This is a genomic window from Nostoc sp. 'Peltigera membranacea cyanobiont' 213, assembly GCF_002245975.1.
In the GTDB taxonomy this organism is placed as follows: domain Bacteria; phylum Cyanobacteriota; class Cyanobacteriia; order Cyanobacteriales; family Nostocaceae; genus Nostoc.
Window position 1 is genome coordinate 57,672 of the sequence record NZ_NOLI01000005.1, and the last position, 54,019, is coordinate 111,690.

48 protein-coding genes and 2 pseudogenes (1 of these 50 running past the window's edge) are annotated in these 54,019 nt (G+C 40.4%); 31 read left to right on the forward strand and 19 right to left on the reverse strand.

The window, feature by feature from the left end:
• Together CDG77_RS02495 and CDG77_RS02500 are read left to right on the forward strand one after the other, a co-directional pair.
• Positions 1–369, forward strand: partial view of an acyltransferase family protein gene (locus tag CDG77_RS02495; RefSeq protein WP_190233893.1) — the end only. It extends 963 nt beyond the left edge of the window; only the last 369 of its 1,332 coding nucleotides appear in the window; its start codon lies beyond the left edge, outside the window; its stop codon occupies positions 367–369.
• Between the two features lie 423 nt (positions 370–792).
• Positions 793–1,176, forward strand: coding sequence for a DUF4346 domain-containing protein (locus CDG77_RS02500; RefSeq protein WP_094327725.1), 384 nt, complete (start codon positions 793–795; stop codon positions 1,174–1,176).
• A 59-nt stretch (positions 1,177–1,235) separates the two neighbouring features.
• Here the strand turns inward: CDG77_RS02500 and psb32 are convergent, their stop codons facing one another.
• Entirely contained in the window at positions 1,236–1,973 is a 738-nt protein-coding gene (gene psb32, locus CDG77_RS02505; RefSeq protein ID WP_094327726.1) for a photosystem II repair protein Psb32, read from the reverse strand.
• A gap of 536 nt (positions 1,974–2,509) precedes the next feature.
• On the opposite strand from psb32, the gene CDG77_RS02510 reads away from it, so the two are divergent.
• The 5 genes from CDG77_RS02510 to CDG77_RS02530 all read left to right on the forward strand — a co-directional run bounded on the left by CDG77_RS02510 (position 2,510) and on the right by CDG77_RS02530 (position 6,029).
• Complete coding sequence (locus tag CDG77_RS02510) at positions 2,510–2,761, forward strand: hypothetical protein (protein ID WP_094327727.1); 252 nt, start codon at positions 2,510–2,512, stop codon at positions 2,759–2,761.
• Between the two features lie 186 nt (positions 2,762–2,947).
• Positions 2,948–3,628 carry a 5'/3'-nucleotidase SurE gene (gene surE, locus CDG77_RS02515; RefSeq protein ID WP_094327728.1) on the forward strand — a complete coding sequence of 227 codons (681 nt, stop codon included), beginning with the start codon at positions 2,948–2,950 and terminating at the stop codon, positions 3,626–3,628.
• Between the two features lie 206 nt (positions 3,629–3,834).
• Entirely contained in the window at positions 3,835–4,458 is a 624-nt protein-coding gene (locus CDG77_RS02520) for a hypothetical protein (RefSeq protein WP_094327729.1), read from the forward strand.
• 116 nt (positions 4,459–4,574) lie between these two features.
• Positions 4,575–5,228: a PAP/fibrillin family protein gene (locus CDG77_RS02525; protein WP_094327730.1), complete on the forward strand. Its 654-nt coding sequence runs from the start codon at positions 4,575–4,577 to the stop codon at positions 5,226–5,228.
• A gap of 75 nt (positions 5,229–5,303) precedes the next feature.
• Positions 5,304–6,029 (forward strand): MGMT family protein, encoded by a 726-nt coding sequence (locus CDG77_RS02530; protein WP_223269696.1) that lies wholly within the window; start codon positions 5,304–5,306, stop codon positions 6,027–6,029.
• Positions 6,030–6,046: 17 nt separating this feature from the next.
• Here the strand turns inward: CDG77_RS02530 and CDG77_RS02535 are convergent, their stop codons facing one another.
• On the reverse strand, positions 6,047–6,763 hold the full coding sequence (locus CDG77_RS02535; RefSeq protein WP_094327732.1) for a hypothetical protein: 717 nt from the start codon (positions 6,761–6,763) through the stop codon (positions 6,047–6,049).
• A 416-nt stretch (positions 6,764–7,179) separates the two neighbouring features.
• On the opposite strand from CDG77_RS02535, the gene CDG77_RS02540 reads away from it, so the two are divergent.
• The 4 genes from CDG77_RS02540 to CDG77_RS02555 all read left to right on the forward strand — a co-directional run bounded on the left by CDG77_RS02540 (position 7,180) and on the right by CDG77_RS02555 (position 14,252).
• Positions 7,180–7,731 (forward strand): 2'-5' RNA ligase family protein, encoded by a 552-nt coding sequence (locus CDG77_RS02540; protein ID WP_094327733.1) that lies wholly within the window; start codon positions 7,180–7,182, stop codon positions 7,729–7,731.
• 364 nt (positions 7,732–8,095) lie between these two features.
• Positions 8,096–8,926, forward strand: coding sequence for a peptidoglycan-binding domain-containing protein (locus tag CDG77_RS02545; protein WP_094327734.1), 831 nt, complete (start codon positions 8,096–8,098; stop codon positions 8,924–8,926).
• A 573-nt stretch (positions 8,927–9,499) separates the two neighbouring features.
• Complete coding sequence (locus CDG77_RS02550) at positions 9,500–10,687, forward strand: TRC40/GET3/ArsA family transport-energizing ATPase (RefSeq protein WP_094327735.1); 1,188 nt, start codon at positions 9,500–9,502, stop codon at positions 10,685–10,687.
• A gap of 256 nt (positions 10,688–10,943) precedes the next feature.
• On the forward strand, positions 10,944–14,252 hold the full coding sequence (locus CDG77_RS02555) for a GAF domain-containing protein (RefSeq protein WP_094327736.1): 3,309 nt from the start codon (positions 10,944–10,946) through the stop codon (positions 14,250–14,252).
• 293 nt (positions 14,253–14,545) lie between these two features.
• Here CDG77_RS02555 and dnaN read toward each other — a convergent pair whose 3' ends face one another.
• Positions 14,546–15,709, reverse strand: a complete 1,164-nt coding sequence (gene dnaN / locus CDG77_RS02560) for a DNA polymerase III subunit beta (RefSeq protein WP_094327737.1) — start codon at positions 15,707–15,709, stop codon at positions 14,546–14,548.
• A gap of 744 nt (positions 15,710–16,453) precedes the next feature.
• Here dnaN and CDG77_RS02565 point away from each other — a divergent pair.
• The 4 genes and pseudogenes from CDG77_RS02565 to CDG77_RS02580 all read left to right on the forward strand — a co-directional run.
• A complete protein-coding gene (locus CDG77_RS02565) occupies positions 16,454–18,037 on the forward strand; it encodes a mechanosensitive ion channel family protein (RefSeq protein WP_094327738.1) in 1,584 nt (527 codons plus the stop codon).
• A gap of 149 nt (positions 18,038–18,186) precedes the next feature.
• A complete protein-coding gene (locus CDG77_RS02570; RefSeq protein WP_094327739.1) occupies positions 18,187–18,651 on the forward strand; it encodes a CYTH domain-containing protein in 465 nt (154 codons plus the stop codon).
• A gap of 448 nt (positions 18,652–19,099) precedes the next feature.
• Positions 19,100–19,801, forward strand: a complete 702-nt coding sequence (locus CDG77_RS02575; RefSeq protein ID WP_094327740.1) for a DUF305 domain-containing protein — start codon at positions 19,100–19,102, stop codon at positions 19,799–19,801.
• A 239-nt stretch (positions 19,802–20,040) separates the two neighbouring features.
• A pseudogene (locus tag CDG77_RS02580) lies at positions 20,041–20,439 on the forward strand (sensor histidine kinase); the annotation flags it as partial.
• On the opposite strand, the pseudogene CDG77_RS02585 reads toward CDG77_RS02580, so the two are convergent.
• The 3 genes and pseudogenes from CDG77_RS02585 to CDG77_RS02595 form a co-directional block, all read right to left on the reverse strand.
• A pseudogene (locus tag CDG77_RS02585) lies at positions 20,340–20,726 on the reverse strand (Uma2 family endonuclease); the annotation flags it as partial. The pseudogenes CDG77_RS02580 and CDG77_RS02585 sit on opposite strands and share 100 nt — an antisense overlap.
• A 116-nt stretch (positions 20,727–20,842) precedes the next feature.
• On the reverse strand, positions 20,843–21,481 hold the full coding sequence (locus CDG77_RS02590) for a peroxiredoxin (protein WP_012412697.1): 639 nt from the start codon (positions 21,479–21,481) through the stop codon (positions 20,843–20,845).
• Positions 21,482–21,833: 352 nt separating this feature from the next.
• Positions 21,834–22,550, reverse strand: coding sequence for an endo-1,4-beta-xylanase (locus CDG77_RS02595; RefSeq protein WP_094327742.1), 717 nt, complete (start codon positions 22,548–22,550; stop codon positions 21,834–21,836).
• A gap of 29 nt (positions 22,551–22,579) precedes the next feature.
• Between CDG77_RS02595 and CDG77_RS02600 the strand changes: the two genes are divergently transcribed.
• A complete protein-coding gene (locus tag CDG77_RS02600) occupies positions 22,580–22,840 on the forward strand; it encodes a GlsB/YeaQ/YmgE family stress response membrane protein (RefSeq protein ID WP_094327743.1) in 261 nt (86 codons plus the stop codon).
• A gap of 304 nt (positions 22,841–23,144) precedes the next feature.
• Here the strand turns inward: CDG77_RS02600 and CDG77_RS02605 are convergent, their stop codons facing one another.
• The 5 genes from CDG77_RS02605 to CDG77_RS02625 all read right to left on the reverse strand — a co-directional run bounded on the left by CDG77_RS02605 (position 23,145) and on the right by CDG77_RS02625 (position 29,149).
• The gene (locus CDG77_RS02605; RefSeq protein WP_190233894.1) at positions 23,145–26,168 is read right to left on the reverse strand and encodes a helicase-related protein; all 3,024 of its coding nucleotides are present in this window, start codon (positions 26,166–26,168) and stop codon (positions 23,145–23,147) included.
• 210 nt (positions 26,169–26,378) lie between these two features.
• A complete protein-coding gene (locus tag CDG77_RS02610; protein WP_094327744.1) occupies positions 26,379–27,245 on the reverse strand; it encodes a dual OB domain-containing protein in 867 nt (288 codons plus the stop codon).
• Positions 27,233–27,679 carry a DUF488 domain-containing protein gene (locus tag CDG77_RS02615; RefSeq protein WP_094327745.1) on the reverse strand — a complete coding sequence of 149 codons (447 nt, stop codon included), beginning with the start codon at positions 27,677–27,679 and terminating at the stop codon, positions 27,233–27,235. Before CDG77_RS02615 ends, CDG77_RS02610 begins: the two co-directional genes overlap by 13 nt.
• Positions 27,672–28,331: a DUF488 domain-containing protein gene (locus CDG77_RS02620; RefSeq protein ID WP_094327746.1), complete on the reverse strand. Its 660-nt coding sequence runs from the start codon at positions 28,329–28,331 to the stop codon at positions 27,672–27,674. Before CDG77_RS02620 ends, CDG77_RS02615 begins: the two co-directional genes overlap by 8 nt.
• Before the next feature lie 239 nt (positions 28,332–28,570).
• Entirely contained in the window at positions 28,571–29,149 is a 579-nt protein-coding gene (locus tag CDG77_RS02625) for a Uma2 family endonuclease (protein ID WP_094327747.1), read from the reverse strand.
• A 228-nt stretch (positions 29,150–29,377) separates the two neighbouring features.
• Between CDG77_RS02625 and purH the strand changes: the two genes are divergently transcribed.
• The gene (gene purH / locus CDG77_RS02630; RefSeq protein ID WP_094327748.1) at positions 29,378–30,898 is read left to right on the forward strand and encodes a bifunctional phosphoribosylaminoimidazolecarboxamide formyltransferase/IMP cyclohydrolase; all 1,521 of its coding nucleotides are present in this window, start codon (positions 29,378–29,380) and stop codon (positions 30,896–30,898) included.
• A gap of 912 nt (positions 30,899–31,810) precedes the next feature.
• Positions 31,811–32,425 (forward strand): HD domain-containing protein, encoded by a 615-nt coding sequence (locus tag CDG77_RS02635; RefSeq protein WP_094327749.1) that lies wholly within the window; start codon positions 31,811–31,813, stop codon positions 32,423–32,425.
• Here the strand turns inward: CDG77_RS02635 and CDG77_RS02640 are convergent.
• The 3 genes from CDG77_RS02640 to CDG77_RS02650 form a co-directional block, all read right to left on the reverse strand.
• Positions 32,416–33,084 carry a lipoate--protein ligase family protein gene (locus CDG77_RS02640; RefSeq protein ID WP_094327778.1) on the reverse strand — a complete coding sequence of 223 codons (669 nt, stop codon included), beginning with the start codon at positions 33,082–33,084 and terminating at the stop codon, positions 32,416–32,418. The two genes, CDG77_RS02635 and CDG77_RS02640, sit on opposite strands and share 10 nt — an antisense overlap.
• Before the next feature lie 113 nt (positions 33,085–33,197).
• Positions 33,198–33,677, reverse strand: a complete 480-nt coding sequence (locus CDG77_RS02645) for a YbjN domain-containing protein (protein ID WP_094327750.1) — start codon at positions 33,675–33,677, stop codon at positions 33,198–33,200.
• Between the two features lie 570 nt (positions 33,678–34,247).
• Positions 34,248–34,847 (reverse strand): hypothetical protein, encoded by a 600-nt coding sequence (locus CDG77_RS02650; protein ID WP_094327751.1) that lies wholly within the window; start codon positions 34,845–34,847, stop codon positions 34,248–34,250.
• Between the two features lie 324 nt (positions 34,848–35,171).
• On the opposite strand from CDG77_RS02650, the gene CDG77_RS02655 reads away from it, so the two are divergent.
• The gene (locus tag CDG77_RS02655) at positions 35,172–36,092 is read left to right on the forward strand and encodes a lysylphosphatidylglycerol synthase transmembrane domain-containing protein (protein ID WP_094327752.1); all 921 of its coding nucleotides are present in this window, start codon (positions 35,172–35,174) and stop codon (positions 36,090–36,092) included.
• Between the two features lie 12 nt (positions 36,093–36,104).
• On the opposite strand, the gene CDG77_RS02660 is transcribed toward CDG77_RS02655, so the two are convergent.
• Complete coding sequence (locus CDG77_RS02660; protein ID WP_094327753.1) at positions 36,105–37,424, reverse strand: hypothetical protein; 1,320 nt, start codon at positions 37,422–37,424, stop codon at positions 36,105–36,107.
• Between the two features lie 1,036 nt (positions 37,425–38,460).
• On the opposite strand from CDG77_RS02660, the gene ndhL reads away from it, so the two are divergent.
• From ndhL to CDG77_RS02680, 4 genes are all read left to right on the forward strand, one after another.
• Positions 38,461–38,673, forward strand: a complete 213-nt coding sequence (ndhL, locus tag CDG77_RS02665; RefSeq protein WP_094327754.1) for an NAD(P)H-quinone oxidoreductase subunit L — start codon at positions 38,461–38,463, stop codon at positions 38,671–38,673.
• 24 nt (positions 38,674–38,697) lie between these two features.
• Positions 38,698–39,009, forward strand: coding sequence for a DUF3007 family protein (locus tag CDG77_RS02670; protein WP_094327755.1), 312 nt, complete (start codon positions 38,698–38,700; stop codon positions 39,007–39,009).
• Positions 39,010–39,103: 94 nt separating this feature from the next.
• Positions 39,104–39,931 carry a tryptophan synthase subunit alpha gene (gene trpA, locus CDG77_RS02675; protein ID WP_094327756.1) on the forward strand — a complete coding sequence of 276 codons (828 nt, stop codon included), beginning with the start codon at positions 39,104–39,106 and terminating at the stop codon, positions 39,929–39,931.
• A 235-nt stretch (positions 39,932–40,166) separates the two neighbouring features.
• Positions 40,167–40,835: a heterocyst differentiation related protein gene (locus tag CDG77_RS02680; protein ID WP_094327757.1), complete on the forward strand. Its 669-nt coding sequence runs from the start codon at positions 40,167–40,169 to the stop codon at positions 40,833–40,835.
• Between the two features lie 147 nt (positions 40,836–40,982).
• Here CDG77_RS02680 and CDG77_RS02685 read toward each other — a convergent pair whose 3' ends face one another.
• A complete protein-coding gene (locus CDG77_RS02685; protein WP_094327758.1) occupies positions 40,983–42,872 on the reverse strand; it encodes a serine/threonine protein kinase in 1,890 nt (629 codons plus the stop codon).
• A 163-nt stretch (positions 42,873–43,035) separates the two neighbouring features.
• Between CDG77_RS02685 and CDG77_RS02690 the strand changes: the two genes are divergently transcribed.
• Both CDG77_RS02690 and CDG77_RS02695 read left to right on the forward strand, forming a co-directional pair.
• The gene (locus tag CDG77_RS02690) at positions 43,036–43,524 is read left to right on the forward strand and encodes a hypothetical protein (RefSeq protein ID WP_094327759.1); all 489 of its coding nucleotides are present in this window, start codon (positions 43,036–43,038) and stop codon (positions 43,522–43,524) included.
• Between the two features lie 130 nt (positions 43,525–43,654).
• Positions 43,655–44,674 carry an HNH endonuclease gene (locus CDG77_RS02695; RefSeq protein ID WP_094327760.1) on the forward strand — a complete coding sequence of 340 codons (1,020 nt, stop codon included), beginning with the start codon at positions 43,655–43,657 and terminating at the stop codon, positions 44,672–44,674.
• Positions 44,675–44,843: 169 nt separating this feature from the next.
• On the opposite strand, the gene CDG77_RS02700 is transcribed toward CDG77_RS02695, so the two are convergent.
• Positions 44,844–45,044 (reverse strand): hypothetical protein, encoded by a 201-nt coding sequence (locus tag CDG77_RS02700; protein ID WP_012410641.1) that lies wholly within the window; start codon positions 45,042–45,044, stop codon positions 44,844–44,846.
• Positions 45,045–45,296: 252 nt separating this feature from the next.
• On the opposite strand from CDG77_RS02700, the gene mnmE reads away from it, so the two are divergent.
• From mnmE to CDG77_RS02725, 5 genes are all read left to right on the forward strand, one after another.
• Positions 45,297–46,691 (forward strand): tRNA uridine-5-carboxymethylaminomethyl(34) synthesis GTPase MnmE, encoded by a 1,395-nt coding sequence (gene mnmE, locus CDG77_RS02705; RefSeq protein ID WP_094327761.1) that lies wholly within the window; start codon positions 45,297–45,299, stop codon positions 46,689–46,691.
• A 102-nt stretch (positions 46,692–46,793) separates the two neighbouring features.
• On the forward strand, positions 46,794–47,297 hold the full coding sequence (locus CDG77_RS02710; RefSeq protein WP_094327762.1) for a GNAT family N-acetyltransferase: 504 nt from the start codon (positions 46,794–46,796) through the stop codon (positions 47,295–47,297).
• A gap of 30 nt (positions 47,298–47,327) precedes the next feature.
• Positions 47,328–47,606: a hypothetical protein gene (locus CDG77_RS02715; RefSeq protein ID WP_094327764.1), complete on the forward strand. Its 279-nt coding sequence runs from the start codon at positions 47,328–47,330 to the stop codon at positions 47,604–47,606.
• Positions 47,607–47,633: 27 nt separating this feature from the next.
• Positions 47,634–48,404 carry an SDR family NAD(P)-dependent oxidoreductase gene (locus CDG77_RS02720; RefSeq protein WP_094327766.1) on the forward strand — a complete coding sequence of 257 codons (771 nt, stop codon included), beginning with the start codon at positions 47,634–47,636 and terminating at the stop codon, positions 48,402–48,404.
• Positions 48,405–48,454: 50 nt separating this feature from the next.
• Entirely contained in the window at positions 48,455–48,781 is a 327-nt protein-coding gene (locus CDG77_RS02725) for a hypothetical protein (protein ID WP_094327768.1), read from the forward strand.
• A 53-nt stretch (positions 48,782–48,834) separates the two neighbouring features.
• On the opposite strand, the gene CDG77_RS02730 is transcribed toward CDG77_RS02725, so the two are convergent.
• Positions 48,835–49,764, reverse strand: a complete 930-nt coding sequence (locus CDG77_RS02730) for an alpha/beta hydrolase (protein WP_094327770.1) — start codon at positions 49,762–49,764, stop codon at positions 48,835–48,837.
• Between the two features lie 406 nt (positions 49,765–50,170).
• Positions 50,171–51,820, reverse strand: coding sequence for a hypothetical protein (locus CDG77_RS02735; protein ID WP_094327772.1), 1,650 nt, complete (start codon positions 51,818–51,820; stop codon positions 50,171–50,173).
• Between the two features lie 87 nt (positions 51,821–51,907).
• On the opposite strand from CDG77_RS02735, the gene CDG77_RS02740 reads away from it, so the two are divergent.
• Positions 51,908–54,019 (forward strand): alpha-mannosidase (locus tag CDG77_RS02740; RefSeq protein WP_094327774.1); only part of this gene is annotated, 2,112 nt, incomplete at its 3' end.

Below are 54,019 nucleotides of genomic sequence, written 5' to 3' on the forward strand. Positions count from 1 at the left end.
TTACCATCTACTTTTATCACTATTGCAAGTTTCCAAGGTAAACTTCTAAATTATCCGACATATCTTGCTACTTTAATTTTATTAGTGTTAGCAGTATTTCTGCTTCCTGTAAAAACAACTCTTCAGCCTTTAGAAAACTTGAAATGGTCAGGTTCAGTTTCTTATGCTATTTACATCTTTCACATTCCAGTAATGGTATTAATTGGAAAAATTCCCAATTTTTCAAATACTTTATGGGAGTTTTTACTGCGACTTTGCCTTTCTTTAGCAGCAACACTAGCTGTAGCAAATTTTGCTGAAACAAAGCTCCAACCTTCGATTCGCCATCATATTCAGCTGCTCATAGCTGGAATTATTAAAAATGGATAAAATTAAAATTTTCTTTAATTTTGCACGAATAAAGTTTCAAGAATCCATTGTCTGTACACATTACACATAGAGAAGTCATTCAGTGCTTCTTGATAACTCACATAGATACATTGGTTTTGGGTTCTTATTATGCAAAGCAGAATCTAGGTGTAAACTGAGACAATCGCGCATTCGTGAGCTATAAGATTTCCTCTCACAAACTAAATAGGATTGCTACACAATTACATTCAAGAAGAGGCACTAACATTGTTACGGACTCTTCTTGAGAAAAAATGTATAATTTATAGCCAACTATAGTATTAAAATTTCAGTAATAGGAATACAAATATCTTAAAGATATAAATAATCCTAAGTAAGATAGGAATTACACTTGATATATAGTGTAAAAACCCTGGGAAAAGAAATTTTCTTTTTATAATGCTTATGGATTTAATAGTTGAAAATTTAGCTGCAATTGATGATAAACTTTCACAGCGTCATATTGACCTCGATGCCGGTGGATATTTCATTATTTACTTGGATAAAGATGCAGGGTTAATTTATGCCAAGCATTTTACAAATGTGATTGATGAGCGTGGTTTAGCTATCGATCCAGAAACAGGGAAGGTAATTCCGGCGCGAGAAAAGGTAGAACGAACTTACACAACGGTTTTTAGCGCGAGGACAGCGAAAGAACTTTGCGTGAAGATTTTTGAAGAAACTCAGCCCTCTCCTGTGACTCAATTAGATCATGCAGCTTATTTGGGTCGAGAATTTGTCCGGGCTGAGGTGGCTTTAGTCACAGGACAAGAGTATGTTCAAGACTAAAGATTAAAGTTAGGAGTTAAAAGTTAATAGTTAGAAACTCCTAACTCCTCACTCTCCCATTACCCATCAGATGATGGCTGATTTATCTGATAGATATAGTAAGTCGCCATTGGGATAACGGTGGCGGCAATTAACAATCCTACAACCCAAGCAGTAGCGTTACCTTGGTTAGTTTCTTCTGCTTTCTTGTAGGTTCCTTCTACCTGCACATTGTCAGTGATTTTGGGTGGACCTGGATCGGCTTTTCCAGAGAGGACGGCGACAAGGCGATCGCTTGCATCGAGAAATGCCTGATTGTATTTGTTACCATTGCGTAAGGGCACACTTACCGTTTCAGTAGCTACACTCGCAGCAATAGAGTCAGTAAGTATTGGTTTGACTTTATCCCCAGTAATAATGGCAGTACCATTGGTAACTGTATCAATAACCAATAAAGTTTGATTAGCTTGGGCTTCTTTTGTGGGAAACCATTTTTCAAACAACTCTTTGGTGAAGCTTTCTGGTGTTTCACCGTAGTCGAGGCGGCGAACAGTCACAATTCTAACTTCTTTGTCTGTTTGCTTTGCTAAATCCTCGAAAGCGCTGCTAATCTTACCTTCATTCAGACGGCTGATGACTTCACTTCGATCCAAAACCCAGGTGTTATTTCCTGCTGTGAGGTTGGGTATTTGATACACACCTGTGGCTAAAGCAGGTGCGGCAAACAGCGAAGCTGCTAAAATAACCGTCACCAATGGTAAAATCAGCCGGATGAGGTGTTTTTGACTGCTAAATACTTGTTTGAGGAGCTGTTTCATCGTGCGATCCCTAAGACAGACTTGCACCAAAAATACTACAGAATCACTGCAAAAATCACTCTTCCCGGTTTTCTCCAGTATGAAATTTCTGTTACTGTCAGCAGATATACATTGTTTCGGGATTTTTTTGATTGCACAAACTTGTTCTGAGGGCGGTTACAAGCATTAAATTGACAAGAAATACCGCCCATTTTGAGAATTAACCCAAATGTTTAGGGCGGAATTTGCAAACCATCTAGAAATGATATCATGTGCAGCAAATCACCCATAATATTAATATTGGGTGCATTATTGGTGCAATCGCAATGCCAAAATGAGTGACAATCGAGTCACATCTTAGCTTAGAAGAGTTGAAGAACGGTTATTGCCAAGCCAAAGAGCAAGTATAGGTGGTTTAACCAACTTTTATTGGTCATCTGAACTCGCTACTTAATTATAAGTAATCAAACGGACATCATATTTATCATCAAATGTTAGCCTTAGTAATCAACATAAAATTGCTTAACCTATCATCAATCAAAAGATGAGTAATTTTTTTGGGGCAATATCATAAGTCAGGTGCTTTTCAAGACTACGATAAAGCAAAATCTCTTAGCTCATCTGAAACCATTATCCCCAAAGATGAACACGGTTTTTATGCAAGAGGTATTGCTTGTGTTCGATTAAGAGATAAAATTGGAGCAATGAAGAACTTTCAGATAGCGGAAGCTCTTTGCTTAGAACATGGAAATGCTAAACTTTTACAGCAAATTAGGGAAGAGGTTAAAAAAATTTCAGACGGATACTAAATAGACATCTGAAAAAAATTAGGTTTTTACCTAGACAGGACAAAGTTTTGAGATTAATTTACGAAAATGTCTAATATTTTTGGCAGAATCAAGCATATTTTTTCATATATCTGCAAGTAGCTTTTTCTGATGTATCAATTGATGGGTGATATGTGCATTTTCTTGATATTTTAGCTAAATATATACATGACCATAATTTTAACTAACGACGATGGTATTGATGCCCCCGGTATAAAAGCTTTAATCAAAGCTGTAAACGGCAAGAATTTTATTATCGCTGCTCCTGCCGATCATCAGTCTGGGTGTGGACATCAAGTTACTACCACTCGTGCTATCAAACTTCAACGACGTTCTGAGACTGAATATGCGATCGCAGGTACTCCCGCTGATTGTATAAGAATTGCTATTTCACAAATTAGCGCAGATGTCAAATTTGTGCTTTCAGGTATCAATGCTGGGGGAAACTTGGGAGTCGATGCCTACATTTCTGGCACAGTGGCGGCTGTGCGGGAAGCCGCAATGCACGGTATTCCCGGAATTGCTATTTCTCACTATCGCAAAGCCAAGCAGAATTTTGATTGGGATATAGCCACTAAATTAACAGTTGAAGTTTTAGCCGACTTACTCAAGCGTCCCCTAGAACCGGGAAGCTTTTGGAATGTGAACCTACCGCATCTGCAACCAGGAGAAGCAGAACCGGAAATGGTATTTTGCCAAGCCTGTACCAAACCTTTACCCGTGAACTATCGAGTTGAAGGCGATGATTTTTATTATGTAGGCGAATATGGCAAACGCGATCGCACTCCCGGAAGCGATGTGGATGTATGTTTTTCCGGCAATATCGCGGTAACTCAGTTAAAGGTTTGACGATTGAATCCAAAATCCCAAATTGCTATTGGTCATCTAATGCTTGAATTAAGGACATAAACCGATCTACAGTTTGTGTCATTGGGGAGAGCTTGTAAGATTATAATTTTATGGCTATTGTTTTATCCAGTCACAATTTTTAAGGTTTTGAAATCTGGTAAAGTTTCAGTGGCGCTGAATACTGATTTCAAAAAAAGGAGAAAAATATGCAGTTTCTCAAAATTGCTCTTGTTACTCTTGTGTTGATGGTGAACCTGGTAATTGCTCAACCCTCTTGGGCTGGTAAGGATTTTACCAAAGGGGCTGACTATACTGAGGTAACTCAGGCACTCAATCAGCTTCTAACTGTAAAGGATACACCTGAGCAAGCTGGCTATACACCTGAGCAATTCCAGCAGCGACTGGCACAATTGCAGTCTCAGAAAAATGTCATAGAAACAGCTAGAAAGCGGGCGCAGTGCCGCAATGAAACTGGAAATACATTGGCTGTCTATGCCAATAAACCAAAAAAATCTCCAACCCAACTCTACTTTCTAGGCGCAGGAACAATCACTGATGATGATTGGGATTGTGATGGCATTTACTTACCCGCAGGTTCTCAAGTGGTTCTAGGCCCGAACGTTCAACCACAAAAACTGACTGAACCAATCGCCGTCAAGTTTGTCGATGGTACACAGTCTATTGCTAGAACTAATCCAGCCACTGGTGTAATTGAATTGAATGTTGAACCTGCCAAAGTATTCAAAGCTGGTGAGAGTAGCTGGTTGCTCCCCACTTTCTCCCAAGCAGAGATTGATACGCAAATTCCTACCCCACAACTCATTGACTAATCTTAATCTAGATAATTCTAATTTCCCCTATTAAGGGGAAATTAGGAAAATACAACAAATATTTGATACATCACTAACAACTTTTAAAACATCCTCTCAAAGAAAATTTTCAAACATTGAACAATCAGCTTTTAATTAAAGAAAAATTACAAGCCAAGCTTGAGAAAATTCAAGTCAATAGCGGTGGCTCTCCCGTTACAGATTTGCAGCTAGACAAAACCTTAACCGAAGAAATTGAACAATTAACGACGGAATTAGAGAGCGTAAATCCTAACCCGTATCCTCTTGTCAACGCTACTTCTTTGCTAGAGGGAGCTTGGCAACTGCAATACTCTACAGCTAGAGAAATCCGGTCTTTAGTTTCTCTCCCATTGGGATTAAAGCTAGGTAAAGTTTATCAAGTGATTGATGTTGCAAATAAATTGTTTTTCAATTTAGCTAAAGTCAAACATCCTCTGGGGCTAGTATCGGGATATGTGAAAGTGACAGCTAGCTTTGAGCCAGCCAAAGAAGATTTAGAACCTGAACCGAACAAACGCATTAACGTTTATTTTGACAAACGCTACCTATCCATTGAGAAGATTGTTGGCATTAATACCCCCCAACTCAACCCATTTAAGGTTATCCCAGCTAATAATCCTACTAGCAGAATTGCCACACTAGACATTACTTACTTAGATGAAACCTTAAGAATTGGACGTGGAGGAGATGGAAGTTTATTTATTCTTAGTAAATCATTAGATTTACCTGACTTTATCTCCTCAATTTGAAATTGTTCGTGCCAGTAAATCAATATGGCTCTCTCAATAACGCATCTTTTCACCAAGCTAAAACCAGGTTCTGCGATGGTAGAACGTAAAACATTAAATTTAAAGGTAGGTTATGGTATAGAAGAAGATATTAATGCCGAACCAATAAGTCCCAGGCAAGTTTTAATTGTTAGGTATGAAGATATTTTAGACTTATTAATTCAACCAGGAGAATTTCGAGAAAATATTGTGGTTACAGGTAGAGAATTTGATGATTTTATTCCTGGAAATCTGCTAACTTTTGAAAGTGGTGCGGCAATTCGTCTAACTTTTCACTGCGAACCATGTAAACGAATAGCCCACTTAGTAGAATCATTAAAAAGTATCCAAGGGAAAAGAGGAATTTTAGGCGTAGTTATTCGATCGGGTAAAATCCAGGTTGGTAGTAGTTTTCAGGTTCAAGCTCAGAAATTTTCAGCATTATCTGAAAATCCCTATGAACGATTTCTAAATTTTATCATCAAAATTCCTAGTGGTAAAGTAGTTACATATAAACAAATAATCAAAGGTATAGGAGTAGATAATAGCTATCTAAGAGCTATTCCTGCATACCTAAAAAAAACTTCAGCTACTGATTATCCGTTACATAGAATATTAGACTCAAAAGGTTATTTAATAACTTATGTAAGCCAACAAAAAAATAAGTTGGAAACTGAAGGAGTTAAGGTTTTATCTGAGGCAGATTTATTAAGCAACTTAGACAAAAGCTTTGTAAATATTAAAGATTATTTATGGGAAGATCGCACTATATATCTAAAATAGATATAACCAGATAATCCCTAACTTTTAATTTGTTTAGATGTGGCTTCCATAAAGTCAAGAAAAACTTTTATAAGCTTATGGATTCCCTCACTACCCCCTGCTATTAAACCTCCTGTCAGCAATGCATCTAAACAACGAAAAATAACTATTTGAATTGGATTGTCTAAATCAATAACTACAAGTGGCTCAATTGAGCGAATGCCTATTGCACTCATTAAAAGACCGAATAAAAGAGATGTCCATAGAGCAATTATCCGTGTATCAGATTTATAAGCTGCTCTCTGCCGCTCTTTTTCATTTAAATCATCCATTTGGGGCTTGAATATTTTTAATGACTCTTGTTGGCTTCGTGTGAAATTTTGGATGATTTGCTGTTCTAAACTCATTCCTTCAGGTGGTAGTCCACTGACTTGATTTGATTCTAGAGAAGGAAATTGTTTCTGCTGAACTTCTATAAGTCTCATTTTTTCAGATACTAGATTCTTTTCTTGCTGAATACTAATATCTAATTGTTCGATGAATGGGCCTCGCCAAGTAGTTATAAAAACTTCTAAAGAGCGTTCTAGTAACAAAGAAATAAATAATAGCAACGTAAGTAGTTGGATAATATCATTAACGCCAAATGGTTTTAAAGTAAATGGTTTAGATGATAGCCAAGTTGACAACGTTACTACTAAGAAACTAATAATAATTAACACAATAAATAGAGGAGAATTTGAAGAAAGCTTTTGCAACGTATCTATGCTCCTGTTTCGCGTCACAATATCTAACACAGCCTGGAGGTGAGAACTACACCTGCTGAGTAACTTAACAACGTTAATTTGATAGAACAGTAAATAATTTATTACCCAGCCATTTTTTCCAGCAAGATGATGGGCTATGCCAGAAAATGAGTAGCGCGATCGCTAAAAAGCAGGGTAAAAATAGCTCAGTGAAGTAGCAAACGAGTAGCACAAGCGTTATATTTAGCGAAAAGCTTAGTTTTGTGTGGTTTGCTCCTTTTTTTTGACAAGCCAAGGCATCTGCTTGCAACCGCTCAAATTTTCGTATTGTAATATACTTGTAATATTTTCTCGGCGTTAGCGATCGCGCTTCAGAAGTTATGAGTCCGAATAAAAATAATTAATAGTTATAGATAGTTAAAGTATATATGAGTCGTTTTTTTGTCGCCCTTTTACCACCGCAAGACATTCAAGACTACGCCAACGAGATTAAGCAGTACTTTGCCGATCGCTATGCTAGTAGTGGGGCGTTAAAGTCTCCGCCTCATATAACCTTGCAACCGCCCTTTGAATGGGAAAATGCTAACTTGCCACTCCTAGAAGCATCTTTGGAGGAGTTTGCTAGTGGACAACAGCCAGTAGCAATTACACTCAGAGGGTTTGATGCCTTTTCACCTCGTGTTATATACATTAATGTAGTCAGAAGTCAAGAACTTTTGACTTTGCAAACTGATTTAATGGCTTATATAGAAAGCAACTTGGCAATTGTTGACGAAGTTTCTAAAACCCGCCCTTTTGCGCCCCATATAACGGTTGCATTTCGGGATTTAAAAAAGCAAGACTTTCAAGCTGCTTGGCCAGAGTTTCAAAAGCGTCAGTTGCATTTTGAGTTTACTGCTGACAAATTAACCTTGCTGCTGAACGACGGTAAGCGCTGGGATATTAAACGAGAGTTTGCTTTTTTCTCTGGTAGTAATTGAGCAATGTATTTGTGATGAACGTTGGGAATATTTGACATCGCAGCTAATTTTATTTTGAATTAATTGGTGATTTATATATTCTGTTTTTTACCTAAGAGTGAAGATGAGTTTTTATATGTTGTCAACGCCAGAGAGTCCGTTAGCTAGTACTCTACCAGATTAATTTTGATAAGTTCATAGTGGGTAGGGCAGTAGGGATGCACAGATAGATGTGCGCCGCTGCTACGTAGTATCATCAATAGTTGAGAATAAGCGATCGCTTATTCTTTTTACTGTATGTGTAGTTGCCTACGCTGAATGTCTCCTAGTAAAGCAACTTGTTGTCACATATCACTTAACTTTTGGAACGCCTTGCAAATAAGATATGTTAGATTTGTTTATTTCTACTTACTTAATTTTTGTAAAACAAGATACATTAAATGGTAGTTTAGTAGCAAAGGAACCAAAAAGTATGGCTATTAGTAGCCCTGAAGTCATCCGTCATATATTGATTGGGTTGGGATATTTAGCCCCTGAGATCGATCCGAAGCCGGATCTGACTAAATTTGCTCCTTGGAAGCGCAATAATAACTCATTGACAGACGATCCTACTGAAGAAGCAATTAAAAAGTTTCAGAAACAGTACTCACAAAAACTTGTGGTCAATGGTAACGCTGATGCCGAGACTCGAACTGTAATGGAAGATACAGTCAAAGGGCTTCAGAATAGATTGAAGTTTCACGGTTTTGCAAGCAATGCCGAAATTCCTCAAGACAAGCCTTTTTATGGCCCAGCTACTTATACAGCAGTCAAGAAATTTCAGAAATCTCAGGGTTTAACTGAAAATGGCATTGCCACTATTGAACAGCGGCAAATTCTACAGCAACCTAGCCTAACAGATAAGCCGCAGCCGCAGCCACAATCACAACTCAAACTGATAGATTTGTGCTTTCAATTCAAAAAGAACCCTCAAAATCCTTCTTACATCGCAGCGTTAAATAACTTACAACAAAACCTACCCAAAGACGTTTTACACAAAGTTACTAACAAATGGAGAGGGACAAACGATCAAAATCCTGAGATTGTCAAGCTGACGAATGTGTTCACTTATTATGATGACAACAATCAAAACCATCGTGATGCACTAAATCACCTACAAAGTCAGATTACCCCAGCTATCTCTCAAGCATTTTTAAGTCTTTGGAATAAAAAGTGAATAAATGGAAATAGGATGTATGGCAAAGTGCTGTTAGGGTTAGCGGGGCTTTAGCCCATGCTGATAACGATTACATCTGAGGTTGCTCCCGAACAAGGGGAAAAATCCCCTTGTTTCATCAAACTTAATTTTGGATCTGTACGATCTGAGGAACCTTTTTTCGATCTACTTTAGATTTGAACCTGTAGCTAATTTTATTTTCGACTAATTGGTTATTAATATATTCTCTAACTATAGGTGACAGAGAGAAAAGGGCAGAATTTTTATGAACTAGCGATCGCGGCAGTTCAAGAGTAGAGGGCAGTTTTCCTCCTGCCTCCTGCCCTCTGCCTCCTGCCTTCGTTGATAAAATGACTTCTCCGATGTGGCGTTAGCTTTGTGGCGATCGCGGGCTTAACTCATTCTACGGCTACGAAAACATCCCTTGGCTTCCGATATGATTTTCTTGCATTGCCGCCTGCCGATTTTTTTTTGAGTTAGACACTGTTCATACCTGGGCACAACATTTATTTTCCTTAAACAGTCGATAATGTAAATAAATGTAAAAAATTCTCAGGCAGGATAAAAGCATCTATGCGTGTAATTTTAATGACTGGTAAAGGCGGCGTGGGCAAAACTTCTGTTGCTGCTGCAACTGGACTCCGTTGCGCGGAACTAGGCTATCAGACATTGGTTTTAAGTACAGATCCCGCTCATTCCCTAGCAGACAGTTTTGACATGGAACTGGGACACGCACCCCAGAAAATTCGCCCAAATCTTTGGGGTGCAGAATTGGATGCGCTGCAAGAACTGGAGGGAAACTGGGGTGCTGTAAAACGTTACATTACCCAAGTTTTACAGGCAAGGGGTTTAGATGGGGTACAGGCAGAAGAATTGGCCATTTTACCAGGCATGGATGAGATTTTTGGCTTGGTAAGGATGAAACGCCATTACGATGAAGGTGAGTTTGATGTTTTAATTATCGACTCAGCGCCCACTGGTACTGCACTGCGCTTGCTGAGTTTACCTGAAGTCGGCGGCTGGTATATGCGCCGTTTTTACAAACCATTTCAAAACATCTCGGTAGCACTTCGTCCTCTGGTTGAACCTTTTTTTAGACCAATTGCTGGTTTTTCGCTACCAGATAAAGAGGTGATGGATGCACCTTATGAGTTTTATGAACAAATTGAGGCTCTGGAAAAAGTATTAACAGACAATACTCAAACCTCAGTGCGTCTGGTAACAAATCCCGAAAAGATGGTGATTAAGGAGTCTCTGCGTGCCCATGCTTATCTGAGTTTGTATAATGTTGCAACAGATTTAATAGTGGCTAATCGAATTATTCCTAGCGTTGTTCAAGACCCATTTTTCCAACGTTGGAAAGAAAGTCAGGAGCAATATCGCCAGGAAATTCATGATAATTTCCACCCTTTACCTGTGAAAGAAGTTCCACTTTTTTCTGAGGAAATGTGCGGATTGGCTGCATTAGAACGCCTGAAGGAAACTCTCTATAAAGATGAAGATCCGACTCAGGTTTATTATAAAGAAACGACGATGAGAGTCGTGCAAGAGGAAAACCAATACAGCTTAGAAATTTATTTACCTGGTATTCCTAAAAACCAAGTTCAACTCAGTAAGAATGGAGACGAATTAAACATCACTATTGGCAACCATCGGCGCAACTTAGTTTTACCACAAGCCTTAGCAGCACTACAACCAGGAGGGGCAAAGATGGAAGATGACTATCTGAAAATTCGCTTTACTGACAATATAAGAGTTTAAGTTTATTGCTTCGGCAATGTTTGACAAAAACTCAAAATTCAAAAGCAATAATCTTTTATTGTAGCTAGTACAGACGCATTTTTTTAGCGTCTGTTTTTGTGATGTTTTGATAAATTTTTAGAAAAGGTAAATAAATATTTTTCTTAATGGTTTGACCGTAGTTTTACTGAAGACAAATTACTTACATAAATCTCAAAATGGAATTAGATTTTATTATGTCAATTTTACAAATTATTAATTGATTTTGTTATAAGCAATGACCTCCAAACCTGAACAAGATTTATCCTTGTATCGTCATGAAGAAAGTTTACTCCGCCGGATTACAAACCGTATCCGACGAAGCTTAGAGTTTGAAGAAATTATCACAGTGACAACGGCAGAGGTGCGATCGCTCCTAAAAACTGACCGAGTGATGATTTACAAATTTCATGCCGATGGCAATGGTCAGGTCATTGCTGAGTCTATCTATAATAATCGTTTACCATCATTACTGGGGCTGAATTTCCCGGCTGATGACATTCCACTCAACGCCCGCGAACTATTTGTTAAATCACGGGTGCGTTCTGTTGTAAATGTTGATACTCAAGAAATTGGTCAAATTCACTTGCGTGACTTGGATAATGGAGAAACTATATCAGAGGAGATTCGTTACCGTTCTGTAGACTCCTGCCATATTGAATATTTGAAAGCAATGGGGGTAAAGTCCTCTGTAGTAGCCCCTATTCTTTATCAAGATCAACTTTGGGGGCTGCTGGTGTCTCATAATTCCCAAGAGCGTTTGATTTCAGAATATGAACTAGAAGCAGTACAAATGGTAGTCGATCAGCTGTCAGTAGCGATCGCTCAAAGTTCCCTGCTCACTCAAGTCCGCAAAACAGCCGAACAAGAAAGGATCGTAAATCGCATTGCTACGCTGCTGCATTCACTACCGACGATTGTATTACAACCAGCCCTAGAAGCGGCTGTTGCTGCCTTTAATGGCGTTGGTGGCAGGCTTTGCATTAGAAATGAAGCTTTTGATTTCCACAATGGCAACGTGACTAACTTAACAGAATGCTTAATACCAGGAAATACTTGTATCAAGCTTTATATCTGTGGACAGCAACCTGTGATGCCAGAACAAACTATATATCCACTCATAGAGCAGTATAGTGTCTGGCAAGAACACTACAAGTCCGGTAAATACGATGTTTGGCCGATTTTAGATATATATAACACTCCTGGCTTGCGAACTTTGCAAGTTGCTTTTCAACCAACTAAAATTCGCAGCATGTTGATGATCCCACTCCAATATCGTCAGCAGTTACTGGGCTATTTAAGTATTTTCCGCAACGAAATAGAGACAGAAACTCTATGGGCGGGGCAGTATGACAGCGATCAAAGGCAACTGTACCCCCGACAATCCTTTGAGGTTTGGCGCGAATCTAAAAAAGCACAAGCTCAAAAATGGACGGCTGAAGAAATTGAACTGGCTAGAAACTTGGGTAAACACTTTGCTTCAGCAGTTCAGCAGTATGAACTATACCAACAAGTACAAGTCTTCAATGAAAATTTAGAAAAACAAGTTAAAAGACGTACAGTTGAGTTACAACGGACATCTGAACAAGAACAGGCTGTATTTAAAGTTATTGCCGAGATTCGAGAATCTCTGGACACAGATACTATTTTTCAAACCACTACTAAAGAAGTTTGTCAATTAATCAAAGCCGATCGCGTTTCGGTTTATCGTTTCGATTCTAATTGGGGTGGTGAATTTGTCGGGGATTTCGAGGCTGCTAGTCCATATTGGTCGAATGAGTCCGAATTAGGTATTAATACAATTTGGAATGACACCTACTTACAAGATACACAGGGAGGACGTTACCGCAACAATGAAACATTTGCAGTCGATGACATCTACAAGATGGGATTTGCTAAGTGTCATATCGACAATTTAGAGCAGTTTCAAATTCACGCTTTTGTGCTTGCTCCGATTTTTGTTGGGCAAAAACTTTGGGGTTTGCTAGCAACTTATCAACACACTGGCCCCCGGCAATGGAAAACCTCTGAAGTTAACTTTCTCAGTCAGATTGCGGCTCAAATGGGGGTAGCACTCCAGCAAGCTGAATTACTTACTCAGACACGACAACAGACGTTAGATTTGCAGCAAGCAGCAGAACAACAACGGGTATTGTTTGAAGTTGTGGCAAAAGTTAGGGAATCTCTCGATCTAGATGCGATTTTTCAGACAACCACCCAAGAAATCTGTAAATCATTACAAGCGGATCGAGTTGCAGTTTACCGCTTCCAGGCTGATTGGAGTGGTGAATATATCGCCGAGTTTGTGGGTGATGGTTGGATAAAGCTAGTAGGTTCTGATACCAAGACAGTTTGGCAAGATAGCTATTTGCAGGAAACCCAAGGTGGGCGATATCGTCACAATGAAACCTTTGCAGTTGATGATATCTATGAAGTTGGCCACTCTCAATGTCACATTGCAGTTCTAGAGCAAATTCAAGCCAGGGCTTATGCGATCGCACCTATATTTATCGGACAACAGCTATGGGGCTTGCTAGCAGCTTATCAGAACTCTGCCCCCCGTCATTGGGAAGCCTCGGAAATTAAATTTATCACTCAAATTGCCAATCAGCTTGGGGTTGCGCTCCAACAAGCTCAATTGCATAATCAGACCAAAGAGCAGACAGAAAAGCTGGCTTTAGCTCTGAATGATTTAAAGCAAACTCAAACCCAACTGATCCAAACTGAGAAAATGTCCTCATTAGGTCAACTGGTAGCTGGTGTTGCTCATGAAATTAATAACCCGGTGAACTTTATTTATGGCAACATCAATCATGTTAATGATTATGCCGAAGATTTACTCGGTATATTAGACCTCTATTTGCAAAATTGTCCTAACCCCAACCCTGAGATTCGCGATCGCGCATTTGAGATAGACTTAGAATTTCTCATTGAGGATTTGCCCAAAACCTTATCTTCTATGAAAATTGGCATCGATCGCATCCGGCAGATAGTCTTGGGTTTACGGAATTTCTCCCGCCTCGATCAGGCAGAAATGAAGCCAGTTGATATTCATGAGGGCATTGATAGCACCTTGCTAATTTTGCAGCATCGCTTAAAAGCAAAACCGGAAAGTCCGGCGATTAAATTAGTTAAAGAATACAGCAACCTTCCTTTAGTAGAGTGCTATGCCGGGCCACTGAATCAGGTCTTTATGAATGTTTTGAGCAATGCGATCGATGCTCTAGAAGATTATAGAGTGTCTACATCAAAACCTCATAGCAGTCAAATTACGATCCAGACTGCGATCGCAGAGATGGAAGGGAATATTAAAAGCGTAGTTATTCGCATTGCAGACAATGGCCCAGGAATACCCGAAACCCTAAAAGCAAGAATTTGCGACCCATTTTTTACTACTAAACCAGTGGGTAAAGGCACTGGTTTAGGGTTATCAATTAGTTATCAAATTGTCGTAGATAAACATGGTGGTGTGTTTAAATGTGATTCTCAGCCAGGGTTAGGTACAGAATTTTGGATTGAAATTCCGGTTAAACAAATTCGTCATTAGTCATTGGTCATTGGTCATTGGTCATTGGCAAAGACTTTGACCTTTAGCTAAACCGTATTGCTCGATCTCCGACTTTTTGAAGAAGTTGGGGATCTAAATCAGGGTTAAAAGACATTTCATTCTAGAGTAATATCATGTCCGCATAATTAGTTATGCTAACCACAGTCATTGCACCCCTCCCTGCAAGCGGGGAGGGGAGACAAAGCGTAGCTTTGGCGGGGGTGGGGTTCTTCGGGTTTAATAAGCAATCAAGCGGAAACGATCTAATTGGATTTTTAGTCGATAAATAACCTCTAACTTCTAAGTTGCACAGGCATAGCTAAATAAGTCATTTTCAAACCACCCAATGGTGTAAAAATAACTGGAGTCAGGCTTTGATTTAGATGCATTTGAATTTCAGAAGATGGTAATTCTTTTAAGCCTTCCATCAAATATTTAATGTTAAAGGCAATTTCAATATTTTCTCCAGAAATTTGTGCCGGCATTGACTCTCTACCACTCCCCACATCTTGAGCTTCACAAGATAAGGTAATTTCTTGAGCTTCGCTATCAATACTGACCTTGACAATATTATTTTTCTGATCGGCTAGCACAGCAATCCGTTCCAAAGTGCTGACGAATTGTCGCCGTTCAATTGTCACTTCTCGCTCAAATTGACGCGGAATCAATTGTCGATAAGCAGGATATTGCCCTTCTAATGTGCGACTAGTCAAGCGTTGATTTTGCCACGCAAAGACAACTTGACCTCGATCGAAATATAAAGCTACAGGTTCATCTGATGAGGCGCTATGAGCTAGCATTCGTTGGAGTTCGCGTAATGCTCTCGCTGGTACTGTCACCTCTAATTGACTAGTTCCACCTAAAGGACGTTCGTTGTTAGTTTCTACCACTGCTAGGCGATGTCCGTCGGTAGCTGCAAATTCTAGGGTATCTTGTTTAACTGTTAAATGGACTCCTGTGAGTACTTGCTTAGTTTCATCACCACTCGTCGCAAACAATGAACCCCGTAATCCCTCAATTAATGCGGCGGTGGTGAGATGGATTACTTCGGTATTTTCAATTACAGGTAGTTCGGGAAATTCTTCAGGCCCCATTGCTCGGACTTGGTAATGTCCACTCTTGGGTGTGAGTGTGACTATTAAACCTTCTCCACTGGATGTTGCACCTGTAAGGGCTGATTCATCGTCTAAGGTGATTTCGCCTTCTGGAAGACGAGAGGTGATATCTACAAGTAACTTAGCAGGAAGTGCGATCGCACCTCCTTGCCATACCTCTGCGTTAAAGCTGGTGCGGATTCCCAAGCTGAGATCGAAGGCTGTTAAGCTGACTTGGTTAGTTTCAGCATCCGCTTGTAACAGCACATTAGCAAGTACTGGATGAGTTGGTCGTGAAGGTACTGCACGACTGACGAGTGAGAGGTTTGTACTGAGATCGCTTTGGGAGCAAACTAATTTCATAAGTCAGATTCAGCTGGTGAAGGATATCGTAACATCCTTCGCGTCTAGGAAACTACGTAAGCTAAAGCTAACAGGAAAGGTAGTTTGCACCCCGCCAGTAGGCATGGATGTTATGGAGTTCATCTGTTGTCAGGGTTTTTGGTGCGATCGCTATATAAAATGTGGTTTAAATAAACAAAACTATCTAAAAAAATGAATTAGGCTAAAACCCTATTCCTTCTCGTATCCTAATTCCTGCTCCCTCTTTATCCTGACAACAAATATTTCCGCCGACCTGCTTAGTTATCTTAACTCTCTACTTAACTGTCTTAACTGTCCTTGTCTTCTCCTGCTGCTGCTGATATGATATTATGACCGGAGATTATATAGCGTAAAATACGTATTGAAAAAAAGCAGTATGTAGCTTTCCAAAGAGTTTTATGCTGCGAGAGAAAATACAAATTTATCTGTGATTTTCTCATTCACCTAATTGAAAAATGTTAGTGCGATCGCTCTCCTAGCTACTAAGTTACCTTGCTAGTGTTGGTATATTTGCTGAAGATAGGTCAGGCTACCTTGAGTTGACACCCCTTGCTGAATCTTTGCAAAGCGATTGGAGTAACTAACTACGTGTCTACGCTCTCGAGTCTGGTCAAATTTGGGAATTTTCTCAGAGCGCCATTTTTTATAGACATACTTACCCTAAAATATATTCTTATTCAGCAAGAGCTAATCAGTAGGCTTCTCGATCTTAATCTTAAAAATATGGATTTATTAATTATCTTGGCTGAAGTCAGTCTTGTAATCTTCGTTTTCCTTTTAGCGAACTGGCTTCTAAACAACGTCTTCAAGCAAATTAAGAAAAACTCCCTAACTAGAGGCGAGGGAAGAACTATCAAAATTCTGCATCGAAATATTAATGCGTTTTTAATACTCACTTGTTTGCTAATCTGTATTCTGATTATAGGTGCTAATGGTTTTCTACTTTATCGAGGCGAAAAAATACAACAATATACACTCTTATTAATTGAGCGTATCCCATCAGCATTTTGGGTAACTTTAGGAATTGGTAGTGCTCAGAGCATTGGTATTTTGATTTTAGCGGCAATTATTCTGAAATTAGTAAGCTATTGCTTTCAGGTAGCTTGCATTCGAGCTAAAAATATTGAACAAAGTACTACCGACGATCAAAGTATTGATACTTTCTTTAACAACCTCAATAGTATTGTTACTGCTGGTATCTGGCTATGGGCTGTTATTTTGTGTACCAAGTTTCTCAAGGTACCAGTAGTAGTATCTGAATATCTGTATATACTACTGCGGATCTATCTAATCGTTGCTATTGGGTTACTTATACCTAAAGCAATTACTGCTATTGTTGATAGCCTAGATGCTTTAAGTATAAGATATTCTAGTCCTGATAACATTTTAAGATTTTACGATCGCCTACGACACCTAATCCCTTTTTTGAAGCGGTGTCTAGAATTTGTGATTTATATCTGCGTAGCGACATTAGCGATCCAGCAAGTTCAATTCATCGCCTATATTGCAGTTTTCGGGCCTAGAATCGTTAAGATAATCGGAATTATATTCATCAGTCGTGTTTTGTTTGAGGTCATTTACTTACTTATTGAAGAGGTATTATTCAAAGACGGAAATTTCGGCGACATTCAAACAAGCAGACGTCTTACCCTCGTTCCTCTCATTCGTAGTTTTTTACAATACTTAGTTTATTTTGGTGTTATTGTTTCCATCCTTTATACCCTCGATATCAATCCCGCTCCCATACTCGCTGGTGCAGGTATTCTAGGTGTCGCTATAGGTTTTGGGGCGCAGACATTAATTAACGATATAGTCTGCGGCTTTTTTATTCTGTTTGAAAATTATTACTTAGTCGGTGATTATATCCAGGCTGGGAAAGCGGAAGACAAACTTGTAGAGGGGTTTGTAGAAACTATTGAATTGAGAACAACTCGTGTCAGACACCCAAATGGTCAATTACAAATTATTCGTAATGGCGATATTGGCTCAATCACCAACTACTCTAAACAGTATATTTTTGCAGTGGTGGAAATTAGCGTGCCTTATGAATGTAATTTAGCTCATGTCTACAAAGTGATTGAAGAAGTAGGAGAACAGTTAAAAGAAAATGATCTTGCTGTACTTGAACCTACGTTGGTAGATGGAGTAGAGAGCATCGGAGAGTCAAATTTATTGCTACGGACGTTAACGAAAGTAAAACCAGGAAAGCATCTTCAAATACAGCGCGTTCTCAGGAAAATTTTTACTGATGCTTTCATGCGAGAAGGAATTACGATTCCTCTACGTGTTGAAAATAGCGAATCTTAGAATTAAGGTAAGTTTTTGTAAACTTGTAATAATGATAGGATGTCGAATATGAGTTGCTTGTAGCTTTAGAGTTGATGTTTCAAAGACAACAACTCTAGTACATCAGCCCTCTTTATTCATAGTCTTTTTTTAGCGAAGGTATTGTAAAAATGGCGAAAGAAATAGAGCGGAAATATTTAGTTAGAGGAGATAGTTGGAGAGGATTAGCCGAGGGTAGTGTATATCGTCAAGGATACATTGCCACACAAGACAAAACAACTGTACGTATACGTATAGCAGGTGAAAAAAGTTATTTGACCATTAAGGGCCCCAGTATCAAATATTCGAGATTAGAGTTTGAGTATTCTATTCCTGTGAAAGATGCTCAAGAAATACTTGAGACATTATGTGAACGTCCCTTTATAGAAAAAGTCAGATATAAAATCGAGTTTGGTGGTTTGATTTGGGAAATAGATGAGTTTGACGGTGTTAACAAAGGATTAATATTAGCAGAAGTTGAACTCAATGATGAAAATCAACAAATTGAACTACCAAACTGGATTGGACAAGAAGTTTCTGATGACTCCAGATATTTTAACAGCAATTTAGTAAAACACCCTTTTTCACAATGGTAATGGACTTCTAAATAAATAGGACTTACGCAAGAACTCTCTGAAACTCTTATTTCTCCGTGTCCTCTGCGTCCTTTGTGGTTCGATTTTCCGTTACCTGTAAGTCCTGATAAAAAATACCCCACAAGATTGGGTAATTTATTTGTTGGAAGTCCCCAATGGTGAAAAAATTGGGAATATCCCAATTTTGTAAAAAGACCTAACGTATATAATTCTGTCAGCACTGAACTATGTCCGCTATCTAATTAGAGGGATCTAAAACTTTTGATGCCGACAAGCGAACTTTTCAAATATCCTCTAATCTCGACTTTATCCATTTTTTGGCAACGCCCCTGATATTACATAGACTTCATACGGGTGGTTTAATTCGCTGGGGATTCATCCTAATTTCATTTCTGGCTGCCAAACTAATAAGTAAATATAGAACTAGGAAACTTATTAGGTGAGACTTATGCAACTGCTATCTTTGAGGAATGGCTTTTTAGTGTTAACCTTTAGTGCGATCGCTTCAGCCGGTGGGTTAATCACAGGCTGTACTAGTACTGCTTCCCAGAACCAAAGCCAAGCACCAAAGGCAACTACCACCACCAATGCTAACGACAAGCAGATGATGAATCACGGTGGTGGCATGATGAATCACAGTATGGGAATGGATTTAGGCCCAGCCGATGCTAATTTTGATTTACGATTTATCGACGCTATGATCCCGCACCATCAAGGGGCTGTGGAAATGGCTAAAGAAGCGCAGGTGAAATCAAAACGTCCTGAAATCAAAAAGCTAGGAGACAATATCATCAAATCGCAAAACCAAGAAATCACTCAGATGAAGCAGTGGCGACAAGCTTGGTATCCCAAGGCGGGAGATAAACCAATGGCTTACAACAGCCAAATGGGCCATCCGATGGAGATGTCGTCCGATCAAATGAAAGGCATGATGATGAGTCAGGATTTAGGTGCAGCTGATGCTGAATTTGATCTGCGCTTTATCAATGCGATGATTCCTCACCATGAAGGGGCTGTAAAAATGGGGCAAGATGCTTTAAGTAAGTCTAAGCGCCCTGAAATCAAGAAATTAGCTCAAGAAATTGTTAAAGCCCAAGAGATAGAGATTAAAGAAATGCAACAGTGGCGAAAAGCTTGGTACAAGAAGTAAACGAACCACAGAGACGCAGAGAACACAGAGAGAAGAAATAGAGAGGATATTTTCTTGGTTGGAAGTCCTTAAGGCTATTGTCTAGTGGTCTGTCAATTTTCTATTTGTGGATAAAGACGCTTGAGACGGATGCGGGCATCCTCTGTTGTGAACTGCCAATCTACGGAATGAGTGCGAATGATTACGCTGAATGTACCAAGCCGTTGTTTCTTGTTCTAAAGTTTCGCGATCGGGAATCCGAGGAATTTGCAGCGATCGCATTTTCTGCCAAAGTCACACTAACATCTGCAATCCGAGTCGAGCAACCTTTAAATATTGTCGGTGATTCCGATCGACTTTATCGTCTGGTTTCTAATTTAATTATCAATGCAATTCAATACACGCCACAATTTGGAAAGGTGACTGTTGTCTTAGAACGCGGTGAAAATTGTGCTGTTATTCAGGTTCAAGATACAGGTATTGGCATTCCCTACCAGGAACTGACTCGGATTTTTGATCGCTTTTACCGGGTAAATAGCGATCGCTCCCGTAAAACTGGCGGTTCTGGATTAGGATTAGCGATCGCTAAGGCAATTATTAAGTCACACCAAGGTAGTTCTTGTTGTTCTACCAAAAGAGCATTCCACCGTTCTAGTTGAATCCAGGAAGCATCTGGAGAGCGTTCTGCACCTGTTGATAGCTTAAACCCGGTACTAGAGCTAAAAGTTATACCTGTACCATTTTGTTCTGACCAAACCCACAACGGCCCAGATATATTACCTGCTCGGTTTCCTGTCTCAGAACCAGTAGGAGGCATAATTAGCAATTCTCCAAATTTATTGCGCTCAATGCGTAAGTCACGATTCACTTGACAGAATTCAAAAAATTGTTCGTCTGTCATTTGCATTGATGATGGAATTTGCAAAACCAAAGGAGATGAGAACATCGGGGTTTCCTCCAGCTTCAGATGCCTAGCCTACTGACTATATTCTCACGCAAAAAACAAAGACGCAAAATTATATCTTTGCGCCTTTGCTTTATTATCCGAAATCATTTTCAGATTTACTTGTTAGGCTGAGGAGTCATCCGCAGATATGGTTTTATTTCCTCGTAACCTTTGGGGAATTTCTCTTTGAGTACTTCTGGATCTTTGAGTGAGGGGACAATTACAACATCCTCTCCATCTTTCCAGTCAGCTGGTGTCGCCACGCTGTAATTATCAGTCAATTGCAGAGAATCAATCACCCGCAAAAGTTCGTCAAAATTGCGTCCCGTGCTGGGAGGATACGTGAAACTCAGACGGAGTTTCTTATTGGGGTCAATTACAAAAACCGAGCGCACTGTCACAGCCGCATTAGCATTGGGGTGGATCATGTCGTAAAGGTCAGCAACCTTGCGATCTGCATCCGCCAAAATTGGGTAATTAAGGGTGGTGCTTTGAGTTTCTTCAATATCTCCCACCCAGCCTTTGTGAGATTCTACGTCATCAACGCTGAGTGCGATCGCTTTGACATTACGCTTGTCAAATTCTGGTTTTAGCTTGGCAACTGTGCCGAGTTCTGTTGTACAAACAGGTGTAAAATCAGCAGGGTGAGAGAACAGCACAACCCAGCTGTCACCTGCCCATTGATAAAAATCGATGTCGCCGTGTGTTGAGGCTTGCGTAAAGTTGGGTACTGTGTCACCTAGACGGAGAGCCATGTGAGATTCCCTGTAGTTAGAAAGGCATATATATTCTAGTATGCCATCATGACATAAAACCCCGATTTCCCAATCGGACTTTAGCAGTTTGAAACAAAATTTTAGGTTGTCAGCGCTCTCAGATAAAGGACGAAAGACAGATAAAAACTATTGACTAAAATACACATATATGCTCTTAGTTAATATGTTTTCCCTATAGGTTTTTCCTTACATAGAGGATTGCCAATATCAGGGCGATAGCTGACTACAAGCTATTGCAAGTCTAGCCTGATTGAGTTGCAACATTTCCACATTATTATTGCAGAATTATGATAAACTTTGTCCGCCATAAATACAATATTTTGAGAAGTTTCTAAGTTGCTTGCTGAAAAGCTTGGGCAATAGCATTGCGGGCAAGTTTAGGTTGCAAGTTCCGATCGTAGGGAAGCGGACGCAAAAATTGCTGGCGACTTCGATCGGTTTTAAATTTTCCTGGCATGTAATTGAGATCGCGTATCCAGCTATAACGATCGGTAATCCCCCATGTAATTAGAGTATCAACATTAGCCGCAAAGCATAAATCGAGATATCGCGTGTAACTGTCAGCTACCATCCGGTCTAACTCTTGGATAGTGTTGGGTAATGGGAAATCAATGATAATATCTAATTCCGTAATTACTGGTTTCACTTGAAGATCGTTAAGTCTTTTTAAGACAGAACTAAATCCTTTAGCATCAAAAGGGTATGCAGTAGAAAACCATAGATGCGATTCTATACCTGCGCCGTCGATTTTAGCTCCATTATTCTTTAAGTATTCGATCAACGCTAACCATCGGTCTGCTCTCCATGAAGCGCCTTCCATACTACTCTCGTTTAGGTAAAATAGCTTATTACTATCAACTGAAGCCGCAAATTTAAACAATTCCAGAATATATTCCGGTGTTAATCCTGGAAGTAAACCATAGATAGCATCATTGGTTTGATTTGGATTAGCAGCGATAATTTCATTAGTAATATCCCAAGACTTTAAAACGGGGCTATTCTTATAATGTCCCATGACCCCAGTAACATGTTCTTGCAGTTGTTGCATTGTGGGGGGAAAAGAAACCCAGCTAGGTAATGCCTGATTCCAAAGAAGAGTATGACCGTGCTATTGCAAAGGCTATCTACCCCGGTCATCAAGGCGGTGGAATCTTAGCAACAATTTTATTAGGAATTATCGGTGCTTTTATTGGTGGTAGTTTGGGTGTATTTTTCAGTACAGGAACCTTGGCATTAGCTGCCCCCACTTTAAGCATTCCCGGTATTGCAGTAGCGGTTCTTGGCGCAATTGTCGCTGTTTTCTTGTGGAATGCGTTAACTAGCCGCAGTGCTTTGTAAGAAATTAAATTTGAATTAATTAATAGTAAAAATCAGGGAACTCATTTGACTATATTTTATCCCTGAATTGAAATAAAACAATAGCGCTTACCTATATTTAGGTAGGCGCTATTATTTGCAGTAACGTTTACAAGTTGCTAAACACTCACAAAAGAAACTTCCGTTCAAACTCTTGAATCGCCCTTGTCTCCTCCCACTTTTAAGAGCATGAATGGTAAAGCTTGGTAATCTCCAGTGGTGATAGAAATTCCTGTAAGTTTGGATTGCAAGCAACACCGAACTGAAGTGCCGCATTAATTATTTTTTAGCCTGTTTTTTTGTTTAAATAACTATTTTTATCTGCTTCATCTTCAAGCAGGATGGTGTTCAGAAGATTCAATTCGCTGGATGCCATAAAATAGCGATCGCTAAAAACTGTTTCTAGTTGTGTAAAAATCCGTCTACCTGCCACAGCTACCCAAGGAAATGTTCGATAGTGAGGTACTACGGGTATGATTAAGCCTTGAGGAGTTAGAGAGCGTCCTAGCGCACTTCTCCAAGCTTGCGGATCTTGTAATACCTGTTGGCGCATATCATCTTCTGATTGTTCATCCCAGAAATGGGGATAGTCTAGAGGTAAGCCAATAACTATGTTTTTAGTTTTTAATGCTTGACGTGTCGAAGATTCAATAACAAATCCCTCTTGTTCTCGACTCAATAGTTTATACAGTTCGTTGGCAGGACGTTTGAGTTTTGAGGGAAATTTGAACTTCTTGCTTTCGGCAATTTCTTTTAACGATCCTAAAAGACGACTGCTATTTTGTTTAACATCAGCTTTCCATGCTTCAAAGCTAAATATTTCTTCAGTTTGGCGATCGCTCCAATCTTCTATCCAGAAAGGGCCGATACAAGTTAGATTATCCGGTATCTGTAGCTCGTCGTTATCTAAAGATGGTAACAATCGGCTCGAAATTCTAGAAACAGTTTTGACCAAAGCTTGTAAAGTTTGATAATTTGCATAGGACTTAGCATTTCTCTCTAATGATTGACCTCTCAAGTCAAAATGTTTAAAGATGTTTCCAGTTAACAGCTCCGCTTTTTTCACAATTGCTTTTGCTTCTTGAGGATGACTATCGCTGATAAAAATTTTGGCTTCACGCAAGAAATCTAAGACATCATCAGACATTAAACGCAGCAATTCCTCATCGCCAACAGAGCCAACTGGGACAAATGCAATTCGGTTTTTATTAAGTCCGGCATCACCTTTGATGCGGGTGTGAATTGTAGAGCGCAACATTACCAGCAAAGTCAATAAATCGCTGGATTGACGCAACCATAGTCTTTTAGGATCAATATCCTCTCTTTCAATGATGAAATCATTGATTAGCATAACTAAGCGTCTATCTTTGTTATCTCCAGAAACTTCCATTCCGGTTTCTGGATCTGTATACATTCCTCTACCCCGATAAATTAATTGCGCGACTTCCATTAAAGCGGCTTCGATATTAAATCGGGGAATTGCAGCTACGATGCAATCTGTTTTCGGGAAAGAAACACCTCTTGCGCCTGAAGAAGTCATGAGAAAAACTCGAACTTCATCCCGTCGTGGCGGCTTGACTAATTGCAATCGCCGATCGGGTGATACACTTTGATCCAGAACCTCCACCTGTTCTCTGTTTACCAGAGCTTCTTTACCAGTGGTTAATTTTTCCTGCAACTGACGTAGAAAAGCTTTATCCTGAGCAAAGAAAATTAACTGCTCTGCTCCCTGTTGTAACCCATCCTTGATTTCTAAGTAGGCATTAGTTAGCGATTCCTCTTCTGATTTTTCTCGAATTGCTTGTCTAATTGTCTGCTCTGTGCCGTCACTGTTTTGGCCTGGTTTAATGTGCGACAGCCTAATACTGTAATCAATACTGAGTTGACTGGCGGGATAACTATTTGTCATGACGTGTAGCGTTGGGTGTCTTTTGGGGCCAATTTTTGTATGAGTACCTGTCACCCGAAACGGCGCTTCACCTCGACTTTGACTAATTAGTACTTTATCAGGAGCGCGATCGCCTGAGTTCAAAAAGCTATCCAACACAACTTCATTGCTGAGTGAGGCATCAGCAAGAATCAGCACAATTTTAAACGGAGATTGATTTGTATCAAACGGTTTAATAAATTGCTGTTCCAACCATTCTGCTAACTTACGGACAAAGGGCGCTCCTGCACCATCACCAGTAAGTTCATCTACCATGACAACTATAGTGGGAATTCGCCCTGCAAATGCTGAACGTTCCTTTTTTCCAGGCTTAGTATCAGCTTTTTTTGCAAACAAATTATTGAAGGCATTAACTGTGGTTGATTGATCGTTAAGCGTCCGATAACCTTGGATAGCAGCAGTCATCACCAGTTGATTAACCTTGGGATTGGCTTCGAGCAATTTTCGGGCTGACTTTGCTATGGTACCCAATACACCAGGACTGTAAAGAGATTCTACGCTGTAATCCCTTTCGTTAAGACGGCGTTTAAATCGAGTCGAGCCGACTATATTGCAATCAATGTCATGTTCTTGTTCTGGATTGAGAAAGAAGATATTGCTATCAGGAAGTGTGAGTTTTTCAATACCATCGACAACAACGGCACTGTCGATACAGCGATCTGGAAAGTTGTTTTCCTGAACCTGTTTTTTATACCATTCGGGAGCCGCAACAATCAAATTTTTATTGCTGGTGATGGTTAATATGCCAGTCGGATGATTGTTTTCTCTAGCAAGTTTGTCGGTAACATCTCGATTAATTACAACTCGCGGACTGAGATACAAAAATAAGAAACCTTGAGTCTGCTGTTTGAGAAATTTCATCACAGCAGTGGTTTTACCAATACCCGGATTTCCTTCCAAAGCTAGGACGTTAATTTTACCGACTTGAGCAGAAGTTATACCAGCAAATACTGCTGCCTCGTGTACTTGTCGCAGAGGAATTGTTGCCTTATCTGGATTGATTTCATTGACAAAATTAGCTATTTGTGTAATTGGATTGCTTCCAAAAAACTGATGTAATGCCTCGTTGTCTTCAATAGATGCGATCGCCTCAGCTTTGCTAATTTCACTCATTGGATTGTAAAAATCCGTCACATTCTCCTGAAAGAGAAAGTGAGAGTATTGTCCTAGAGTTGGTTTTTCAGCTAGATGTTGTGCTTGTTCTTTAAAAGCAGACGGTAGCGATCGCACTAGCTTTGTGAACACCAAACGAATTTCTGCATCTAGATCGAGTGGCACATCATCATCTGAATGTTTAGCCTGGCAATATGCTTTTCCCAATGATTGCATTAACTTGGCTCTAGTATCTGGTTCAGGTTCCACACTAGGGTGTTGACTTTGAGAGCTTGAGAATGGTAGCTTCTCATGCAAGAACTATGTAGCGTGTAAAAGTCAATGCAAGAGTTTAAAAGCCCAAGCACCAGATTGGCAAGGCTATTTCACAGGGGTCGAGACAAGCGACTGCATGATACTGCTTATTTTCCTCAGACGATCAAGAAGAAGGATTAGCTATTTCAGATATTGATTATCTAATCAAAAGGGCAGATTATCAAAGTCATCAGGGATAGATTTAAGATAATTCAAGAATTGAGTTAATTCCTCCAAACTTAACTGTTGGCGGGATATCTTATTAAAAGTTTGCTGCAAATACTTACGTCCTTGATCTATATCCCAACCTATTCGCTCTATTTCCTTATCTGTTTGAGCAATTAAATCACTTTGTTGACTTGCAAATTTCGGAAAATCTATCACACCCGCAATGAGTTTCCAGCAAGGAGGTTCACCTTCCCAATTATCATGTGCCCAAGGCATACCCAAGCTAACTGTCACTAAATAATCATTTGTGATTTGGTATCCCGTTTCTAGTTTTTCAATAAATATAGGATCAGTAATTTTAGCATCTGTTAACTTTTGACCAGAAGCAGTTTCTAGCGAACCTTTCCACTGCTTAATTCCTTGAGACTGTACAGACAAATTGACAACATGAAGCAGTTGTAGTGTACGTCTTTGCCGAAACGGTAGAGATTGGAGTTCAGACACATTGACATATTTCTTCCGATTATGAAGAATATAAGGATAGTTTCCACAATATTGAAATACATCAGTCGGTTTAGCTTTGCCTAATAGTCTCCATTCTCCTGATAGTATGGTTAAATTCTCACTTTCAAAGTCAAAGTTATTACCTTCATCCGCTAAAGGTATTTCTAGAATGTCTAATAATTCTGGTTCTCTCCTTTCCACAAGTCGAACGTCTCTTGGGACTCGACCATCATCAGAATAACCGTCACGAATACATACTGGACGAATCCAATTACCAGTATCCAAATCAATGCCAGCAATGCAACGCTCGCCATTTTTCTTAGAATTGGCAAGACAAACAATTTTCTTCAAAGATGGCATATTTTGACATTTCCCCACTTGCCATTTAAATATTCTGCTACTAAGCGACGATGACATTGATGGGGTTTAGCTTCACTACATAAAAGACATCCACCATCTAATATTTCTGGTTTAAATTTCTTCTCAATTTCTCGTTCAGCTATCAACCTAAGAAACTTCTGTTCATAAACTGCCCAATCACCTTTATTTTTCTTATACTCGTCTAAAATCTCTTTTGTAGGTGCTAGTTCAATAATGTGAGTATATTCAATATTGCCAATTTTTTGCAGAAAGTATTCTAAATCTGACTTTTTGGTAAATCCCGCTAATTGAGAGACATTATTCAGTCGTGTATCTATAACTCGCTTGACCCCAGATTTAACGAGAGTTTCAAAGAATTTTTGGGCGGTTTTTTGCGTAAAACCGATTGTGAATAAGTTAATGGAATTATTCATGTTCACTTCCTCTTTTTTCTACATAGGCAATTTCATCACCTTGTAACCTGTAGGCTTCTTGGATAGATTCCTCTTTTGATAGCAAATTATCGGGCTGATTATTAGATGGAATATCACCAAAAAGAGATAACTGAACTGAAGCTGGTACAAGAGCTAATTTTTTTAACCCATGTTTAGCTAATAATCTGTCTTCAAGCTTATGATGTGATTCTAAATCTCCATTACTTTTAATATGATTAATTGCCAAATTATGCTCACCTCGCAAATGTTGACAAACTAAAATCGCCCGATGGCAAACAATCGGATCTTTTTCTGCACACATCAGGGCAATATTATAACGTTTGACACCTCTGAGTACACGTTTAATCCCCTTGCTGAATAACTCAGTAGCAGCAATCTTTTCATATACAGCTTTACCATCAACATAACACTCTGGATTTTCTGGTCTAGCCCCTAGTTCTTGCCCTAAAAATTCATAATGAATATTTGCACTTGAGAGGGAATCTTTAAGGATTGAACGGTTAAAGTGGGGTAAGTAACGGCTATAGGGGTGCGATCGCACATCAGCCAGAGCAGTTACATCATGGTTTTGCAAAAGCTCGATAAAAGCTTGAATGCTGTGATTTGAGTGACCAATAGTGAATAGTTCCATAACATAACACCAATTGCGGATGTAATTATCAATAGTATAGCTTTTCTTATCTTTTCCAATTCAACCACCCATAAGTATCATCGTCATAATATTTTTGAATAAGTCCACCACCTTAAACAGTGTTCAAAGCCTCATTCAATTTAGGTTATGTAAATAGCCAATACATAATTATAATATTCAGGTTATCAATTATTTTTTCATTGCCAAGACTTTAGCTTATTCTGATTCATAATAAAATTTTAAGGATTTAAGCCAGCGCGTTGAAAGATTGCGTGAGGGGTAATTTCCAATTCTGGTAGTAAATCATCAGTAATTATTTGATGAGAACGATAAGTAATCGGTAAGGAAGATGGCGCAAATACAGTTACAGTTCTAGCTTTTGTATCAACCACCCAAACACGAGAAACGCCAGCTTTCAGATAATCAGTCGCTTTTTCGGCAATTTCACCAAAAGTTTGACCAGGTGAAATGATTTCGATGACTAATTCAGGTGCGACAGGACAAGCTTCATCTAATAGCCAATCAGCAGGAAGACGGTTATGAGAAATATAGGTCAGATCGGCTACAGGCATCCAATCTTGTTGATTTCGTGTTAGTTTAATTGCCCATTCAATCACAACCCGACCTTTTGTTTGTGCCCATGCAGACAATAGTATAAATAAAGCACCAGTAGTCGAGCCATGAAAAAATTTTGGTGACATTTGATTATCTTTATACTTGGGTACAGCTTCACCGTTAACAAACTCGTATGTAATATCTCCTTCGGGAAGTGCGAGAAATTCTTCTAGGGTTAGGCGTTGATTAGAAGACTGAACCATAGGTGTTATGTGGGTAAAAGATGCTTACTTTTAGTTTAGGCGATCGCAAATATTAGAGACTAAGCCTACTGAATCCTTATTTCCAGCATCTTCGACAGTGCTAACTGTGGGGGATGTAAGCATATAAATTACACGAGTCAATATTATTCCTCATAGTCTTGAAGTAAAGCAAGGCTTATGCAAAACTTGAGATCCTTCGCTTCTAGCCTACTTTTAAGGAATCGATCAATGGCGCGTCTAGCCCTGCTGAGTGTATCTAACAAAACTGGTATAATTGACCTAGCCCGTAGCTTGGTTGAAGAATTCGACTTTGATTTAATCAGCAGTGGGGGAACAGCCCAAGCACTCAAAGATGCGGGACTCCCTGTTACTAAGGTTGCAGATTACACAGGTTCACCAGAGATTTTAGGTGGCCGAGTCAAAACTCTACATCCCCGAATTCACGGCGGAATTTTGGCGCGGCGAGATGTCGCGCAAGATATTACAGATTTAGAAAATAACCAAATTCGCCCGATTGATTTAGTGGTGGTGAATCTATATCCCTTTGAGGAAACGATCGCTAAACCAGGGGTAACATTATTAGAAGCTGTTGAACAAATTGATATCGGTGGCCCAGCAATGCTACGCGCCTCATCAAAAAACTTCGCCCATCTCGCTGTATTATGCGATCCGGCACAGTATGACGAGTATTTGCAGGAATTGCGCCAAAACAACGGCGTGGCATCCCTAGAGTTTCGCCAAAAGGCGGCTTTAAAAGGATTTTCGCACACTGCTAGTTACGATCGCGCGATCGCATCTTACCTCACAGAAGCACAGCAGTACACCCTTAGCGGTACACAATTACAATCTCTGCGTTACGGTGAGAATCCCCATCAACCCGCCGTCTGGTATCAAACTGGTACTACTCCAACGGGATGGGCAGCCGCTACAAAACTGCAAGGCAAAGAACTTAGTTACAATAACTTAGTTGATTTAGAAGCCGCACGCCGAATTATTGCGGAATTCACTGATACCCCAGCAGCAACGATTATCAAACATACAAACCCCTGTGGTACGGCGCTGGGAAGCACGATTGCAGAAGCATACCAAAAAGCTTTCAATGCTGATTCTACCTCTGCCTTTGGGGGGATTGTCGCACTCAACCGTCCGATTGATGCGGCTACAGCTAGCGAGTTAACTAAAACATTTTTAGAATGTGTGGTTGCACCAAGTTGTGATACCGAAGCTCAAGAAATCCTGGCTAAGAAATCTAACGTGCGAGTTTTGACTCTAGCTGATTTGAGCAGTGGGACTAAGGATACCGTAAAAGCGATCGCAGGTGGTTTCCTTGTCCAAGCTAGCGATGACATCATTGCTGATACTAGTCAATGGCAAGTTGTTACCGAACGTCAACCCACCGACAGCGAATTAGCCGAATTGCTGTTTGCATGGAAAGTTTGCAAACACGTTAAATCTAATGCCATTGTTGTGACAAGCGATCGCACTACACTAGGAGTAGGTGCTGGTCAAATGAACCGCGTCGGCTCAGTAAAAATTGCTCTAGAACAAGCTGGAGAAAAAGCCCAAGGTGCAACTCTCGCCAGTGATGGATTCTTCCCCTTTGATGATTCAGTCAAAACAGCCGCAGCCGCAGGAATTACAGCCATTGTCCAACCAGGGGGAAGTTTGCGCGATAAAGATTCTATCATTGCTGCTAACGAACTGGGTTTAGTTATGGTTTTAACTGGTGTACGTCACTTTTTACACTAAGTCACTGCTGATATAGTGTGCAGTTAAGAAAGTGTCACACTATATACTTTCTTTATAATTGAACTAGTGATATCGTTTAATCGTGTGTGAGGAGCAAGTTGAAAATAAAAAGCGCCTGGGGTGGAAACACGGCAACACTCCCAAGCGCTTTTTAATTTTTCAGAAATGTAATTGCTGATGAAGTTTTGAAAATGTCACTCAATGTACTTGCCATTTGATAGAAGTAGTGATAGGGTCTAATCGTGTGTGAGGAGCAAGTTGAAAATAAAAAGCGCCTGGGGTGGAAACACGGCAACACTCCCAGGCGCTTTTTAATTTTTCAGAAATGTAATTGCTGATGAAGTTTTGAAAATGTCACTCAATGTACTTGCCATTTGATAGAAGTAGTGATAGGGTCTAATCGTGTGTGAGGAGCAAGTTGAAAATAAAAAGCGCCTGGGGTGGAAACACGGCAACACTCCCAGGCGCTTTTTAATTTTTCAGAAATGTGATTGCTGGTGAAGTTTTGAAAATGTTACTCAATGTACTTGCCATTTAATAGAAGTAGTGATATAGTCTAGTTGTGTGTGAGGAGCAAGTTGAGAATAAAAAATGCCTGGGGTGGAAACACGGCAACACTCCCAGGCATTTTTTAATTTGCGGATAAAAGTATAAAGAATTAGATTATTTAGTTCAGTTTTGAAAGTGTCACTCAATATACTCACCTTTTGATTGCAGCAGTGATAGTATCTATTTGTGTGAGGAGCAAGTTGAGAATAAAAAGCGCCTGGGGTGGAAACACGGCAACACTCCCAGGCGCTTTTTAATTCGGATGCAGGAAAAATTACTTGCAGATTTGCTGGAGTTATTGAGATAATTATCTACAGTCCAAAATCTAGTAAACTCCACCCGCAATCAAAACTATAAATTTAGGTGCAAATCAATCGGCTGACTCAACAAATTCAGTTCATTATCGAGATCGATCGATTGAAACAGGTGATGCGCCAAACCCTACTCATGGATGGGTCACGCCGGGAAAATAGTGCAGAGCATTCTTGGCATTTAGCTATAATGGCGATCGCATTAGCTGAATATGCCCCAGAGGGTGTTGATATATTCCATGCCATCAAAATGCTGCTAATTCACGATTTGGTAGAAATTGATGCAGGTGATACCTTTTGTTACGATGTGCAGGGTAACGACAGCAAAGCAGAAAGAGAAGCACAAGCAGCCTTGCGTTTATTCGGACTTTTGCCAGCAGATGGATGTAGGGAATTGCGTTTACTTTGGGATGAGTTTGAAACAGGAGAAACACTTACTGCTAAATTTGCCGCAGCCCTAGACCGGATACAGCCTTTACTGCACAATCAGCAAACTCAGGGTGGGACTTGGCTTATTCATGGCATTAGCCGCGACCAGGTGATGAAACGGGTAGCACCTGTAGAAAGTGGTGCGCCGGAACTTTGGCCCTTTGTCCTGCAATTGATTGATGATTGCGTCGCAGCAGGGTATTTAAAAGAGACTATTACACTCAAGAGTCAGGGTTGATATACCAAAATTTCTTCCCACTCAGATGAAGAAAGGGGTTGCAACTCTATCTGCACATCAAAATAATCACTAGCTGCGGCAACTAAAACTGCAATAATATTTTCCACACTCAAATTTTGAGGCAGTTGTCCAGTTGTAAAAGATTTTGCACCGAATACTTGAGCAAACAGTTCGGTATCAGGTTGCAAACGGATGGAACCATGTTGCAAAATTGTCCCACCACGTCGCAGTTGAGCGCTACCAATGATTTTAGTACCATCTGGCAAAACTAAATCTGCACTGGTTGCTGTACCAAAACAGTTAGGGTTGTGGATATAACCTCGCCCTTCTGTACCGTAACGTAATTCTACACCGAGCGATCGCCAGCCTTGAATTAAAAACTCACAAATTTTTTCGTACACCTGGAGGCGATTACCCGTAATTCCAGATGTGATTACAGCGTAAGTTAAATCACCTTGGTGTAACACCGCCCGTCCACCAGTCGGACGGCGCACCAAATCCAGTTTATCCCCTTGCCAAGTCAAATTTTGCCAATATTCAGGGTATTGGCGTTGATGATAACCAAGAGAAATGGCAGATGGCGACCAAGTATAAAAGCGTAGAGTTGACGGATGCTTTCCAGACTGGTGTTGTTCTAGTAACCATCGGTCAATCGCCATCTGCACATTGCCAGTCGCCTCTAGCAAAGGAATTAGTCGCCACACTTTAGAATTCAAGGGTTAGGAGACGCGATGAATCGCGTCTGTACAGGAGTTAGGAGAGAAGCGATTAGTCAAGTTGCACCAAATTCAGTTTGTAAAGCTTCATCGTTGTTATCTGCGATCGTTGCCACAATGGTAATCAGCCGAGATACTTCGCCAGGAGATAATTCCGCTAAGGTGCGTGTTGAAATCACAACCACTCGGTTCTCAATAATACCAAAACGCGCTTCAAAAGTGCTAGAGCAGTTCAACTCCAACAGATAACGCATCAATTTAGGTTCGTCTTTAGCAGGTAAATTTAGCACCGCAGACCAAACCGTTATGGTGTCTTCATCGGTTGTGCCGTTGAGTTGGACAAATACTTCCACACTTCCGTACTTAAACTTCCAGAGATAACCACCCTCTTGGGTACGGCTAACCATCGCACTATCATCTTGTTCTAAAGAGTCGATGACATTTTCAATTACTTCCAGATGGTTAACGCTTGTCGTCTCGGCGATTAACTCATTAACGGATTCGTTACTAGTTAGGGGTTCTTGGTAGCTTGTCATACAGATTTTTTTCTCGACATACTTGCTGTTTCATCTACACATACTTTATAACTTGTAGACGCAGTTAGTTTGAGCTTCCTTTTACAGATTCTCGATCTACTGTTGATTTCTGCAAGCTGCACACTCGTGACTTCCAGTAATGAGACAAGCTTTCCATATTCTGATACATTATATGCATAGCGAAAACCAAGCTAACAGAACCACGACAACTAAAGATATGGGGTTCTACTGAGAAATAGGTACATTGTGCCGCATCCTTGTAGTAGGTAAAATCTTTAAGATACTTGTTCAAAAGTCGCCGCAGGTGCGTCGGAGACTTTCAAAACGCCTGTGGAGAACCCATAAGACAAGCGAGCAATTTAGGCAGGGATCTATGAAGCAGGAATCGCATGACTAAAAGTCACGCGAGGTTCAAACTAGTAGTAGTATTGACCTAGAGCCTGGTGTAGACGTGGTTTCTAAACGCCTTTTTAACTGAAAAAAGCCTGCGTAGGCAGACTTTTTTCAGATGCCCGCAGACTTTAGTCTGTGGGCAGGTTCATATTTTTGTAGAAGATTTAAAGACTAATTTCAATCAACGTCTTTAACTGTTCTCTTCACTGCATTGCCTGCATCCTCAGCTGTGCGCTGAACATTTTTACCAGTATCCTCAGCCCCACGCTGAACATTTTTTGTTAAGTCTTCGGCAGCATTCTGGGTATTTCCCTTGAGATTTTCAAATCCGCGCTGAGTCCCTTTAACTAAACCTTCCCGGACTTCATCAGCTGAACTGCCGATATCTTCACCCAAGTTCTTCACTCTTTCACCAAGGGGTGTACCTTGTTGGAAATTTCGACCATATTGCTCTCGGCTGTCGATTCCCTTCTGCTCAATATTTTTTTGAGCATTTTTTACTAGTGCCTCAGCTTTATCATTTGCTGCCTTTTCATCTCTCGCTCTGGGATCTACATCACTAAAGTTATTGATTCCACCAGCCGGGGAGGAAAGAGGATAATCTTTTGTAGGATCGTATCGTTCGGTATTAGGTGCTTGAGAACCCATCTGTGGTGGCTGTGATGCTACTCCTGGAGCACCACAAGCTTGTGCAGTAAATAGAAATATTCCTACTAAAAGAACAGTTAAAACTTTCAAGGGACGAATGTTTTTCAGCCAATTCATTGCTTTTTTCATAGTTCTCACTCCTTGTATTTTTGCGATCGAGTTAGACTTCAACTAAGATAGCATTTGGAATTATTTTTGTATCCCAAGCATTCAGAAATGAATAATAACTTTACCTAATAATATAAATAGTGAAATAATTTTTACCTCTAGCGCAAGTCACATATTAATTAGTACAAAAGGAATAACTTTATCTAACTGTAGGAAGATATAAATTAAAATAATATGGTTGTCGTAAAAAGAACTACTTCAACCTGTTTGATGCTTCAAAAGCTTTGGGTATTATAAAATTTGAGGTATTCAGCCGTTGTTGCTCACCGTTAAATTACTAAATTCATGAAGCAATTTTTACGCTGGATAATTTTGGGGGGAACGCTGTTTTTTTTAGCCAAAGCCTTGAAGGATAATTGGATTGGAGTGACTGCTATCCACATAGATGGGGTAGGATGGGCAATTATAGCGATCGCTACAGGCATAACTTTACTAGCACATACTTGGGCAGGCTGGATCTGGACTTGGATTTTGCAAGAGTTAAATCAACCTGTATCATCTCCCCAATTTATCCAAGTTTACCTAAAAACGAACATCGCTAAGTATTTACCAGGTAATATCTGGCATTACTACGGGCGAATTGTCGCCGCCAAAAATGCCAATGTCTCGGCTGGTGCAGCTACCTTAAGCGTTTTGCTAGAACCCCTACTCATGCTAGCAGCGGCTTTAATCATCATTGTCTTATGCAGTAGCCAATTTGCAGCAGCTAATACTACCCTTGTTATCCAAATACTACAATTACTGAGTCTAGCTGTAGTTCTTTGTGCGATTCATCCTTGGTTTTTAAACCCAGTTATTCGTTTTTTGTACAGATTGAAAGCAAAAAAGTCTGTTGCTACCACTGAAGAAACTATTCCCTTAAGTCTTAAAAGCTACCCTGTACGACCTTTATTAGGAGAACTGGGCTTTATGGGATTACGTGCCACTGGGTTTATATTGACTATGTTCGCCCTAGGTTCGTTGAATCTGAATCAAATTCCTTTGTTGTTAGGGGCTTTTAGTTGCGCTTGGCTGTTAGGGCTTGTGATTCCAGGTGCGCCTGGTGGGTTGGGTGTGTTTGAAGCGACTGCATATCAACTTTTGCAACATCACTTTCCAGCAGCCGTAGTATTTAGTGCGATCGCTCTATATCGCCTTATTAGTATTCTAGCTGAAACTGCGGGCGCTGCCCTCGCTTGGTTAGACGAACGTCTTGCTAAAGCCTAAATTAGGCGACACTTATTTATGTCTATCTACTTTCATCTGTGAAAACACACGATAACCATCCAAATTCAACTGCGGATTACTGCTTTGTTCTTCTTCCATCTTAATCAAGTTATATTCTACGTTTTCTGCATAGATCGCAAAGGTGATATTAAAAATCTCCATAAAATTGATTACACCTTTACATTCATCTTCAGGATAGTTTTCGTAAAACCTAATCAAATGAGCAATTCGAGTTTCTAAATGCTTACGGGAATTTTTACAAATCAAAATAATTTTTAAAAGTATGATTACCAATGTTAAAGCATGACCTTGGGTAATTAATGAGATAAATAATGATGAAGGTTCTTTACCATTTTCTATTGTCAAGCAATCAATTACTCGATTACAGGTTCTCAAAAACAATTCTTTAGTAACAACTTCCCGATCGTAATCTTTCTTCCATGATGATAAAGTTTTTATAAAATGCTGTTTCCAAGTCTCTACTGATTCTTGTTTACCTACAGAGAGAAATAGGTATTTTTCGAGATTAATTTTAAATTCTTCCAATGTCTGATTTTGAGTTTGTTTAATAAATATATGGGCAATATTCTCATGACTAAAAACACCTCTTTTTAAAACAATCGCTTTTATTAAACGCAGAGCCTGGTCTCCCAAAACACTAGGATTTTTATAGCGGGCTGTGCTTGAAACGACAGATTGAGAACGAGCAATATACATTGCTAGTTCAAACTTAAATTTTTCTTTTATCTGTTTAGAAAGCTTTCTAGCAGCCTCTTGTTGCTCTATGGGATTATTCTTATTAACAGATTGATCGATTAATAAATAAGAACTATAGCGATTAGCCCAATGACCTTTAGATGATTCATCATATTTAGCAGCAAATAATTTCAATTCTTGGTAGTCTTTGCTGTTGACAAAATGTTCTAGCCAAGTTTTACAAGTTTTTACTATTGGAGCATTATTCTCCTTTATCTTGAGATTTTCATTAACAAATAAGTTAACTAACTCTTGGATATATTTATCTTTCCTATTACTTTTCCAATTATTAACTATGATGTAGCAGCACCGTTTTAATGTATTACATAGCTCTTGTTCGTTATCATCTAAAAAAACACTATATATTCCGGGGATATAATCGGAATCTTCTAAATCCAGCCCTTCTATAAATAAACCTTTGAATTCTCGTAAAACATCATCTGGCGACAAACTTTTGACAATTTCCATGAAGAAGCTATAAACCTCTTCTTGTGCAATTTGCACATTTGTCTGGCTAGAGTTAGACGTAACACTATGGGTATTTTCCTGACTAATTGATAAACTATTAGCGTTCATTCCAGTTATCAGGACAAAAAGGCTTCCTGTTCATATTATTATCAGCTTAACCTTGGCGAACAGTAGCATCAATCTATTCTTCTCAAATTCAGTAATCTTTTTACACAAATTTGATAAAATCCAACCATAAATAAAGTATTAAACCCAAATTGTCTAATACTTCATCAAATTATTCAGTGAAATTACTTAGCTTCAATAATTAAATCCAATACAAAATTATATGGGCGAGTTGATTTACCATTAAATACAACTCGCCCATATAATTTTATATAGGAGCCTTTTGGCATTTTCAATTTTAAGTGGGGGTGGAGGGACTTGAACCCACACGACCTATTACGGTCAACGGATTTTCATCCTCCCGCAGTTTTCACTGCTACCTGATGGCAATAGCCAAATCAGGTTTTGAGAATTGGACTCTCCCTTTACCCTCGACTTAACGTTAGGGTAGCTCCCGTCGGGTCTCTGCACCTTCCGAATAGTTAGGAGTTAAGAGTTTTAATTTACTCTGCACTCACGACTTTTTTCGGCTTGGCTCAGGATTGCCATGTCTGTCACCAGATTTAGGTTTCCCTGAGTTTGAGAGCTTCCACTTGAGGGATTTCTCCTTCAAGGCTCAGTTATCTAAGTCCGTAGCGTCTACCATTCCGCCACACCCCCGCAGGTGTTTGGTAATTAACTAGTATAGACCTAGTTATTTTTTGGAGGCAGCAAATACCGCCTTATCTATTCCACCATCAATTGTGTCTTTTGTCCAACTAGATTGAAAATATTTTTTCCAGATTGTGCGATCGCTTCCCAAATTTGGAAGTTTTTCATGTTTTTTCGTAATCAAACTGGATGAATTTTCGATTTTGTCTGACTAAAGCATTTATTTGTCGGCAGACTTACGATAGTAGCATAAAATTATCTTTTATCAATCAATCTGGATATAAAAAAGGAATTCTGGGGTAGTTATGGTGAAAGCATCATGACTATACTTCCCTGAGTTTGGCTGTTCAGCCTATGATGGAAAACAGATGCTTAAGACTTGAAAGTTATGATTGTAGCCCTCCTCTATCTGGTTTTGGCTGGAGCTTACCTTCTGGTAATCCCGATCGCTGTTTTGCTGTACCTAAAGCAGCGTTGGTATGTCGCTAGCTCCATTGAGCGTCTGTTGATGTACTTTTTGGTGTTTTTCTTCTTCCCAGGCTTGTTGGTTCTATCGCCGTTTGTAAATTTCCGACCCCAACGGCGACAAATTCAAGTTTAACGAAATTGGTAGGTCATAACTCTCATGCGACGGATTGACGCTATTGGAATTGGCTTAGGTGTTTTTATCGCCGGCGGCTTGGCTTATCTAGGATTCCAGCTAGTCGGTTTGGATAATCAAAAAGCTGGTATATGGAGCCAAGTCTTACTAGTCAGTGGATTAATTGGCTGGTTAGCGACCTATTTTTTCCGTGCGGTGGGACAAAAAATGACCTACCACCAACAACGGGAACAGTACGAGCAAAACTTTCTGCAAAAGCGGCTAGATGAGCTTACTCCCGAAGAACTAGCACGAATTCAAGCTGAAATAGAACAAGAAGAGCAATCTCAGGTGTAAAGTTATCATTGGTCAGTTGTCATTTGTCATTCGTAAATGACCAATGACAAATGACCAATGACAAATGACCACTGACTATTGACACTTGACTAAAATGACTGCGATTTCTGATTGCTTTGAAACCCTTGGGCGGAATCATGAGTGCGCTCTGATTCCGTTTATTACAGCTGGCGATCCAGATTTAGAAACAACAGCAAAAGCTTTGCAGGTTCTAGATCAAAATGGAGCCGATATTATTGAACTAGGTATACCCTATTCCGATCCTCTGGCTGATGGGCCAGTGATTCAAGCTGCTGCTACTCGCGCCCTGCAAAAGGGGACAAAATTGGAGCAGGTGCTGGAAATGTTGCAAGAGATTACTCCCAAACTGCGATCGCCCATTGTCCTATTTACCTATTACAACCCAATTCTGCATCGGGGAATAGACAAATTTCTTCAGCAAATCGCTGCGGCTGGGGTCGCAGGATTGGTAGTACCAGATTTGCCCTTGGAAGAAGCAGCAGGCTTGCTCGAACCAGCTAAGGAGATGGGAATTGATGTAATTTTGTTGGTCGCTCCCACCAGTGATGCGGAACGGATAAAAGCGATCGCTCATTCTTCTCAAGGATTTATTTATTTAGTCAGCGTCACTGGGGTGACAGGGGTGCGATCGCAACTGGAAAACCGCGTGTCTGATTTACTCAAACAAATTCGTGGTGTTACTGATAAACCCATCGGTGTAGGTTTTGGGATTTCTGAAGCCGCACAAGCCCGTCAAGTAAAGGAATGGGGCGCAGATGCGGCGATCGCGGGCAGTGCTTTTGTGAAACGGTTAGCAGAAGGGACTCCAGAGCAAGGACTAAATGCGATCGCCCAATTTTGCCAAAGTCTCAAGGCTGCCATCAAGACTACCAATACCAGTACAAATACTCCTCTTGATTAGACTGGTCAAGTAGATTAAAAAGTATAACAGCGCCGTTTTTCTACCCTTGTTTGATAGACAATTTGACCATTATGGTTTTGAATATTAACATCAGATATCATGATGTAAAAAAACTAGCTGATATAGTCGCTTATAGTTTGAGTATTATGTGAAATCAAGTAGGCATAATTTATGAGTGTGAGAGTGAGTCAGTCACAAATGATTATAGTTACGTCGCAATTGAGGAGCATAGGCGATGAGTGAAAGTATGGCGTTTATCGGCGGGGTCGCCGTAGCTGGGCTGGCGGCTCTCGTATTGCTCAAAGGAACAAATACCCCCCTACAACCTAACTTTGCTGTTGCTCCGCAAATGCCAGGGACTGTAGTAGCGCCAGGAATGCAGTCGCCAATGTATCCTTACGGCCCTTATGGGCAACCAGTGTATCCCAATCCGAATCAGCCACCAACTGCTGCTAGTGCTGACCAACGCCTAGAGATGGAGAAGCTGAATACACAGATGCAGTTGGAGCGTTTAAAAAACGATAACGAACAGCTGAAGGTTCAAAATCAACAACTTCAAGGCCAAGTTCAAAATTTCAATACTCAGCAGCAGTGGCAACAAGCCCAGCAGTATAACCAACAAAAAGCAGCAGCATTCCAGCCGCAGCAAAATCCTTCTTGGTGGTCTTCACCTATGCTTTGGGCTGTGGGAGGAGCAACTTTAACTATTGGTGGTGGTGTTGTCGTCGCTGGGGTATTGGCTTTGTTCTCACCACGGCAGCGTCCAGCCCGTACTGTACAAGTGATTCACCCCTACCAAGGAAATACACCACCCTTGGTTCCAGTCCGTCGTGCTGAGTTTCTTCCTGCTTCGCGGATGGAAGCAAGACGAGTTGAAGCCCCAGAATACGACGAAATGCATTAATCGCAAAAATCAAATTATAAATAAACACCGATTAAAAATCTCGTTTCCAGGTAGTACCTGGAAACGTTTTTTATTTGGTTGCTGCTGCAAATTGAGGAGGCAGAATCTACTTGTAGACGCTGGGAACGAGGTAAACACTCGTAACTGTTAAAAGCCGCTTTTCGGAGTTTCTGTGGTAGTGGGACTCTCTTTAGGGGCAGGTTGGTTAGTATCGGGAAGTTTCTGTTGGTTACTCTTCTGATTACCTTGATTTTCTAGTTTAGTTAGTGCCTGTTTTGCCAAATTTTCGGCTGCTTGTTTAAATAATGGTTCTATTTTGTTTCGCCAGTATTTAGTATTAGGCAATTTTTCTGGATGGTTTCTATAATCTAAAACTTTATCCCATTTACCATCATCTATTGCTTTGTTGATTTCATTAGATAACGCCTCAGCCTTAGCCCAATCGTCCTGCCACTGGGCAATCATTTTGCCCGTCTCTTGGATACCAGAAGCAGCATTTGCTGGAATCGACCTTAAAAGTGCGATCGCTCCAACTATATCTCCTGAATCATACTTCTTTTTTGCTTGTTCTATAGTATTGGCACTGTTATCATTAGGCTGCGATTTCCCCGCGTCGGAATTTGACCCCTTCGGCTTTTCTGGTAATGGAGTTACAACATCGCTAGATTGTGCTTTTGGCTTGGGAGTTGGTCGAGTCGCAATCAAAGTGCCATCATCTACAATCTTAGTTGCAATGCCTTTTTCGCGTAGGCAAGAAGCCCATTCTCCATTATTAGTTATCACATCCGAGTGTGCCCAAGCCAAACGACCAGATTTAAGTTTAACTTCTATCCAACCTCGTCTTGTTCGCTTGCCAGTCACCTCGAAACTGGTATTATCCGCAACTGTTTGCAGAACATTATCAGAATTTATCGAACTAGGTTCAGAACGAATATTAGAATTTCCGACGACAACAGCCGAACATTTATTTGCTAAAGAGGTATCCTTACCTGTCAGATTTAAAGCTAAATTTTTCACATTTGGATATACATTTGCTACCAAGGCAGCCGCACCACCCGCCAATAATATGCCAATTAATATTGGCCATGGGTCAGATTTACTAGAGTCTTGACGGGCAGGTTTGACAGGATTTGCTGGTGCAACTGCAACCGTTTGCAGCCGAGATACTTGAGGTCGGGATTTGATGGATTCTTGAAGTGGAGAAAGTGTAGGTACTGGATTAATCGCATCTTTACATGCTTGCAGTGCTTCCGTGGCGTTTTGGTAGCGGTCTTTGAAGTGATAACGCACCATCTTGGACAACACTGCCGCCAATCGGGAGTTTACGGTTACTGATTGCTGCCAAATGATTTCGCCCGTTTCCGGGTCTTCTTGCAATTCTGTTGGCTGTAATCCTGTTAATGCTTGAATGGCAATGATGCCGAGGGAATAAATATCACTGTTGGGGCGGGGTTTACCTTGCCCTTGTTCTGTGGGCATATAACCAGGAGTGCCGATAACCACAGTAGCAGAAGGTTGTCCGCCCACTGTTACCAGTTGTGTACGCAGTTGCTTTACTGCCCCAAAATCTACTAAAACTAACTTATTATCTGAAGCGCGACGGATGATATTATCCGGTTTGATGTCGCGGTGAATCACGCCTTGGCGGTGGACAAATTCGAGAATTTCCAGAACTTCTTGCAATAGTTGAATTACTTGGCTTTCACTCCAGCGTTTACCAAGTAGAAGTTCCTCAGCTAGGGTATGTCCTTCAATATATTCTTGTACTAAATAAAATTCTTGGTTTTCGTCAAAGTACGCTAACAGCCTGGGTATTCGGTCATGGTTGCCTAGTTTTTCTAAGGTTTCGGCTTCGCTGTTGAACAGGCGTTTAGCAGTATCAAAAACTCTGGGGTCAGTTCCGGGTTTGAGATGCTTAACAACGCAGATAGGGTTGCCCGGCCGCCTAGTATCTTGGGCAATGTAGGTTTGACCAAATCCTCCCATTGCGAGGACTCTAATTACTTGGTAACGATGGTCTAGTAGCTTGCCTATCATATTCCCTCCCCAGAGTTATTACCTAATTTTCCAGCTAGTAATAAATATCTCCAAATTTTCTTCAATGAAATCCGCTATCTTGAGAAAAGATTTAGATTAAAAACGCAGCTTTTTAATAAACGCAGACTGTTTCTTTTTCTTTTAGTGCCCCTGTTTATTACCAATGCCACCTAAAATAACAAACTCAGTTGGATGGCAGCAGGCTGAAATCCTCATGCAACCTGCTTTTATTCGTGTTATCGACAATATCCGCAAGTCCCTTGATGAATCTTCCTGGACGGGAACTTACCACGATGTCCTGATTTGGCCGCCTAGCACCACTGATGAAGTCAAAGCATTGGTGACTGAGTTGTTGCAAGCGATGGAAACTGCAACGCCCCAAGAAGCAGATGAAATCAGAGAGACTCTAGCTCGTCTGCCGATGCCCCATCCAGGATATCATCTCCGTTTGCAGCGTCAACAGCAAGAAGCGAGTATCGATTTATGGGAATTGTGTTATGAGGTGTGTTTTCTTGAATACAGTCCAAAAAAGGAAGGTGCTGATATTGATACTAGTTTAATCGATGAACTGGGTGAAGTGGATTGGTTGCGTTTGGATGCCAAGGCAAAGGAGTTGGTTGAACAGGCGTTTGCTCATTTACCAGAGAGTTGAGAAAATAAAGTAATTACTATATCTTTAAAATTTTGGAAGTAAATTGGTTATGAATGCTGAGGTGCTTCTTAGTTTGAAAAAGTGAAACTGGAGCAAACACTCCACAGCAGAAATGAAAGGTTATTGAAACATGGATTTTATCAACCAAGCACAGAAGTTGGCAGATACCATTAGAGATAAAGCTCAAGAAGCAGCCAGCAATGTAGTAAACGGGATGGATGAGGTAGTTGATGGAATCAAGAACGCTACTACCGAAATAACTACTTCAAGTGTCCATGCAGTTAATGATTTACAAAGTTTGTCAACCATAGCAACCCAGGCAGGTTTTCAAACTGTTCAAAATGTTAGTAAAACATTTCAACAAAATGCTGTTGCAGTTGCCACATCGAGCATGGTTATGGCTGATGCTTTGCAAAATTTACCTAAGACAGCTGCCGAATTAGCCCAAGAGATGCCCAAGATTGCAAATAGGCTGAAATATCGTGCTGGTGTTCGGGTGGGAGACTCACCTCGTTCTAATGCAGATGTCATGAAGCTTTTTGAGAAAATTCCTGGTACATCAAAGCTTGGAGCCAAAGAATATACAATTCGTCAATTTCTGAGAGATAAACATGGTAGCCACATCAATCCCCGTTCCAAAGGTGGATCGAATGCTGCTGATAATATCCTTTGGGAAGTAGGTGTTGACAATCTCCGTCGCGGAGCTAAAGTCATGACCGTTGGCGAACAGTTTTATATTCGGGTTTATAATGCGGTAGATTCTATTGTTACCAATTCTGGGACAATCGCTAGACTTGGCATTACTGCAACGGGAACAGCTATTCTCACCCAAGTTGTAGTAACGGCGATTTCCTACTCTTTGGATCTTTATCGGGGCGATATTACTGTCGAAGAGTATAAAAATCTAATTTTTGAAGCAGCAAAAGCAGCAGGGATTGCGACACCAATTGTTTTTTTAGTCTTGGTAGCTGTGTTAGCTTTATTTCCAGAATTTACAGTAATTTTGTCAGCACCAGTGGTTGTTGCAGGCTTCAATGCTTTACTTGGTATTAGTATTGCTACACCAATCATTCAATCGCTAGTCCGTCATGTCGAAGCTGGAGGTTTTGGGATAGAAACTGCTGAGGCTTACAAAACTGCATTTGATTAGTATTCTGAGGATAAGAGCGATCGCAGCCCTTAATGCCTTGCGAATTGATCCGATTCGTAACAGGTTCTCAACACAGCGATCGCTTGGCGGCAAAACTGCGAGAATTAAATATAGATCCAGATAGTATTTAAGCTCCTCGCTGTCTTGCTTATGCCTGGTAACAGAAATACTATGGATCTTCAGGAAAAACCCATTTTGGCGGTTCCGTCATTTTTTTTCGCAGACGTTCTTGTGCCAATTCTAACATTTTGTCTAGGGGAGTCTCTTCAATAAATTTTGCGGCTGCCTCTCTAAACTCAATGTTGGGGCATTTATCCCCTAAAACACACCCGTTAACACAGGCTACAGCGCAGTTAATCTTTTGCTCCACAGTAAATTCCTCTCTTTAAAAGTTATAAGCAGAGACGCGATTAATCGCGTCTGTACAGGAGTTCTAATATTCACCCCGAACTCTTTACTATCAGGCATTACCCTCTAAGTAAATTTTACCTTGCCAGTTGCTATCCTAATTAGTCTAAATACCTACCATTTAGAAAGTTATGAGTTATGAGTTATGATTTTTACTCCTAACTCCTGTGCAGGCGCGATTAATCGTGTCTCTACTCCTATATAAAGGGCGCTCATGTCAGAAGTTTTTGCCACTACTGGAACTATAGCTGCGATCGCTACTGCTGTTGTCCCGCAACAGGGTAGTGTTGGTATTGTGCGGGTGTCTGGTTCTGAAGCAATGGCTCTAGCCCAAACTCTTTTTCACACACCAGGGCGACAAGTTTGGGAAAGTCACCGGGTTCTCTACGGTTATATTCGTCATCCCCAAACGCGACAACTGGTAGATGAAGCCCTATTGCTGATTATGAAAGCACCCCGTTCTTACACCCGTGAAGATGTAGTGGAATTCCATTGCCACGGGGGAATTATGGCAGTGCAGCAGGTATTACAACTGTGTTTAGAAAATGGCGCAAGATTAGCGCAACCGGGAGAATTTACTCTCCGCGCCTTTTTAAATGGGCGATTGGATTTAACTCAAGCCGAAGGTATTGCTGATTTAGTGGGAGCTAAATCGCCTCAAGCTGCCCAAACTGCCTTAGCTGGTTTACAGGGAAAATTAGCTCATCCGATTCGGCAGTTACGCGCTAACTGTTTAGATATTTTGGCAGAAATCGAAGCTCGAATTGACTTTGAGGAAGACTTACCGCCGTTGGATGATAAAGCAATAATATCAGAAATCGAGAAAATTGCTGCCGAAATAACGAGATTATTGGCAACCAAAGACAAAGGTGAGTTGTTACGCACAGGTTTAAAAGTGGCAATTGTGGGGCGGCCAAACGTGGGTAAGTCGAGCCTATTGAACGCTTGGAGCCAGAGCGATCGCGCGATCGTCACAGACTTACCCGGTACAACCCGCGATGTAGTTGAATCGCAGCTAGTTGTGGGGGGAATTCCCGTACAAGTGCTAGATACAGCCGGGATTCGGGAAACAACAGATCGAGTGGAAAAAATTGGCGTAGAGCGATCGCGCCGTGCAGCCAATGCAGCTGATTTAGTTTTGCTTACCATCGACGCTTCAACAGGTTGGACGGAAGGCGATGGAGAAATTTACGAACAAGTACAACACCGTCCGTTAATTTTAGTGATTAACAAAATAGACTTAGTAGAAGAAATTGAAAGAAAAATTCTTGAATCTAAAATGCCAAATTCCAAGTCCAAAATTTTCACAGCAGCAGCCAAAAATCAAGGTATTGATACTTTAGAAATAGCAATTTTAGAGATAGTTAACACCGGAAAAGTCCAAGCTGCCGATATGGATTTAGCCATTAATCAAAGGCAAGCAGCAGCTTTAACTCAAGCTAAAATTTCTTTGGAACAAGTACAAGCAACAATTGCCCAGCAACTCCCCCTTGATTTTTGGACAATTGATTTACGCGGTGCAATTCAGGCGCTAGGAGAAATTACTGGTGAAGAAGTTACAGAATCAGTTTTGGATCGGATTTTTAGCAAGTTCTGTATTGGTAAATAAACTAAAAATATTCTACTTTTGCTAATTTGCATAGGTTGGCTAAAACGAAGCAAAACCTAATATTTTTACCCACTATTTAACTAACCTAAAATTAATAACTAAATGTACATCTCAATCCGCCAAGCAAACATACAAGATACGGTGATAGTTTCAGATGTGTTATTAGAAGCAGCTTTATGGCTCCAGCAGTGTGGTGAACCTGTGTGGCGTGATAGCGAGGTTTCGCCAGAAAATATCTCTGAAGATGTTGCTAAAGGTTTGTTTTTCATTGCCGAATGTGATGGTGAATCTGCTGGTACAATAAAGTTTCAGCTTGAGGATTTACTTTTCTGGCCTGATATTTCTCAGGAAGAGTCAGCATTTGTACATCGCTTTGCAATTCGACGACGCTACTCTGGCGGTAAAGTCTCTTCAGCACTGCTGACTTGGGCTGTTGAACGCGCACAAAAACTTGATAAACGTTATTTACGTCTAGATTGCGATGCTTCTCGTCCGCGCTTGAGAGCAGTATATGAAGGCTTTGGTTTCCGTTATCATAGCGACAGACAAGTTGGTGCTTATTTTGTTTCTCGCTATGAATATGAAATACTTCCACAAGTGACCTGATATTGGTATGTCTTTAAATAGATAGATATTATGCCAGTCTTTAGAAAAGATATTGATTTCTTCTTTGAAAAGTTTATCAAAGTTAGTACTGGAGGGGGTGGAGATGCTAGTGTCTGGGCAGTCGGTAGTTACCAGGGAATATTCATTTTAACTGTCATTGAGAAAAAAGTAGATTCCTTAACTATAGATGACATAGTTGATAAACCAGCTTTTTTTATGTTAGATGACCTAATGAAATTTTCTCCTGAGTGGCAATACGATTCAACAGCACTTGCTTTATCAGCCAAATTAGCAATATCTAGTTTGTAATTGTTTTTTACTAATTATATATAACAAATGGTTTTTACCGATAAAATAAAAAATGCTAATTCTTTGATTGTAGGAGCCAATCGAGGTATTGGCTTAGGTTTTGTAAAAAACTTACTTCAAGATGAAAAAATAGCTAAAGTTTATGCTACATATCGCCAACAAAATGCTGCTGAAGAATTACTATCTTTAGTAGATAAACACTCTGACAAATTAATTTGTTTGGAGATGGATATTACTGACGAGTTGCAGATTGTTGAAGCTGTTAAAAAAATACGTACTCAAGTTGACAAACTGTATTTAGTCGTCAACTGTGTAGGACTGTTGCATGAAGATACTTTGCAACCTGAAAAAAGCTTAAGAGAAATTAATTCAGAAAACTTGCTCCGCTACTTTCAGATAAATAGTATTGGTGCTGTCTTGCTAGCTAAACATTTATTGCCTTTATTGCGTCATGGAGAACGCAGTGTGTTTGCTAGTATTTCTGCTAAATTGGGCAGTATTGGCGATAACAAACTTGGTGGGTGGTATGGCTATCGTGCTTCTAAAGCAGCACTCAATATGTTGATGCGAACTGCGGCTATTGAGTATAAAAGAAGTTGTCCGAAAGCATTAATAGTGACATTACATCCTGGTACAACTGATACGCGCCTTTCCCGTCCTTTCCAGAAAAATGTCCCTGCGGAAAAATTGTTTTCAGTGGAACGTACCGTTATCCAATTATTGGCTGTGATTGAACAGCTTCAAGAAGGCGATAGCGGACAGTTTTTCTCGTGGGATGGGAGCAGATTGCCTTGGTAACTGAGTTACGCTGGTGCTAATGAAACCTACATTACTTGTAACCTCAGCCTATGAAGTTTTTTGTGCCAGCAGCCAAGGATGATATCAAAGCAGAGCAGGTGTATAATGCTCTTGCTCAGTCTCTCAAAGCACCAATAACCGAAAAGCGTATTTGGAGGTTACAGTGGCGCGATCGCGAAATTGATATGGAATGCGAGGTAGGTAAACCCTTACCATCCTCTTACCAAACGGGGAAAGAGCTAGTTCTAGCAATCTTTGAGTGCGAAAACCTTTATAAGATTTGTACTCTCAGCCGTGGAGGAGTCAAGGGAGAACCTATCTTGGTTGGAAAAAACTCTCAATCCTCAATAACGTATTTTTCTAATGTAAATAACTGACTCTGCTTAATATGCGATCGCCTGTTTGATAGAAATAGATGCGATACTAAAACCTAAGAATTAGGAAACTCTAACTCACCACTTCCCCTTCTTAACTGCGCTGTTTCAGGTGGTAGATGTCGCTCTAACCAATTTTCCAAATCAGCCATTACCTCAGGGTAATTGAGGTCACGCTGAATTTCATGATAGGCTTCTGGATACTCAATTCTCAGCTTGTCTTTACAGTTTACCCGTTGGTAAAAGGTATCGCTTCCCGCAGGTAAAGCCACTCGGTCTGCACTACCGTGGAGAATCAACAATGGTAATTGCCAATCACCTGCGCGAGCATTAATCCAATCAAGTGTTGCAAAGAATTCTGTAGCTAAACGGGCAGTAGCTAGGGTATGTCGCAGTGTATCCTGAGCGATCGCTGCTAAAACCTGCGGATCTCGCGAACCAGCACTGATGTCAATGCCTGTATTCAGGGTAAAACGCGGCCACACCCGTGAGAGCATTTTTCCTAAAAGTACCCGAATCGGTGAAATCCCAACTTTCCCCAAGGTTGGCGCAAGAGCGATCGCACCTTGCAATCTTGATGCTTCTTGGGGATAACGCAGAATATAATCTAAGACAATCACTCCGCCTAAACTATGACCCAAAAGAAAAATTGGGCATCCACGATTCTGAGTCTGAATTAACTCTAAAAAGGCTCCCAAATCTTCGCGAAACTCACTCCAAGCGTTGATGTAGCCTTGCTGACCTGGCGAACGTCCATGACCGCGCAAGTCTAAGGCGTAGATGGCATATTGCTTGGGTAGCAAATGTTGAATTACATTACTGTAGCGATCGCTGTGCGCTCCCAGTCCATGCACAATCGCTAATATTGCCCGTACTTTACCCTCTGGATACCAGGGATACCAGCTTTGGTAATACAGGTCAAGTCCTCCCACACCTTGAAATCTGCCTTCTTTATGAGACGCTATGCGATCGCTATGGTCAATCATTTCGTTAATTTTTTACGTATTCTCCCAGCAAGTTACTAACATGTCAATATCTATAGCAATCCTGAATCATTCGTAAGAAATAAGATCCGCCACTTCTCAAATAACTTGAGGAGCTGCGGGTTGTAATTTATCATAAGTTCTTTTGCCAAGGAATTATTAATAAGTAATAGATTATTCTTATAAAAGTTTGTAACTTTGAAATTTGATATCCCCTCCCAATCAATGATTTAAAAAGGCGTTTACCTGAGCATCTGCTGAATCAACCGATTCCCTAGAGGCACTGTAAAGCAAAATTCAATTTGACGAGGTTTAGTTACGAATTACATTAGCCTTGGCCTAGCGTCTTTGCCAATGTGATTACGAATTACAAATTATGTTAGCGTAGCGGGGTGTAGTGCATTACGAATTATTTGCCCTGCCATAGTTGCCGTAACGACTGAAAAACCTTTACAAATCTTTCTTCTAGCCAGAGCATAGCATAATCAACCCATGCCAAAATTTGTTCTAAGGGGTGCTTCTCATAGCCTGTTGAAGTTGCTTTAGTTTCTATCCAATCTGGTTGTGCCTCAACTTGACTACTTTGATGAAATTGCTGTTGTAAAATTTCACCTTTACGACTTTCGCTTTTAGTTTGAGAAATGCGGGCTTGGGTTTGTTTTACAGAGGCAACTTTTCCAGATGTTTTTTGATTTGAGACAAGACTACTAGTTGGTTGTTTCCTTCGTACCAAACCAGATCCGATTTTAGGTTGTTTTACAGTTAAATTCTTTTGTGGAAAATGCCTTACTGATAAACTTGCCGCTAAAGCAGGATTTTTGACTTCAGATAGTGTAACTGACTTGTCAGTAATGGTTTCGGTGTCCCCAAATAAATCACCCCAGGTTAGCCAAGGGTCAACAACTAAATCCTGGTTCTCTAACAGAGGGCTATTAGACAAGGCTTTTCTAAGGCGTGAAGAGAATAGTTTACCTGGTAATCGCTCATCACTAGTTGTTGGCTCAAGTGTTTTTCTATTACCAACACCAAAAAAGTAATTAAGCGCCGCCTCAATCAAAGCCTGAAGATTTAATGTATGAGTTTCCAAACCATCAGGATTAGTTGCAATTTCTCCATTAGCAGCTAATTGCTCTTTGCCATAAAGAAATATATTTAACTTAGTTTGGGCAACTTGAACAATTTCTTGGCTACGCTCTTGCACAGGGACTAAAGCATTTGACTCTAACTTAGCAACGGCTATATCTAAAAAGGCCAATAATCTGTCTTTTTTAACTAAATCTTTTGGTATTCCCCGATCCAAAACTGGAATTTTAGTTGTATCGATCTCAGTGAGCTTTGCTAATAAACGATCTATTTGTGGTAATAGCTCCGTTTCTTTTTTAGATATAACCAATTGCCAATACTGCCAGTAATTAGCAACTTCGTTAATAATTCTTTCTTCTAATTTTGCCTGCTGCTGGGGTGTCAAAATATCGAGAATTCCATTGTCGGTAGTAACAAGTACTAAACTACGATTCATCAAATTTGTGGCAATTCCTCGCACTACTGGAAAATCTTGTTTGGAAGCGTTCTCTAGCTGTGAAGAGTGGAGAATTACCGCTTGATTTTCTGTAATTGTTGAGGATTTAGTAAGACTAGCGTTATTTGTCGAGTTCTTATAAACGAATTTCAGCCGAAAAACTCCTAATAAAGCCAGGGCATTAAAAGGTTCAGATGTTTTTGCAGGAGTAGAGGTGGTTTCATCTGACAACAGATAATTGACTGCTTCTAGTACTTGTTGAATGGGGTTATCAGCATTTGGAATTTTGGACTGGAAATCGGTATCATTTGGTTGTAACTTTAGTCTAGTTTGCGGTTCTTTGGTCTGTAGCGTTTTTCCAGATGATTCAGATGACTGAAACAGTAGATACACTGGGTAAAGTAGTGCCTCCACACCCCACTTAGTGGCAACTTGCAAATGCCGGAAGGTGTGTTCCCACTGTTGTGTCACCCGCCGAGATTGCTGGTGGACAAAGTTAAATAGTCTGCTTTGATAACGACCAGAGGAACCAGAAGACATAGTAGTAATTTTTTAGTTCAAGTCTTGTTAAGTTGTGAGACTCGCGCCAAACAATAAAAACAACCAACACCTCATCTTAGCGAATATATGACCCCGATTGTCTCTCAATCCCATACCAAATTTATCTCACAAGCAATTGAGCAACTACGCTCTTTTTGTCAAGTTAATCTTCAGTCTAGCTGGCTATATCAGGAATCTGACCTGATTATTACCGATGTTGTAGCTACTGATTTGTCTCATTGGCAACCTGTCGAGTTGAATGCTAAAGAACATATCGCTTGGACAGGCGGGAAAAAAGTGCTATGGCTAGTGCAAAGATTGGTGGTTCCCCAAGATTTACAGGGTTATCCCTTAACTGGGTTATCTTTGCGGGTGGCGCTGGTTTGGTGGGCAGATTCTGCTGAGATTTACGTGAATGGGGAGTTAGTGCTGGAGGGTGATTTATTCGATTGTTCGCCTAGAGTGCTTCTGAGTCAGGGGGTAACACCAGGGGAAGAGTTTATTGTGGCTTTGCGGTTAGAGAGTCCGGGACATTGTGATGGTGCTTTAGTGCGATCGCTCCTAGTGTATGAGTCTACTGTTGATAATAATCCCGATCCGGGTTTTGTGGCTGATGAGTTAGCTGTGATGCAACTTTATTTGGAAAAGTTTACACCAGAGAAGTTAGATGTTTTGGCGACGATGGTGGCGGAAGTTACGAACCGCAGAGGCACAGAGGACACAGAGGAAGAGAAGGGATTAGTAAAGTCGTTTTTGTATCTACGCCAAAACTTAATTCAATCCGACATCTTAGCCCCCCTTTTGCAGGGGAATCAAAAATCTAAAATTTTCTTATTGGGTCATGCTCACTTAGATTTAGCATGGTTATGGCCTGTGAGTGAAACTTGGAATGCGGCGCAAAATACTTTTGAGTCGGTTCTGAAGTTACAAGCAGATTTTCCTGAGTTAATTTTCTGCCATTCGACTCCCGCCCTTTATGCTTGGATTGAAGAACATCGCCCGGATTTATTTCAGGCGATTCAAGCACAGGTAGCTGCTGGACGTTGGGAAGTTATCGGCGGGATGTGGGTGGAACCGGAACTCAATCTCATTGCTGGTGAATCAATAGTCCGTCAATTATTGTATGGTCAACGCTACATCCAGGAAAAGTTTGGCCAGCTTTCAACTATAGTATGGGTTCCAGATACTTTTGGTTTCTGTGCAACTTTACCGCAGTTTTTCGCTAATGCCGGAATTGAGTATTTTGTCACCCAGAAGTTGCGGTGGAATGATACTACTAAATTTGATTATGGGGCTTTTTGGTGGCGATCGCCTGATGGCAGTCAAGTCTTTAGTTTGATGTCTGCACCTATCGGTGAAAGTATTGACCCAGTTAAAATGGCATCCTCCGCTCTGGAATGGCAATCCCAAACTGGTTTATCAGAATCCCTCTGGCTTCCCGGTGTCGGCGACCACGGCGGCGGCCCCACCCGTGATATGTTAGAAACCGCCCAACGCTGGCAAAAGTCGCCTTTCTTCCCAGACTTAGAATTCACAACGGCTGAAAAGTATTTACAGCAAATTGTAGAGACGCGATTCATCGCGTCTGTCAGTAATGATGATTCTCCCCCTTCCTTCCCTACTTGGGATGACGAACTATACTTAGAATTCCATCGTGGTTGCTACACTACCCACGCAGATCAAAAACGCTGGAATCGTCATTGTGAAAATTTATTATATGAAGCTGAACTATTTGCTACCTTGGCAACCGTAAGCTGTGGTGTGACATATCCCAAAGCAGAAATCGAAGCAGCTTGGAAGCAGGTGTTATTTCAACAGTTTCACGATATTTTACCTGGTTCTTCAATTAATCAAGTTTACACAGATGCTTTAACCCAGTGGCAGCAAGTAGAACAAGTCGGAACGAAGATATTACAGGAATCACTTTTTGCGATCGCATCTCACATTACCCCATCGGAACCACCAAAACCCGAAAGTTTGCCTATTTTCGTTTTCAATTCTCTCAATTGGCAGCGTTCTGAGGTAGTCTCTATATCCTTACCCACACCAGAAGAATGGCAGATTTACGATACTTCTGGAAAGCAGCTTGTCTCCCAATTATCTGAACCATCAACCCTACTATTTCTCGCCCCCGAAATCCCACCCGTAGGCTACCGCATATTTTGGCTATCCCCCTCATCCCCCTCATCCCCCTCATCC

Coding starts and splice junctions, on each gene's coding strand:
- CDG77_RS02500 (WP_094327725.1), top strand. CDS start 793: ATGGATTTAATAGTTGAAAATTTAGCTGCAATTGATGATAAACTTTCA.
- psb32 (WP_094327726.1), bottom strand. CDS start 1,973: ATGAAACAGCTCCTCAAACAAGTATTTAGCAGTCAAAAACACCTCATC.
- surE (WP_094327728.1), top strand. CDS start 2,948: ATGACCATAATTTTAACTAACGACGATGGTATTGATGCCCCCGGTATA.
- CDG77_RS02520 (WP_094327729.1), top strand. CDS start 3,835: ATGCAGTTTCTCAAAATTGCTCTTGTTACTCTTGTGTTGATGGTGAAC.
- CDG77_RS02530 (WP_223269696.1), top strand. CDS start 5,304: ATGGTAGAACGTAAAACATTAAATTTAAAGGTAGGTTATGGTATAGAA.
- CDG77_RS02540 (WP_094327733.1), top strand. CDS start 7,180: ATGAGTCGTTTTTTTGTCGCCCTTTTACCACCGCAAGACATTCAAGAC.
- CDG77_RS02545 (WP_094327734.1), top strand. CDS start 8,096: ATGTTAGATTTGTTTATTTCTACTTACTTAATTTTTGTAAAACAAGAT.
- CDG77_RS02550 (WP_094327735.1), top strand. CDS start 9,500: ATGCGTGTAATTTTAATGACTGGTAAAGGCGGCGTGGGCAAAACTTCT.
- CDG77_RS02555 (WP_094327736.1), top strand. CDS start 10,944: ATGACCTCCAAACCTGAACAAGATTTATCCTTGTATCGTCATGAAGAA.
- dnaN (WP_094327737.1), bottom strand. CDS start 15,709: ATGAAATTAGTTTGCTCCCAAAGCGATCTCAGTACAAACCTCTCACTC.
- CDG77_RS02565 (WP_094327738.1), top strand. CDS start 16,454: ATGGATTTATTAATTATCTTGGCTGAAGTCAGTCTTGTAATCTTCGTT.
- CDG77_RS02570 (WP_094327739.1), top strand. CDS start 18,187: ATGGCGAAAGAAATAGAGCGGAAATATTTAGTTAGAGGAGATAGTTGG.
- CDG77_RS02575 (WP_094327740.1), top strand. CDS start 19,100: ATGCAACTGCTATCTTTGAGGAATGGCTTTTTAGTGTTAACCTTTAGT.
- CDG77_RS02590 (WP_012412697.1), bottom strand. CDS start 21,481: ATGGCTCTCCGTCTAGGTGACACAGTACCCAACTTTACGCAAGCCTCA.
- CDG77_RS02595 (WP_094327742.1), bottom strand. CDS start 22,550: ATGCAACAACTGCAAGAACATGTTACTGGGGTCATGGGACATTATAAG.
- CDG77_RS02600 (WP_094327743.1), top strand. CDS start 22,580: ATGCCTGATTCCAAAGAAGAGTATGACCGTGCTATTGCAAAGGCTATC.
- CDG77_RS02610 (WP_094327744.1), bottom strand. CDS start 27,245: ATGCCATCTTTGAAGAAAATTGTTTGTCTTGCCAATTCTAAGAAAAAT.
- CDG77_RS02615 (WP_094327745.1), bottom strand. CDS start 27,679: ATGAATAATTCCATTAACTTATTCACAATCGGTTTTACGCAAAAAACC.
- CDG77_RS02620 (WP_094327746.1), bottom strand. CDS start 28,331: ATGGAACTATTCACTATTGGTCACTCAAATCACAGCATTCAAGCTTTT.
- CDG77_RS02625 (WP_094327747.1), bottom strand. CDS start 29,149: ATGGTTCAGTCTTCTAATCAACGCCTAACCCTAGAAGAATTTCTCGCA.
- purH (WP_094327748.1), top strand. CDS start 29,378: ATGGCGCGTCTAGCCCTGCTGAGTGTATCTAACAAAACTGGTATAATT.
- CDG77_RS02640 (WP_094327778.1), bottom strand. CDS start 33,084: ATGGCGATTGACCGATGGTTACTAGAACAACACCAGTCTGGAAAGCAT.
- CDG77_RS02645 (WP_094327750.1), bottom strand. CDS start 33,677: ATGACAAGCTACCAAGAACCCCTAACTAGTAACGAATCCGTTAATGAG.
- CDG77_RS02650 (WP_094327751.1), bottom strand. CDS start 34,847: ATGAAAAAAGCAATGAATTGGCTGAAAAACATTCGTCCCTTGAAAGTT.
- CDG77_RS02655 (WP_094327752.1), top strand. CDS start 35,172: ATGAAGCAATTTTTACGCTGGATAATTTTGGGGGGAACGCTGTTTTTT.
- CDG77_RS02660 (WP_094327753.1), bottom strand. CDS start 37,424: ATGAACGCTAATAGTTTATCAATTAGTCAGGAAAATACCCATAGTGTT.
- ndhL (WP_094327754.1), top strand. CDS start 38,461: ATGATTGTAGCCCTCCTCTATCTGGTTTTGGCTGGAGCTTACCTTCTG.
- CDG77_RS02670 (WP_094327755.1), top strand. CDS start 38,698: ATGCGACGGATTGACGCTATTGGAATTGGCTTAGGTGTTTTTATCGCC.
- trpA (WP_094327756.1), top strand. CDS start 39,104: ATGACTGCGATTTCTGATTGCTTTGAAACCCTTGGGCGGAATCATGAG.
- CDG77_RS02680 (WP_094327757.1), top strand. CDS start 40,167: ATGAGTGAAAGTATGGCGTTTATCGGCGGGGTCGCCGTAGCTGGGCTG.
- CDG77_RS02685 (WP_094327758.1), bottom strand. CDS start 42,872: ATGATAGGCAAGCTACTAGACCATCGTTACCAAGTAATTAGAGTCCTC.
- CDG77_RS02690 (WP_094327759.1), top strand. CDS start 43,036: ATGCCACCTAAAATAACAAACTCAGTTGGATGGCAGCAGGCTGAAATC.
- CDG77_RS02695 (WP_094327760.1), top strand. CDS start 43,655: ATGGATTTTATCAACCAAGCACAGAAGTTGGCAGATACCATTAGAGAT.
- mnmE (WP_094327761.1), top strand. CDS start 45,297: ATGTCAGAAGTTTTTGCCACTACTGGAACTATAGCTGCGATCGCTACT.
- CDG77_RS02710 (WP_094327762.1), top strand. CDS start 46,794: ATGTACATCTCAATCCGCCAAGCAAACATACAAGATACGGTGATAGTT.
- CDG77_RS02715 (WP_094327764.1), top strand. CDS start 47,328: ATGCCAGTCTTTAGAAAAGATATTGATTTCTTCTTTGAAAAGTTTATC.
- CDG77_RS02720 (WP_094327766.1), top strand. CDS start 47,634: ATGGTTTTTACCGATAAAATAAAAAATGCTAATTCTTTGATTGTAGGA.
- CDG77_RS02725 (WP_094327768.1), top strand. CDS start 48,455: ATGAAGTTTTTTGTGCCAGCAGCCAAGGATGATATCAAAGCAGAGCAG.
- CDG77_RS02730 (WP_094327770.1), bottom strand. CDS start 49,764: ATGATTGACCATAGCGATCGCATAGCGTCTCATAAAGAAGGCAGATTT.
- CDG77_RS02735 (WP_094327772.1), bottom strand. CDS start 51,820: ATGTCTTCTGGTTCCTCTGGTCGTTATCAAAGCAGACTATTTAACTTT.